The sequence below is a fragment of the Arenimonas sp. genome, assembly GCF_041919775.1.
Taxonomy (GTDB): Bacteria; Pseudomonadota; Gammaproteobacteria; order Xanthomonadales; family Xanthomonadaceae; genus Arenimonas.
Genome location: NZ_JAYRTE010000012.1, coordinates 1 through 56,475, shown reverse-complemented (window position 1 = coordinate 56,475; position 56,475 = coordinate 1). Strand labels below are relative to the sequence as shown.

The 56,475-nt window shown below is 70.3% G+C and carries 46 protein-coding genes, 1 tRNA gene and 2 pseudogenes (1 of these 49 only partly in view); 24 read left to right on the top strand and 25 right to left on the bottom strand.

What is annotated here, in order from left to right:
• From odhB to pilH, 4 genes are all read left to right on the top strand, one after another.
• Nucleotides 1-1,107, top strand: partial view of a 2-oxoglutarate dehydrogenase complex dihydrolipoyllysine-residue succinyltransferase gene (gene odhB, locus ACE3TE_RS08515; RefSeq protein ID WP_374604026.1) — the 3' portion only. It extends 60 nt beyond the left edge of the window; 1,107 of the gene's 1,167 nt are visible here — the last part of the coding sequence; its start codon lies off the left edge, out of view; its stop codon occupies nt 1,105-1,107.
• A 2-nt stretch (nt 1,108-1,109) separates the two neighbouring features.
• A complete protein-coding gene (gene lpdA, locus ACE3TE_RS08510; RefSeq protein WP_374604024.1) occupies nt 1,110-2,534 on the top strand; it encodes a dihydrolipoyl dehydrogenase in 1,425 nt (474 codons plus the stop codon).
• Nucleotides 2,535-2,537: 3 nt separating this feature from the next.
• Nucleotides 2,538-3,530 carry an oxidoreductase gene (locus tag ACE3TE_RS08505; RefSeq protein ID WP_374604022.1) on the top strand — a complete coding sequence of 331 codons (993 nt, stop codon included), beginning with the start codon at nt 2,538-2,540 and terminating at the stop codon, nt 3,528-3,530.
• A 62-nt stretch (nt 3,531-3,592) separates the two neighbouring features.
• Nucleotides 3,593-3,961: a twitching motility response regulator PilH gene (gene pilH, locus ACE3TE_RS08500; RefSeq protein WP_188662457.1), complete on the top strand. Its 369-nt coding sequence runs from the start codon at nt 3,593-3,595 to the stop codon at nt 3,959-3,961.
• A 106-nt stretch (nt 3,962-4,067) separates the two neighbouring features.
• Here pilH and ACE3TE_RS08495 read toward each other — a convergent pair whose 3' ends face one another.
• On the bottom strand, nt 4,068-4,943 hold the full coding sequence (locus tag ACE3TE_RS08495; RefSeq protein ID WP_374604021.1) for a DnaJ C-terminal domain-containing protein: 876 nt from the start codon (nt 4,941-4,943) through the stop codon (nt 4,068-4,070).
• A 101-nt stretch (nt 4,944-5,044) separates the two neighbouring features.
• Nucleotides 5,045-5,485, bottom strand: a complete 441-nt coding sequence (locus tag ACE3TE_RS08490; RefSeq protein WP_374604019.1) for an Hsp20/alpha crystallin family protein — start codon at nt 5,483-5,485, stop codon at nt 5,045-5,047.
• A 170-nt stretch (nt 5,486-5,655) separates the two neighbouring features.
• Here ACE3TE_RS08490 and ACE3TE_RS08485 point away from each other — a divergent pair, with 170 nt between their 5' ends.
• Nucleotides 5,656-6,141: a peroxiredoxin gene (locus ACE3TE_RS08485; protein WP_374604018.1), complete on the top strand. Its 486-nt coding sequence runs from the start codon at nt 5,656-5,658 to the stop codon at nt 6,139-6,141.
• Here ACE3TE_RS08485 and pbpC read toward each other — a convergent pair.
• From pbpC to mtnA, 6 genes and pseudogenes are all read right to left on the bottom strand, one after another.
• A complete protein-coding gene (gene pbpC / locus ACE3TE_RS08480; protein WP_374604016.1) occupies nt 6,138-8,504 on the bottom strand; it encodes a penicillin-binding protein 1C in 2,367 nt (788 codons plus the stop codon). The genes ACE3TE_RS08485 and pbpC overlap by 4 nt on opposite strands.
• Nucleotides 8,505-13,406 carry an alpha-2-macroglobulin gene (locus ACE3TE_RS08475; RefSeq protein WP_374604015.1) on the bottom strand — a complete coding sequence of 1,634 codons (4,902 nt, stop codon included), beginning with the start codon at nt 13,404-13,406 and terminating at the stop codon, nt 8,505-8,507.
• A gap of 67 nt (nt 13,407-13,473) precedes the next feature.
• Nucleotides 13,474-14,253, bottom strand: coding sequence for a hypothetical protein (locus ACE3TE_RS08470; RefSeq protein ID WP_374604014.1), 780 nt, complete (start codon nt 14,251-14,253; stop codon nt 13,474-13,476).
• Nucleotides 14,250-16,319, bottom strand: a complete 2,070-nt coding sequence (locus ACE3TE_RS08465; RefSeq protein ID WP_374604013.1) for a PDZ domain-containing protein — start codon at nt 16,317-16,319, stop codon at nt 14,250-14,252. The genes ACE3TE_RS08470 and ACE3TE_RS08465 overlap by 4 nt, the downstream gene beginning before the upstream one ends.
• Before the next feature lie 188 nt (nt 16,320-16,507).
• Nucleotides 16,508-19,042, bottom strand: a pseudogene (gyrA, locus tag ACE3TE_RS08460) (DNA gyrase subunit A); the annotation flags it as partial.
• 103 nt (nt 19,043-19,145) lie between these two features.
• On the bottom strand, nt 19,146-20,204 hold the full coding sequence (gene mtnA, locus ACE3TE_RS08455; protein WP_374604012.1) for an S-methyl-5-thioribose-1-phosphate isomerase: 1,059 nt from the start codon (nt 20,202-20,204) through the stop codon (nt 19,146-19,148).
• A 75-nt stretch (nt 20,205-20,279) separates the two neighbouring features.
• Here mtnA and ACE3TE_RS08450 point away from each other — a divergent pair, with 75 nt between their 5' ends.
• Nucleotides 20,280-21,083 (top strand): hypothetical protein, encoded by an 804-nt coding sequence (locus tag ACE3TE_RS08450; protein WP_374604010.1) that lies wholly within the window; start codon nt 20,280-20,282, stop codon nt 21,081-21,083.
• Here ACE3TE_RS08450 and ACE3TE_RS08445 read toward each other — a convergent pair.
• The 7 genes from ACE3TE_RS08445 to ACE3TE_RS08415 all read right to left on the bottom strand — a co-directional run bounded on the left by ACE3TE_RS08445 (nt 21,005) and on the right by ACE3TE_RS08415 (nt 29,967).
• Nucleotides 21,005-21,583, bottom strand: a complete 579-nt coding sequence (locus ACE3TE_RS08445) for a DUF3011 domain-containing protein (RefSeq protein ID WP_374604009.1) — start codon at nt 21,581-21,583, stop codon at nt 21,005-21,007. The two genes, ACE3TE_RS08450 and ACE3TE_RS08445, sit on opposite strands and share 79 nt — an antisense overlap.
• A 111-nt stretch (nt 21,584-21,694) precedes the next feature.
• The gene (gene epmA / locus ACE3TE_RS08440; protein WP_374604007.1) at nt 21,695-22,663 is read right to left on the bottom strand and encodes an EF-P lysine aminoacylase EpmA; all 969 of its coding nucleotides are present in this window, start codon (nt 22,661-22,663) and stop codon (nt 21,695-21,697) included.
• Nucleotides 22,664-22,707: 44 nt separating this feature from the next.
• A complete protein-coding gene (gene ligA, locus ACE3TE_RS08435) occupies nt 22,708-24,834 on the bottom strand; it encodes an NAD-dependent DNA ligase LigA (RefSeq protein ID WP_374604005.1) in 2,127 nt (708 codons plus the stop codon).
• Between the two features lie 10 nt (nt 24,835-24,844).
• On the bottom strand, nt 24,845-25,615 hold the full coding sequence (gene zipA / locus ACE3TE_RS08430) for a cell division protein ZipA (RefSeq protein ID WP_374604004.1): 771 nt from the start codon (nt 25,613-25,615) through the stop codon (nt 24,845-24,847).
• A gap of 76 nt (nt 25,616-25,691) precedes the next feature.
• On the bottom strand, nt 25,692-29,189 hold the full coding sequence (gene smc / locus ACE3TE_RS08425) for a chromosome segregation protein SMC (RefSeq protein ID WP_374604003.1): 3,498 nt from the start codon (nt 29,187-29,189) through the stop codon (nt 25,692-25,694).
• A 200-nt stretch (nt 29,190-29,389) separates the two neighbouring features.
• Entirely contained in the window at nt 29,390-29,629 is a 240-nt protein-coding gene (locus ACE3TE_RS08420; protein ID WP_374604065.1) for a BolA family protein, read from the bottom strand.
• Nucleotides 29,630-29,667: 38 nt separating this feature from the next.
• Nucleotides 29,668-29,967 (bottom strand): YciI family protein, encoded by a 300-nt coding sequence (locus ACE3TE_RS08415; protein WP_374604001.1) that lies wholly within the window; start codon nt 29,965-29,967, stop codon nt 29,668-29,670.
• Between the two features lie 118 nt (nt 29,968-30,085).
• On the opposite strand from ACE3TE_RS08415, the gene ACE3TE_RS08410 reads away from it, so the two are divergent.
• Nucleotides 30,086-30,574, top strand: a complete 489-nt coding sequence (locus tag ACE3TE_RS08410) for a hypothetical protein (protein WP_374603999.1) — start codon at nt 30,086-30,088, stop codon at nt 30,572-30,574.
• A 3-nt stretch (nt 30,575-30,577) separates the two neighbouring features.
• On the opposite strand, the gene ACE3TE_RS08405 is transcribed toward ACE3TE_RS08410, so the two are convergent.
• Together ACE3TE_RS08405 and ACE3TE_RS08400 are read right to left on the bottom strand one after the other, a co-directional pair.
• The gene (locus ACE3TE_RS08405; protein WP_374603997.1) at nt 30,578-31,402 is read right to left on the bottom strand and encodes a polysaccharide deacetylase family protein; all 825 of its coding nucleotides are present in this window, start codon (nt 31,400-31,402) and stop codon (nt 30,578-30,580) included.
• Nucleotides 31,399-32,118 (bottom strand): 2OG-Fe(II) oxygenase, encoded by a 720-nt coding sequence (locus ACE3TE_RS08400; RefSeq protein WP_374603995.1) that lies wholly within the window; start codon nt 32,116-32,118, stop codon nt 31,399-31,401. Before ACE3TE_RS08400 ends, ACE3TE_RS08405 begins: the two co-directional genes overlap by 4 nt.
• A 75-nt stretch (nt 32,119-32,193) precedes the next feature.
• On the opposite strand from ACE3TE_RS08400, the gene ACE3TE_RS08395 reads away from it, so the two are divergent.
• From ACE3TE_RS08395 to ACE3TE_RS08375, 5 genes and pseudogenes are all read left to right on the top strand, one after another.
• On the top strand, nt 32,194-32,820 hold the full coding sequence (locus ACE3TE_RS08395; protein WP_374603993.1) for an L-threonylcarbamoyladenylate synthase: 627 nt from the start codon (nt 32,194-32,196) through the stop codon (nt 32,818-32,820).
• Between the two features lie 67 nt (nt 32,821-32,887).
• Nucleotides 32,888-33,793, top strand: a complete 906-nt coding sequence (locus ACE3TE_RS08390) for a ScpA family protein (protein WP_374603991.1) — start codon at nt 32,888-32,890, stop codon at nt 33,791-33,793.
• Nucleotides 33,794-33,812: 19 nt separating this feature from the next.
• A pseudogene (scpB, locus tag ACE3TE_RS08385) lies at nt 33,813-34,466 on the top strand (SMC-Scp complex subunit ScpB); the annotation flags it as partial.
• 8 nt (nt 34,467-34,474) lie between these two features.
• Nucleotides 34,475-35,968 (top strand): 23S rRNA pseudouridine(2605) synthase RluB, encoded by a 1,494-nt coding sequence (gene rluB / locus ACE3TE_RS08380; protein WP_374603989.1) that lies wholly within the window; start codon nt 34,475-34,477, stop codon nt 35,966-35,968.
• A gap of 3 nt (nt 35,969-35,971) precedes the next feature.
• Nucleotides 35,972-36,730: a class I SAM-dependent methyltransferase gene (locus tag ACE3TE_RS08375; protein WP_374603988.1), complete on the top strand. Its 759-nt coding sequence runs from the start codon at nt 35,972-35,974 to the stop codon at nt 36,728-36,730.
• A 1-nt stretch (nt 36,731) separates the two neighbouring features.
• Here the strand turns inward: ACE3TE_RS08375 and ACE3TE_RS08370 are convergent, their stop codons facing one another.
• The 3 genes from ACE3TE_RS08370 to ACE3TE_RS08360 are packed head-to-tail and all read right to left on the bottom strand — an operon-like array spanning nt 36,732 to nt 42,323.
• Nucleotides 36,732-37,532, bottom strand: a complete 801-nt coding sequence (locus ACE3TE_RS08370; protein ID WP_374603987.1) for an amidohydrolase — start codon at nt 37,530-37,532, stop codon at nt 36,732-36,734.
• 2 nt (nt 37,533-37,534) lie between these two features.
• Complete coding sequence (locus ACE3TE_RS08365; RefSeq protein ID WP_374604063.1) at nt 37,535-38,683, bottom strand: pyridoxal phosphate-dependent aminotransferase; 1,149 nt, start codon at nt 38,681-38,683, stop codon at nt 37,535-37,537.
• A gap of 16 nt (nt 38,684-38,699) precedes the next feature.
• Nucleotides 38,700-42,323 carry a S8 family serine peptidase gene (locus ACE3TE_RS08360; protein WP_374603986.1) on the bottom strand — a complete coding sequence of 1,208 codons (3,624 nt, stop codon included), beginning with the start codon at nt 42,321-42,323 and terminating at the stop codon, nt 38,700-38,702.
• 120 nt (nt 42,324-42,443) lie between these two features.
• Here ACE3TE_RS08360 and ccmA point away from each other — a divergent pair, with 120 nt between their 5' ends.
• From ccmA to ACE3TE_RS08310, 10 genes are read left to right on the top strand one after another with little or no spacing between them, the layout of a single operon-like run.
• A complete protein-coding gene (ccmA, locus tag ACE3TE_RS08355) occupies nt 42,444-43,097 on the top strand; it encodes a heme ABC exporter ATP-binding protein CcmA (RefSeq protein WP_374603984.1) in 654 nt (217 codons plus the stop codon).
• A complete protein-coding gene (gene ccmB, locus ACE3TE_RS08350) occupies nt 43,094-43,777 on the top strand; it encodes a heme exporter protein CcmB (RefSeq protein ID WP_374603982.1) in 684 nt (227 codons plus the stop codon). Before ccmA ends, ccmB begins: the two co-directional genes overlap by 4 nt.
• A gap of 10 nt (nt 43,778-43,787) precedes the next feature.
• Nucleotides 43,788-44,537, top strand: coding sequence for a heme ABC transporter permease CcmC (ccmC, locus tag ACE3TE_RS08345; RefSeq protein WP_374603981.1), 750 nt, complete (start codon nt 43,788-43,790; stop codon nt 44,535-44,537).
• Nucleotides 44,534-44,689: a heme exporter protein CcmD gene (gene ccmD / locus ACE3TE_RS08340; protein WP_374603979.1), complete on the top strand. Its 156-nt coding sequence runs from the start codon at nt 44,534-44,536 to the stop codon at nt 44,687-44,689. Before ccmC ends, ccmD begins: the two co-directional genes overlap by 4 nt.
• Nucleotides 44,689-45,165: a cytochrome c maturation protein CcmE gene (ccmE, locus tag ACE3TE_RS08335; RefSeq protein ID WP_374604061.1), complete on the top strand. Its 477-nt coding sequence runs from the start codon at nt 44,689-44,691 to the stop codon at nt 45,163-45,165. The genes ccmD and ccmE overlap by 1 nt, the downstream gene beginning before the upstream one ends.
• The gene (locus ACE3TE_RS08330) at nt 45,166-47,103 is read left to right on the top strand and encodes a heme lyase CcmF/NrfE family subunit (RefSeq protein ID WP_374603977.1); all 1,938 of its coding nucleotides are present in this window, start codon (nt 45,166-45,168) and stop codon (nt 47,101-47,103) included.
• Complete coding sequence (locus ACE3TE_RS08325) at nt 47,103-47,633, top strand: DsbE family thiol:disulfide interchange protein (protein ID WP_374604059.1); 531 nt, start codon at nt 47,103-47,105, stop codon at nt 47,631-47,633. The genes ACE3TE_RS08330 and ACE3TE_RS08325 overlap by 1 nt, the downstream gene beginning before the upstream one ends.
• Entirely contained in the window at nt 47,630-48,055 is a 426-nt protein-coding gene (locus ACE3TE_RS08320) for a cytochrome c-type biogenesis protein (protein WP_374603975.1), read from the top strand. The genes ACE3TE_RS08325 and ACE3TE_RS08320 overlap by 4 nt, the downstream gene beginning before the upstream one ends.
• A gap of 2 nt (nt 48,056-48,057) precedes the next feature.
• Nucleotides 48,058-49,056 carry a tetratricopeptide repeat protein gene (locus ACE3TE_RS08315; protein ID WP_374603973.1) on the top strand — a complete coding sequence of 333 codons (999 nt, stop codon included), beginning with the start codon at nt 48,058-48,060 and terminating at the stop codon, nt 49,054-49,056.
• Nucleotides 49,053-50,165, top strand: a complete 1,113-nt coding sequence (locus ACE3TE_RS08310; protein WP_374603971.1) for a homoserine O-acetyltransferase — start codon at nt 49,053-49,055, stop codon at nt 50,163-50,165. The genes ACE3TE_RS08315 and ACE3TE_RS08310 overlap by 4 nt, the downstream gene beginning before the upstream one ends.
• A 55-nt stretch (nt 50,166-50,220) precedes the next feature.
• Here ACE3TE_RS08310 and ACE3TE_RS08305 read toward each other — a convergent pair.
• The 3 genes from ACE3TE_RS08305 to ACE3TE_RS08295 all read right to left on the bottom strand — a co-directional run bounded on the left by ACE3TE_RS08305 (nt 50,221) and on the right by ACE3TE_RS08295 (nt 51,454).
• Nucleotides 50,221-50,306: transfer RNA gene (locus ACE3TE_RS08305), tRNA-Leu, on the bottom strand.
• Between the two features lie 37 nt (nt 50,307-50,343).
• Nucleotides 50,344-50,922: a cysteine dioxygenase gene (locus ACE3TE_RS08300; protein WP_374603969.1), complete on the bottom strand. Its 579-nt coding sequence runs from the start codon at nt 50,920-50,922 to the stop codon at nt 50,344-50,346.
• Between the two features lie 70 nt (nt 50,923-50,992).
• Complete coding sequence (locus ACE3TE_RS08295) at nt 50,993-51,454, bottom strand: hypothetical protein (RefSeq protein ID WP_374603967.1); 462 nt, start codon at nt 51,452-51,454, stop codon at nt 50,993-50,995.
• 91 nt (nt 51,455-51,545) lie between these two features.
• Between ACE3TE_RS08295 and ACE3TE_RS08290 the strand changes: the two genes are divergently transcribed.
• Nucleotides 51,546-52,862: a hypothetical protein gene (locus ACE3TE_RS08290; protein WP_374603965.1), complete on the top strand. Its 1,317-nt coding sequence runs from the start codon at nt 51,546-51,548 to the stop codon at nt 52,860-52,862.
• Here the strand turns inward: ACE3TE_RS08290 and ACE3TE_RS08285 are convergent, their stop codons facing one another.
• Together ACE3TE_RS08285 and ACE3TE_RS08280 are read right to left on the bottom strand one after the other, a co-directional pair.
• Nucleotides 52,863-53,522 (bottom strand): response regulator, encoded by a 660-nt coding sequence (locus tag ACE3TE_RS08285; protein WP_374603963.1) that lies wholly within the window; start codon nt 53,520-53,522, stop codon nt 52,863-52,865. It abuts the gene before it with no gap.
• 112 nt (nt 53,523-53,634) lie between these two features.
• Nucleotides 53,635-54,444 carry a 3-hydroxybutyrate dehydrogenase gene (locus ACE3TE_RS08280; protein ID WP_374603961.1) on the bottom strand — a complete coding sequence of 270 codons (810 nt, stop codon included), beginning with the start codon at nt 54,442-54,444 and terminating at the stop codon, nt 53,635-53,637.
• A gap of 108 nt (nt 54,445-54,552) precedes the next feature.
• On the opposite strand from ACE3TE_RS08280, the gene ACE3TE_RS08275 reads away from it, so the two are divergent.
• On the top strand, nt 54,553-56,394 hold the full coding sequence (locus tag ACE3TE_RS08275) for a 3-hydroxybutyrate oligomer hydrolase family protein (RefSeq protein ID WP_374603959.1): 1,842 nt from the start codon (nt 54,553-54,555) through the stop codon (nt 56,392-56,394).
• Nucleotides 56,395-56,475: the final 81 nt, after the last annotated feature.

Here is a 56,475-nt window from a genome sequence, read left to right as displayed (position 1 = left end):
ACCTGGCACAAGAAGGCCGGCGATTCCGTCCGTCGCGACGAGAACCTGCTCGACCTCGAGACCGACAAGGTCGTGCTTGAAGTTCCCTCGCCGGTCGACGGCGTGCTCAAGGAGCTCAAGTTCAAGGAAGGCGACACGGTGAACAGCCAGCAGGTCGTGGCGATCATCGAGGAAGGCGCCGTTGCCGAGGCGCCGAAGGAAGAGAAGAAGGCCGAGGACAAGCCGGCCGCGAAGGCCGAAGCGGCCCCGGCCCCGGCCAAGTCCGGTGGCAAGGCCGAGCTGCCGCCCGGCGCCGCGGCCCATGCCGCCCGCAACGACGTGAACCCGGCCGATGTCGCCGGCACCGGCCGCGGCGGCCGCGTGACCAAGGAAGACGTGGTCAACCACATCAAGGTCGGCGGCGGCGCCCGCCCCGAACAGCGCGTGCCGATGACCCGCATCCGCCAGCGCATCGCCGAACGCATGATGGAGTCCAAGAACTCCATCGCCATGCTCACCTCCTTCAACGAGGTGAACCTCGGCAAGGTCATGGCCATGCGCAAGGAGCTGGGCGAAGGCTTCGAGAAGACCCACGGCATCAAGCTCGGCTTCATGGGCTTCTTCGCCAAGGCCGCGGCCAACGCGCTGCAGAAGTTCCCGGCGGTCAATGCCTCCGTTGACGGCACCGACATCATCTACCACGGTTATGCCGACATCTCGATCGCCGTGGCGACCGAAAAGGGCCTGGTCACGCCGGTGCTGCGCAACGTCGAGAACATGAGCTTCGCCGACGTCGAGTCGTCCATCGCCGGTTACGCCAAGGCGGCCCGCGAAGGCGGCCTCAAGCTCGAGGACCTGCAGGGCGGCACCTTCACCATCACCAACGGCGGCACCTTCGGTTCGCTGATGTCCACGCCGATCGTCAACCCGCCGCAGTCGGCGATCCTGGGCATGCATGCCATCAAGGAGCGCCCGATCGCCGAGAACGGCCAGGTCGTGGTGGCGCCGATGATGTACATCGCGCTCAGCTACGACCACCGCATCATCGACGGCAAGGACGCGGTGCTGTTCCTGGTGGACATCAAGAACCAGCTCGAAAACCCGCACCGCATGCTTTTGGGGCTCTGATCATGGCTGAACAATTCGACGTCGTCGTCATCGGTGCCGGTCCCGCCGGCTACCACGCCGCCATCCGCGCCGCCCAGCTGGGCATGAAGGTCGCCTGCATCGACGCGGCGCTGGGCAAGGACGGCAAGCCGGCGCTGGGCGGCACCTGCCTGCGCGTGGGCTGCATCCCGTCCAAGGCGCTGCTCGACAGCTCGCGGCAGTTCCACAACCTGCAGCATCTGTTCGGCGAACACGGCATCACCGCCAAAGACCCGAAGATCGACGTCAAGACGATGGTTGGCCGCAAGGACAAGATCGTCAAGCAGTTCACCGGCGGCATCGCCCAGCTGTTCAAGGCCAACAAGATCACGGCCTACTACGGCTTCGGCACCCTGCACGCGGGCAAGAAGGTCGTGGTGAAGCAGCACGACGGCAAGGAAGTCGAACTCGCCGGCAAGCACGTGATCATCGCCGCCGGTTCGGACTCGATCGAGCTGCCGTTCGCGAAGTTCGACGGCAAGCACATCGTCGACAACGTCGGCGCGCTCGATTTCGAAGCCGTGCCCAAGCGCCTTGGCGTCATCGGTGCCGGCGTCATCGGCCTGGAGCTGGGCAGCGTCTGGAAGCGCCTGGGCGCCGAGGTCACCATCCTCGAGGCCATGCCCGACTTCCTGGCCGCGGCCGACGCGGAAGCCGCGAAGGTGGCGCTCAAGGAGTTCAAGAAGCAGGGCCTGGACATCAAGCTCGGCGCCAAGGTCAGCAAGGCCGAAATCAAGAAGAACGAAGTCCACCTGACCTACAACGACGGCAAGGACGACCAGTCCCTGGTCGTCGACAAGCTGCTGGTCGCCGTCGGCCGCAAGGCCGCCACCAAGGGCCTGCTGGCCGACGACAGCGGCGTGAAGCTCAACGATCGCGGCCAGGTCGAGGTGGACGAACACTGCAAGACCAGCGTCGATGGCGTCTGGGCCGTGGGCGACTGCGTGCGCGGCCCGATGCTGGCGCACAAGGGCTTCGAGGAAGGCATCGCGGTCGCCGAGCTCATCGCCGGCCTGCCGGGCCACGTCAACCTCGACACCGTGCCCTGGGTCATCTACACCGAGCCGGAAATCGCCTGGGTCGGCAAGACCGAGAAGCAGCTCAAGGACGAGGGCACGCCCTTCAAGACCGGCAGCTTCCCGTTCGCCGCCGTCGGCCGTGCGGTCGCCATGGGCGAACCCGCCGGCTTCGTGAAGGTGATCGCGCACGAGGAAACCGACCGCATCCTGGGCATGCACCTGGTCGGCGTGAACGTTTCCGAGCTGGTGCACGAAGGCGTGCTGGCCATGGAATTCCACGGTTCGGCCGAGGACCTGGCGCGCATCTGCCACGCCCACCCCACCCTTTCGGAAGCCATCCACGACGCCGCCATGGCGGTCGACAAGCGCGCCATCCACAAGGCCAACTAAGCCATGGGCGTGCCGGAAAAATTCCGCGCATTCCGCATCCACGGCGAAGGCGGCCACCGCGCGGGCATCGAACAGGTCGGCATTGACGACCTGTCGCCGGGCGAAGTGGTGGTCCGGGCCGAGTGGTCCAGCGTCAACTACAAGGACGCCCTGGCCGGCACCGGCGAGGGCAAGATCCTGCGGCGCTTTCCGCTGGTGGGCGGCATCGACGTCGCCGGCCACGTGGTGGCGTCCACCGATCCGCGATTCCGCGAAGGCGACCCGGTGCTGTGCACCGGCTCGGGCCTGTCGGAAACCCGTGACGGCGGTTATTCCGAATACGTGCGGCTGCCGGCCGAATGGACCATCCCGCTGCCGGCGGGCCTGGGCCTGCGCGAAGCGATGATCCTGGGCACGGCGGGATTCACCGCCGGCCTGTCGCTGCTGCGCATGGAAGCCAACGGCCAGACCCCGGCCATGGGCCCGGTGGTCGTCACCGGCGCCACCGGTGGCGTCAGCATGCTGGCGATCGACATCCTCACCCGCGCCGGCTACGAGGCGCATGCGATCACCGGCAAGTTCGACCAGCTCGACTTCCTCACCCGCCTGGGCGCGAAGCAGGTGCTCGACCGCCGGGACATGCACTGGGGCCAGCGCCCGCTGGAAACCGCGATCTGGGCCGGCGCGATCGACAGCGTCGGCGGCGATACCCTGGCCGGCCTGAGCCGCGCGATCTCGCCCTACGGCAACATCGCCGCCTGCGGCCTGGCGGGCGGCCATGCGCTGCATACCACCGTCATGCCCTTCATCATCCGCGGCGTTTCGATCCTCGGCATCGCCTCGGCCGGCACGCCGCGCCCCCAGCGCGAAAAGGTCTGGGAGCAGCTGGCCGGCCCCTGGAAACCCGCGCACCTGGACGCGATCTGCACGCGGGAAGCCACGCTGGACGAGCTTCCCGAGGTTTTCCCGACAATGCTGGCCGGCGGATCCTTCGGACGAACGGTCGTCCGGATCTGACCCGGGTTGCACCCTGACCGCCCCCCCGGCATACAATCCCCTTACCCGTTGGAGGCCCATTCATGGCACGCATCCTGATCGTCGATGATTCCCCGTCCCAGCTGATGGGCATGAAGCGCATTGTTGAAAAGCTGGGCCACGAAGCCCTGACCGCCGAAGACGGCGCCGCCGGCGTCGAAGCCGCCAAGGCCAACGTCCCCGACCTGATCCTGATGGACGTGGTCATGCCGAACCTCAACGGATTCCAGGCGACCCGCGCGATTTCCAAGGAATCGACCACCGCCCACATCCCGATCGTGCTGGTCACCACCAAGGACCAGGAGACCGACAAGGTCTGGGGCATGCGCCAGGGCGCGAAGGCTTACATCACCAAGCCCTTCAACGAAGCCCAGCTGATCGAGGTCATCAACAGCCTGCTTTCGGCCGGCTGAAGAGAACGGCGTTTTTGCCACGGATAGACACGGATGAGGCAAAAGCAGCCGACCCGATGAAAAGAAGAAGGGCCCCGCGGGGCCCTTTTTCATTCGTGGCCAGAAACTAAGCCCGGCGCGGGTCGAAGTCGAAAGCGCCGGCCATCTGTTCGTAGAGCGCCTTCTGGGCCTCGGTCGTCGCCTTGGGCGCGCGTACCTCGAGTTCGACGATCTGGTCGCCGGCCGCCGGTTTACCCGGCAGGCCGCGGCCGCGCAGGCGCAGTTTGCGGCCGGTGTCGGAGTCGGCCGGCACGCGCAATTCCACCGTGCCGCCCAGGGTGGGCACGCTGACGGTCGTGCCCAGGGCCGCCTGCCAGGGCGCCAGCGGCAGCGTGTAGAGCACGTTGCGCCCATCCACCTCGAACTCGGCGTGCGGCCGGTAGTCCACCTCGAGCTTGAGGTCGGCGCCGCGGCGGCCCTGCCCTGCCAGGCGGATCACCTGCCCGGGTTTGATGCCGGCCGGAATGCCGACCTCGAGCTTGCGGCCATCCACCTCGATGCGCTGCTTGCCGCCGGTGTAGGCCAGCTCCAGCGGGATCGCCAGCTTGGCGCGGGTATCACCCGGCGGCTCGGGCCGGCCGCGCGGACGGGCACCGCCACCGAACAGCGACTCGAAGAAGTCGCTGAAGCCACGACCGCCGAAATCCTGCTCGAAGCGGAAGCCCTGGCCACCGAAGCCGCCGGCGCCGAAATCCGGCGGGGGCCGGAAATCCTCGCCCGGGCGATAGCCCTGCGACTTGAGCTGGTCGTAGGCCGCGCGCTTTTCCTTGTCGCGCAGCACTTCGTAGGCCTCGTTGATGGCCTTGAAGCGTTCCTCGGCACCTGCTTCCTTGCTGACGTCGGGGTGGTACTTGCGCGCCAGACGGCGATAGGCGGTCTTGATCTCCGCCTCGCCGGCCGTCGGTTCGACGCCGAGCGTGTCGTAATAGTCCTTGAACTGCATGGTCTGGCCTTGTCGAAAAAACACCCGCGGACAGTGCCGCGGGTGCAGTTTACGCGGGCAGGAGCTTCGCGGCTGAAGCCGCTCCTACGGGGTGCCGGGCGTCACGAGACCTGGATGCGGCGCGGGGTGGTTTCGGGGCGCTTGGGAATCGCGATCTCGAGCACGCCGTGCTTGCCGGTGGCGGTGACGCCTTCCGGGTTGGCGCTGTCGGGCAGCGCGAATCGCCGGTAGAAGACGCCGTGGGCCCGCTCGACGCGCGAATAGCGTTCGGACTCGGCCACCGCTTCGGTCTTGCGTTCGCCCTTGATCGAGAGGATGCCCTTGTCCATCTGCACTTCGATCTCTCCGGGGTCCACGCCCGGCAGGTCGGCCAGGATGAGGAAGCGGTCGGCCTCCTCCTTGATGTCCACACGCGGCATCCACTGGCTGGTGACCACGCTGGAGGCGTCGTCGGTTTCGCCGCTGAAGAACTTGTCGAACACCTGCTTGATCTCGTCCTGCAGGGCCCGCGGCTGGTGGGCGGAATAGCGGATCAGGCTCATGGTTTGTCTCCGTGGTTGCGGCGGCGCGCCGGCCGCCATGCCCGGTAGATAGGGACGGCCACCGTGCCTTCAAGGCTCCTGCAGCGCCTGGGATTAATCCCCCATTTGCTTTCGATCGGCCTTCCGATATAACGATCCTCCAGCCCACTCCCCATGCTCCCGGAGCCCCCATGACCATCCAGGTCGGCGAAAAGATTCCCCAGGCCACCCTCAACGTGCTTCGCGATGGCGTCCAGGCCGTCGATACCCGCGAACTCTTCGGCGGCAAGAAAGTGGTGCTGTTCGCCGTGCCGGGCGCCTTCACCCCGACCTGTTCGGCCAAGCACATGCCCGGTTACGTCGAGAACATGGCCGCGTTCCGCGAGCGCGGCATCGAGGTCGCCTGCCTGTCGGTCAACGACGCCTTCGTGATGGGCGCCTGGGCCAAGGACCAGGACGTGCCCGCCGACCTGCACATGCTGGCCGACGGCAATGGCGCCTTCACCCAGGCGCTGGGCCTTGAACTCGACGCCACCGCATTCGGCATGGGCCTTCGCGCCAAGCGTTTCGCGCTCTATGCCGAGGACGGCGTGGTGAAGCAGCTGCACGTCGAAGCGCCGGGTGAATTCAAGGTTTCGGCGGCCGATTACGTACTCGAACACCTGCCCGCGGGCTAATCGAGCACGCGCAGGTTCAGTTCGGCCCAGGCGCCGGTGTCGGCCAGCGCGGTCACGCGCTGCGGGCCGGGTTGGTCGAAGCGCATCGTCCAGCTGCCCTGGCCGCGGGTTTCCCCGGCCAGGCGCCCGTTCACCAGCCACTGCACCCGCGCGCTCGTGCCCAGTGCCCGCAGCCGCAGGCTCGGTGGACGCTGGCTGCCTGGCGGTGAAGCGAGCAGGCTGCCCTCGGCCGGGCCATCGATGCGAAGGTTTTCCAGGCCATCGAGGGCGTCCGGGGCGCAATCGGGCGACAGCGGCGGTATCGCGGACGCACGGCGTTCGACCGCCGGCAGCCAAGGGGCCGCGAGGCTGGGCCAGCGGGCGATCTCGATCCGTCGGCGCGGCGGCTTGCCGAGGCAATCCACCGACAGCCGCTTCCCGCTGTGCGCGTGCACGTCGAAGGCCAGCCGTCCCGCGCCCCAGGTGCGCGCCTCGCGCTCGGGCAGGGTCGGCGGCAGCTGCCCGGCCAGGGTCCAGGCCTCGCGTCGGCGGTGGCAGAGCGAGGTTGCCTGCGGATCCGGCGGCAGGCCCAGCGGCCAGCAGATTTCCCGTTTCTCGACGCTCGCCGGCATCGGCGGACGCTGGCCATCGCGTGGGTCGCGCGGCAGGCCGTCGATGACTTCGAACAGCAGCGGCAGCGCCGTGATCGCACCGTACTGGCCGGGAAGCGGCGTGCCATCGGGTCGCCCCACCCAGACGCCCACGGTGTAGCGCGTCGTTCCGCCGATCGCCCAGGCATCGCGGAAGCCGTAGCTGGTGCCGGTCTTCCAGGCCACGCGGCGGCGGCCCGAGGCATCGACCACGCCTTCGCGCAGGCCGGGCCGACCGTGCTGTTCAAGGATTTCGCGCACGATCCAGGCGGCGCCCGCGGAAAGCAGGCGGCGCTCGCGCAGCGGCGCGTCCGCGGTGTAGCGCACCTCGCCGGCCAGGCCCTCGCGGTTGAGCGCGGCATAGGCGCCGACGAGTTCCTCGAGCCGCGTGCCGGTGCCGCCGAGGATGATCGACAGGTTCGGCTTCGCGCCGCGCGGCAGCTGCAGGCCGACGCCGCCATGGGCCAGGCGCGCGGTGAACCGCTCCGGGCCGACCCGGTCGAGCAGGTCCACCGCCGGCACGTTCAGTGACAGCCGCAGCGCCTCGGCCACCGACACCGGGCCGTTGAAGGTCGGGTCGAAATTGGCCGGCCGGTAGTCGCCAAACGACTGCGGGGCGTCGACCAGCAGGCTTTCCGAGTGCACCAGGCCGTCGTCGATGGCCAGGCCGTAGAGGAAGGGTTTGAGCGTGGACCCCGGTGAGCGCACCGCACGCACCATGTCGACGTGACCGAGCCGGTCGGCGTCGCCGAAATCAAGCGAACCCACGTAGGCGCGTGCCGCGAGGGTTTCGTTTTCCACCACCAGCAACGCGGCCGAACTGCGCTCGGGCAGCGGCGCGAAATACGCGGCCAGCCTCGCCTCGAGGCTGCGCTGCAGGTCGGCGTCGAGCGTGCTGCGGATACGGCCTTCGCCGGGCAGCGCGGCGTGCAGCCGGCGCGCCAGCAGTGCCGCGTGCATCGGTGGCCGCAGCCGCCTCGACACCACCGGCTCGATGCGTGCGGCGTCGACCTCGTCGCGATCCCAGTCACCCTGCGCGACCAGCCGGTCGAGCACCTTGTCGCGCGCCCGCCGGGCCGCGTCGGCGTGCCGGTCGGGCCGCAGCCGGCTGGGCGCCTGCGGCAGCACGGCCAGCAAAGCGGCCTCGGCGCGCGAGAGCTCCCGCGAAGACTTGCCCAGGTAGGCCCAGCTGGCGGCCTCGACGCCTTCCACCGTGCCGCCGAAGGGCGCGTGGTTGAGGTAGAGCGCCAGGATCTGGTCCTTGTCCAGCCGCCACTCGAGCTGCAGCGCCCGCAGCGCCTGCCGCAGCTTGCCGCCGACCGTGCGCGGATGCGGTTCGATGATGCGCGCGACCTGCATGCTCAGGGTCGAACCGCCCGACACCACCCGGCCATGGCGCAGGCGCTGCCATGCGGCCCGCGCCAGCGCCAGCGGATTGACGCCGCCGTGGTGGCGGTACCAGCGGTCCTCGTAGGCCAGCAGGGCCTGCAGGTAATACGGCGACACCTCGTCCGGCGTCACCGGATAGCGCCAGGTGCCTTCGCGGTCGGGAAAGGCGCGCAGCGGGGAACCATCGGCGGCCAGCACCACCGTGGCGCCACCGGCGACGGGCAGCCGGGGCGGGACTACGCGGTCGAGCACCGCCCAGGCGCCCAGCCACAGCGCGAGCGCAAGCAGCAGCCAGCGGCCGGGACGGTGCCCGCCGCCGGCCTGCCGGTTGCCGGAACTGCCCACTCAGGGCGTTCCGACGGTCACCGTGGCCGGGCTGGCGCGACCGGTGCCACGCAGCTCCGGACGGTACATGTCCTCGGCCTGCGGCGGCGGCAGCGCATAGGTGCCTGGCGTCACCGCCCTCACCAGGTAGAACAGGTGCGCCGGCTGTCCGGGATACAGCTTGATCGCGGCCACGTAGCGATCGTCCCGATACTCCTCGTGCGCCAGCTCCGCCGCGAAACCGCGCTCGGACAGGGTGATGCCGTTGATCTTCACCCCGCTCCACTGCTCCGGGTCGCTGAGGTTGAGGTTCTCGATCTCCAGGCCCGCGGCCAGGCGGTCGACCACCAGCGCGTCGGGCATGGCCTCGCGGGCCTCGATGCGCAGCGCCGCCACCAGGACCTGGCCTTCGCGCAGCGATCCGGGCTTCCACGGGCTGCCGTCGGGGTTGTGCCAGCTGCGCACGACGCTGATCGCGCTGTCGTCGAAGGCCGGCGGGCGACGCGGGATGCCGGTAACGTCGAGGATGCTGAACACCGCTTCTTCCGACGCCGGCGTGAACCGCACGCCGGCCACCAGTCCGGCGTGATCGAAGCTGCGCACGTGCATACGGTCCGGCGCGAGTTCGCTACTCTCGCCGCCGGCCACGAGCGTGCCCGAGAACGTGCGTTCGCCGTCGAGCGCCAGCTGTCGTCCCAGCCGCGCCAGCGCGATCTGTTCGCGCGTGCTGTACCAGGCCGGGCTGCCGCTGCCACGCGTCTGCAGGTCGCGGGACAGGGCCAGCAGGCGCTGGTCCTGGCCGTCGGCGTCGCGCTCGTGTTCGCGCAGCAGCGCCAGCACCAGGGCCTGGTCGCTCACCTCGCTGCCGTAGTCGCCCAGCCAGCGAGGCCGCTGCGAGGCCTTGGCCAGGCCTTCGCGGATCGCCGCGTCACCGCGGGCGATGTCGCCCTGCAGCGACAGCGCCAGGCCCAGCTGCACCAGCGGCAGGCCGGTCAGCGCCTTGTCGCGCTGGTTGTCGTAAAGCGCGCGCAGCGTGCCGAGCGGCGCCCGGTTGAGGCTGGCCAGCACCAGGCCAGCCTGGGCCTGGTAGGCGAAACGCAGGTGATCCGACTGGTCGTAGGCGTAGAACGGCAGGCCGCCGGACAGCAGGTCCTCGTTGAGCCGTTCCAGGGTCTTCTGCAGCATCGCCTCGGGCACGGCGAAACCTGCGTCGCGTGCGGCCAGCAGGAACTCCGCGATCGCCGGCGTCAGGATCGGCGAGGTGTCGCTGCCGCCCCACATCGAGAAGTGGCCGCTGTCGGCCTGCAGCGCCGCGAGGCGGCTGATGCTGGCCTCGAGGCGGCGACGGCGTTCGTCGGCGGCCAACCCGGCCAGGCCCAGGCCCGCGGCGGTGTCTTGGTCGAGCAGCAGCGCGGCGTGGCCGCGGCTGAGCGTCTGTTCGGCGCAGCCGTAGGGATAGTCGAGCAGCTCGCGCAGCGCCTGCGCGAACGGCACTGGCGGCTGCGCGGCCAGCGTTAGCCGCGCCGACACGGTGGCCGGCATCAGCCCCTCGGCCAGGCTGGCGTCCAGGGCCAGCGTGTCGCCCGGTGCCACCGATTGCGCGCGCGAACGCGCCACCGAACCCCAGGCCGGCCGCACCGGCAGGTCGAATTCGCGGTTAACGGCGTGGCCGCCGCCGGTGACCTTGAGTTTCAGCAGGCCGACGCCCACGCCTTCGGTCGCCGACAGTGCGAAGCCCAGCGTCTCGCGTGCTTCGGGCGCCAGCGACACCTTGCGCTGCCCGCCGGCGACCGCCAGCGGTCCGTCGGTGTCCAGGCTGACGGTGAATTCACCCGCCTTGCCGGTGAAGTTCTGCAGGTCGATCGTGACGGTGCTGCGGTCGCCGGGTGCCAGCACGCGCGGCGCACTCAGTTCGGCCAGCACCGGCGCGCGCAGCACGCTTTCCGTGCTGGCCTGCCCGTAACGGTCGTCGGCGAAAACCAGCGCCGAGATCCGCAGCGTGCCGTTGAAGTCCGGCACCGGCAGCGTCACCGCCGCGCGACCCTGCGCATCGAGCTTCACCGGTCCGGCGAACAGGTCCACCGTCTTGACCCGCGCCGTCGGGCGCCGCGCCTGCGGCAGGGCCAGCAGCGCCATGTCGCCGCCGAAGCGCAGGCGCGCGGCCTCGCCTTCGAAACTTTCGATCACGCGTCCGTAGAGGTCGTGGGCCTCGACGCCAAGGCGACGCTGCGCGAAAAAATGCGCGCCCGCGTCGGGCACCGGGAACCGGGTGATGTTGATGATGCCCAGGTCCACCGCCGAAATCGTCGCCCAGGCGGTCTGCCCGGCCAGCGCCGGCGCGGCCACCGTCACCGGCAGCCCGGCCTCGGGCTCGGCCTGGGCCGGCGCCTCGATGCTGACCTCGACACGACGCGCCTTCCGGTCCATCGGCACGTGCGCAACGCCGACCGCGCGCGCGGGCGTCACCTTGTCCAGCGCCGATCCGCCGCGGAACACCAGGGCGGTGATGTACACGTCGTGGCGCTCCCAGTCCTCGGTGACCTCCAGTTCGTAGGTCGCGCCGGGTTTGGCCTCGAGCGGCTGCACGTGCAGCAGCTGGTCCGATTCCACCAGCAGCAGGCCGGGGCCGGGATGCGGCGGCGTCACCGTGACCGCCAGGCGGTCGCCGGCGCGGTAGTGAGTCTTGTCGAGTGCCAGCTTGACCTTGTCCGGGCGGGCGTCGAGGCCACGGTTCTGGTTGTCCCAGCTCCAGCCGGCCACGAAGGGCAGCCGCGTCACCAGGCCGGTGGCCGGATCGCGAACTTCCAGCCGGTATTCGCCCCACTCCACCGGGAAATCGATGCGGCTGCCGCCCCCGGCGCGCGCGGCCAGCTCGCGGGTTTCCACGGTTTCGTGGCGGGCGGTGAAGTCGAAGGCCCAGCCGCTGTCGTCGCGGCGCCAGTGGTAGTCGCGGTGCTCGCGCACCAGGCTCACTTCCAGCGCGCCGTCGGCCAGTCCGCCGGCGGCGTTGCTGCGCAGGATCTCGAAGCCGGCGTTGCCGTTCGCGGGCGCGCCTTCCTTGGGGTCGAACAGGGGCCGCACGCCCACCAGCACCGGCGCCGGCCAGAGGCTGCGCGCCAGGGTGCGCGTGACCGGGCGGCCGCCGCTTTCGTAGACACTGCCCGAGACCAGCACTGACACGGGGCCCGCGGGTCTGGCCACTTCCTCCGGCAGCGTGATGTCCTGGGCGAGCTCGCCGTCCGCATCGAGTCGGGCGTCGATGACGTCGCGCGGTTCCCGCGGCATCGCCAGGCCGGGGTCGCCGAAATGGTGGTCCGGCAGCGACTCCACCGGATGCAGCGCCGGCGACAGCGACAGTCTTGCGGTGAAACGATTGCCGGCCGCGGGCGCGCCGTACAGGTAGTCCGCATCCACGGCCAGCGCCAGCGGCTGGCCGGGGGCAAGGTTTTCCGGCGCATCCAGCGCCAGCTTCATGCGTTCCGGCAGGAATTCTTCGATGCGCAGCGCCAGGCCCTGCACCACGTCCTTCGCGCCGGGCTCGGTGCGGAATTCCACCCGCCAGCGGCCGGTCGGCGCCTCCGGCGGCAGGGCCTGCTGCCATTCGTAATATCCGCCCTCGCCCGGCGGCAGCCGGGTTTCCAGATACAGCTTGCCGTCGGGCTGGCGCAGCGACAGGAACAGCGGCTGCGGCTTGACCGCCTTGCCGTCGTGGTCGCGCATCAGCGCGGAAATGCGCAGCGTTTCGCCGGGCCGGTACAGGTCGCGCCCCGACCAGGCGAAGACGTCGAACCAGGCCTGGCTCCGCCCGGCGACCGCGAATTCGGAAAGATCCAGCGCCGGCTGGTTGAACGGCAGCACCGACACGTCGTTGCCGCTGCGCGCCACCAGCACGTGGCTGGCATCGAGGCCATAGGCCACGCGCGCATTGCCGGCCGCATTGGTCTGCGCGGCCACGACCACGCTGCCGTCCCGCCCGAGCACCTGCAGCTGCACGTCGCCGGCCGGATCGCCGGACTTGAGCGAAGCGGCGTGCACGAAGACTTCCTCGCCGTAGGCACGCAGGTGCAGGCCCAGGTCGCTGACGAAAAAGATCGCCGTCTCGTACTCCTCGTCGTAGCCGCCGACCCGGCGCATCAGCGCGAAGTACACGCCGGGCTGCTGCAGTTCGGCGATGTTCTGCACCGGCAGGTAGGACACCCGGCGCTCGTTCGGCGCGCCGGCCAGCACGAAGCGGTTGAGGTACACCGGCTCGGCGACCCGGGTGATCGCGACGCGGTCCTGCCAGCGGCTTTCGGACAGGTCCCAGCCGCCGCGACGGCCGCCGCGCTGGTAGCTGACGAAGAAGTTCGCAAGCTCGGCTTCGCGCACGCGCAGGAACTCGACGTCCACCTCGGGAACGTTTACCGACACCACCGGCAGGCCGCGGGTATCACGCGCGGGCAGCACGCTGCCCTGCGAGGCGAAACCCACCGCCGGCTCCACCGGGGCGGTGTCGAGCTCGCGCTCGACGTCGGCGCCCAGCGTGCTGCCGTCGGCGGCGGCCAGCTCGCCACGCAGGCGCACGCGGTATTTCCGGCTGGCCTCGACGTAGGGGAAGCGCAGCACGGTCGCCGTGTCGTCGAGCACCCAGCTGCCCTTGACCACCTCGCCACCGGGCCCGGTCACCGCGATGCGTTCGTCGAAGGCCTGGCCGGCAGCGAGCGCGCGGGTGAAGCGAAGTTCGATCGCCGTGGCCCCGTCGTGCTGGCCGTGGCCGGCGCCTTCAAGCGCGAATCCGTCGCTGCCGGCGCGGGTATCCACCGGCGCGCCGCCCTGCAGTTCCGGCACCTGGCCGGCATCGCGCTGGCAGGCAGCGGCCAGCGCGACCGTGGCGGCGACCAAAAGAACTACCGCGACGCGGCGGAACACGCTCTGGAACGACATGGCCTGGCTCCCGGGGGGACCCGGGCAGTATAGGCCGGCCCGGCACCGGCCAAGGCCGGTGCGCGGCTTATTCGCCGGCGATCGGCAGTTTCGCGGCCTGCGCGGTCGCGGCGGCGACCTTCTCCACCGGGATCATGCGCAGCACCATGTCGGCCATGTCCATGCCGATGCCGGTATTGCGCGAACGCATCATCTGCGCGAGATCCACGTCCACGTAACCCATCGGCAGGCCCTCGTGCGAAAACGCCAGGCCCGGCACGCCGTCCACCAGCAGGCGGAAGGTCGGGGTCTGGGTCTCGCCGAGCACCAGCCCCGGCCGGAACACGGCGACGCCGCCGTATTCATCCGAGGTACGCAGCACCGAGAAAAACACCATGCCGGGCTTCGCCGGCGCGCCGCGGGAAAGGTCGACGAAAGGCAGCGCGCCGTCCGGGTCGCGCAGCCGCAGCCAGGCCAGGCCGAGCGCGCTGTCGCGGGTCACCAGGTCGGCCGGCCGCCACTCGTCGCTGCCGGCCAGGCGCACGCGGAAATCGCTGGACTTGGCCACCGGCGCGCCCTCCCCGCCCTCCTGGAAGCTGGAGAAATCCAGGCTGATCGTGCGCTCGGGCACCAGCAGCAGGCCGTCGGCGCTGACCAGCACCGCCTGGGTGCGGTCTTCGACGCGCTGTTCGTTGCCGGAGTTGGTCACCGACATCACGAACTTCACCGTGACCACGGCATCGGCATGCCGTTCGCCGAGCATGCTGAAGACGTCGCGGTAGTCGTCGAAGTCCTCGGCGGTGGTCGCGGCCGCGACCGGCAGGGAAGCCAGCAGCAGGGCGAGGGCAAGCAGGCGGACGAGGGTCATGGCGTCTCCGTGAGCCAGTAGCGTTCGAGGTAGAGGATGCGCGTTTCGGCGCCGCGCAGCACCTGCACGGGGATCACCTGGCCGTCGCCGCCCGCCAGCGCGGCATCGAGCGCCGACTGCAGGCTCGCCAGGTCCACCACGGCCTGGTCGCCGAGGCGGACGATGACGTCGCCGCGCTGCAGGTGCGCCAGGCCGGCCGGACCGCCGGCTTCGACGCCATCGACCACCACGCCCTTCTGGCTGGCGGGCAGGTCGCGGGCGGCGCGGTCGAAGAAGCCCAGTTCCCGGGTCTGCGCGCGCAGGCGCGTCAGGGCCAGGGTACGCAGCGCGGAGGTATTGGCCGGGGCGGCGCGCAGCGCCACTTTCAACGCCAGGTCGCGGTCGCCGCGGCGGGCCTGCATGGTCACTTCCTGGCCCACCGCGAGGTCGCGCACGCGCTGGTGGAACGGCAGGTCGGAGGTTTCGTTGGCCGCGCGCAGGGAAACGCCGTCGATCGCGGTCAGCAGGTCGCCAATGCGGGCGCCGGCCTCGCCCAGCGGGCTGCCGGGGTAAACGCGGGTGATGCGGAACCCCGGGCCCGGCAGGCCCAGTTCGCGCGCCAGCGACGTGGTGATGGGCTGGACCTCGACGCCGGACCAGGCCTTGTCGAGTTCCGGCAGCGGCACGCGCACCTGGTCGCCGTGCTTGGGAACCAGCAGGGCGATGCGCCGTTCCGCGCCCCGGCGGTATTCGAGCACCAGCGGACGCGCCTGCGACGGCGGCGCGCCAGCCACCGCCTCAAGCGCCGCCAGGTCCGGCACCGGTTTGCCGTCTACGCTCAGCAGCAGGTCGCCTTCGGCCAGCGCCGGACGGGCGATGGCCGCCGGGCCACCCGGTCGCAGGCCGGTGACCAGCAGCCCGGTCTCGCCCTCGAGGTTGCGGCGCCGGCCCATCGCGGCGGTCAGCTCGGCCAGGGACACGCCGAAGGGCGCGAAGGCCTGCTCCTTGCCGCGATCCTCGGGCTGGGCGCGGGTGGTGAGGGTGAGCTCGCGGCTTTTTCCGCCCTGGGCGATGCCCAGGCGGACGTCGGCGCCGATCGGCAGTTCGGCGATGCGGCGCTGCAGGGCGGGCACGTCCACCGGCTGCGGGGCATCCACCGGCACGCCGTCGACCGAAACGATGCGATCGCCGGCGCGCAGGCCGGCTTTCTGCGCGGCCGAGCCGCGTTCGACCGAATTCACCAGCACGCCCCGGGTTTCACCCGTGCCCTTGAGCGAGCGCAGGCGGAAGCCCAGGTGCGAGCGTTTGATCTCGCCGCGCTCCACCAGCGCGTTCACGACGTCACGGGCATCGGGGCCGGGGATCGCGAACGCCAGGTCGCCGCCGAAGATCATGCCGCGGGTGTTGACGCCGACGATGCGGCCGGAAAGGTCCACCAGCGGTCCGCCGGAGTTGCCCGGGGCGATGGCGGCGTCGTGCTGGATCCAGGCGTAGTAGCGACCGGTGGGTTCATCGGCGCCGAGGCGGTCTTCGTAGTCGGCTTCGTCGTCGAACAGCGAGACCAGCAGGCGGCGCGGGTTGTTCACGACGCCGGCGCTCATCGAATTGGACAGGCCCCAGGGCGCGCCCATCGCCAGCACGGTATCGCCCGGCGACAGCTCCAGCGTGTCGGCGAACCGGGCGTGAGCGAAGGTTTCGGGCTTCGGCGGCTGCACCTTCAGCACGGCCAGGTCCGAGAGCGTGTCGGTGCCGACCAGGCGCGCCGGCAGCTCGCGGCCGTCGGCGAACACGACGCGGAAGCTGCGACCGTTCTGGGTGACGTGGGCATTGGTGGCGACATGGCCCTCGGGCGTGACGACCGTGCCGCTGCCGGACGAGACGGTGAGCACCGGCTCGCCCTGGTTGAAGTCCTCGCGCACGGTCAGGATGCTCACCACCACCGGCAGCACCTTGTCCCGCGCCGCGGCGATCGTTCGGGCATCGGCGGCGACGACCGAAGGCGAGGCAGCCGGATCGGCCAGGGCCACGCCCGGCAGGAAGACGAGGCAGGCGGCCAGCAGGGCCGCGGCGGAACGGGTCGGGGTCATCGGACGCTCCATGGGATTCCGGGCTTAGGGTACAGGCCGCGCGGAAGGTTCCGCGCGGCCTGGCCTTTCACGGGGCGCCGGCGGCATCAGGCGCCGGGCTGTTCGCCTTCCGGCGCGGCATCCACGGCCGGACCGGCATCCACCTCGCCACCGCCCTCGCCTTCGCCTTCCGCATCGACTTCAAGCACGTCCACGCGTTCGACCGCGATCAGCTTCTCGTCCTTGCCCACGCGCATCAGGGTGACGCCCTGGGTGTTGCGGCCGACCTGGCTGACTTCCGAGGCGCGGGTGCGCACCAGGGTGCCCTGGTCGGAGATCAGCAGGATCTCGTGCTTTTCGGTCAGCTGGATCGCGCCGACCAGCGCGCCATTGCGCTCGGACACCTGCATGGCGATCACGCCCTGGGTGCCGCGGCCCTTGCGCGGGAACTCCGACACCGGGGTGCGCTTGCCGTAGCCGTTTTCGCTGGCGGTGAGCACGTCGCCCTCGCCATCGATCACGATCATGCTGACGACCTTGGCGGCCTGGCCTTCGCCGTCGTCCTTCAGGCGCATGCCGCGCACGCCGGTGGCGGTGCGGCCCATCGGCCGGACCTCGCCTTCGTCGAAGCGCACGACCTTGCCGTTGCTGGCGAACAGCATCACGTTGCACTCGCCGTCGGTGAGCTGCACGTCCACCAGGCCGTCGCCCTCGTCGAGGTTGATGGCCCAGATGCCGGTGGAACGCGGACGGGAGTAGTCGGAGAGCGGGGTCTTCTTGACCGTGCCGTCGCGGGTCGCGAAGAAGACGTAGCGCTGCTCGTCGAACTCGCGCACCGGCAGCACCGCCTGCACCTTCTCGCCTTCCTGCAGCGGGATCCAGTTGATGATCGGGCGGCCGCGGGCGTTCGGGCCGGCGTCGGGCAGCTGGTAGACCTTGAGCCAGAAGACCCGGCCGGTGCTGGTGAAGGTCAGCAGGGTGTCGTGCGTATTGACCACCCACAGGCGGTCGATGAAATCCTCTTCCTTCATCGCCGTGGCCGAGCGGCCCTTGCCGCCGCGCTTCTGGGCGCGGTAGGTGGTGAGCGGCTGGCGCTTGGCGTAACCGGTGTGCGACAGCGTGACCACCACGTCCTCGGACGCGATCAGGTCGAGCACGTCCAGGTCTTCCTCGCTCGGGCGGATCTCGGTGCGGCGGTCGTCGGCGTATTCGGCGCGCAGCGACTGCAGTTCGTCGCGGATCACCTGCAGCAGGCGCTCCGGGTTCTCGAGGATCTCGATCAGCGCGCGGATGGCCTCGAGCAGCTGCTTGTATTCCTCGGTCAGCTTTTCCTGCTCCAGCCCGGTCAGGCGGTGCAGGCGCATCTCGAGGATCTGCTGGGCCTGGGTTTCGGTGAGCTGGTAACCGCCGGCCTGCATGCCGACGCCTTCGGGCAGGTCTTCGGGACGCGAGGCGTCGGCGCCGGCCGCGGCCAGCAGCGCGCCGACCAGGCCGGGCGGCCAGGTGCGCGCGAGCATGCGCTCCTTGGCGACGGCCGGGTTCTCCGAGGTCTTGATCAGTTCGATCATCTCGTCGATGTTGGCCAGAGCGACCGTCAGGCCTTCGAGGATGTGGGCGCGGGCGCGGGCCTTGCGCAGTTCGAAGATGGTGCGGCGGGTGACCACTTCGCGGCGGTGGCGCACGAAGGCCTCGAGCATCTGCTTGAGGTTGAGGATCTGCGGCCGGCCGTCGACCAGGGCCACCATGTTGATGCCGAACACCGATTCCATCGGCGTCTGCAGGTACAGGTTGTTGAGCACCACCTCGGCCGATTCGCCGCGCTTGACCTCGATGTAGATGCGCATGCCGTCCTTGTCGGACTCGTCGCGCAGCTCCGAGATGCCCTCGATCTTCTTTTCCTTCACCAGCTCGGCGATCTTCTCGATCAGGCGGGCCTTGTTGACCTGGTAGGGGATTTCGGTGACGACGATGGCTTCGCGGCCGTTGTCTTCGTTGACTTCGACCTCGGCCCTGGCGCGGATGCGCACGCGGCCGCGGCCGGTGTGGTACGCAGCGTGGATGCCGGCGGCGCCGTTGATGATGCCGGCGGTCGGGAAGTCGGGGCCCGGCACGTACTGCATCAGGTCGGAGATGCTGGCTTCCGGGTCTTCGATCAGCGCGATGACGGCGTCGATGACCTCGCCGAGGTTGTGCGGCGGGATGTTGGTGGCCATGCCGACCGCGATGCCGGCCGAGCCGTTGACCAGCAGGTTCGGGAACCGCGCCGGCATGACCGTCGGCTCGAGTTCCTTTTCATCGTAGTTGGGCTGGAAGTCGACGGTTTCCTTGTCGATGTCGGCCATCAGCTCGTGGGTGAGCCGCGACATGCGCGCCTCGGTGTAACGCATGGCGGCGGCGGAGTCGCCGTCCACCGAGCCGAAGTTGCCCTGCCCGTCCACCAGCAGGTAGCGCAGCGAGAACGGCTGCGCCATGCGCACCAGGGTGTCGTACACCGACTGGTCGCCGTGCGGGTGGTATTTACCGATCACGTCGCCGACGATTCGCGCCGACTTGTAATAGGGCTTGTTGCTGTGGGCACCGAGTTCGTTCATCGCGAACAGGACGCGGCGGTGCACCGGCTTGAGGCCGTCGCGGACATCCGGGAGGGCGCGGCCGACGATGACGCTCATGGCGTAATCGAGGTAGCTCCTGCGCATCTCGTCTTCGAGGTTGACCGGGATGATTTCCTTCGCGAGATCTGCCATTCGTGATTCCGTTCCAGAGCCTGTGGGCAGGCGTTTCAGTAGCCCGGAATCATACCAGAAACCGCTCTTTGGCGGAGCGGTTTAGACGGCCAAAAACAAGCACTTAGACCGTTGATCCGGCCCCGAACATGGCCGCCATGCGGCTGGCGTCAGGCTGGTGCACCACGCCGCGCTCGGTGACGATGGCATCGACCAGGCCGGCCGGGGTGACGTCGAACACCGGATTCCAGGCCTGCACGCCCTCGGCGACCATGCGGGTGCCGCCCACCGACAGCAGTTCCGCCGGGTCGCGCATCTCGATCTCGATGTCCTCGCCCGACGCCGTTTCCATGTCCACGGTGGACGACGGCGCCACCACCATCAGGCGGGCGCCGTGGTGGCGGGCGACGATCGCGTGCGAGTAGGTGCCGATCTTGTTGGCCACGTCGCCGTTCGCGCAGATGCGGTCGGCGCCGACGATCACCCACTGCACCTGCCCGCCCCTGATCAGGTGGGCGACGGCGCCATCGCCGACCAGGGTGGCGGGAATGCCGTCCTGCAGCAGCTCCCAGACCGTCAGGCGCGCGCCCTGAAGCCAGGGCCGGGTCTCGCTGGCGAAAACCTTCGCGATGCGGCCTTCGGCGACGCCGGCGCGGATGACGCCCAGCGCGGTGCCGAAACCCGCCGTCGCCAGCGAGCCGGTGTTGCAGTGGGTCAGCACGCCGCTGCCCGGTTCGATCAGCGCGGCGCCCAGCGCGCCCATGTGGCGGTTCGCGGCCAGGTCCTCGGCCTCGATCGCGCGCGCTTCGCATTCCAGCACCTCGCGCCAGTTGTCGCCGGCGACGCGCAGCGCCCGGCGCACGCGCGCCAGCGCCCACATCAGGTTCACCGCGGTCGGCCGGGCGGCCTGCAGCCGGTCCAGCGCCGGGCCCAGCTTGTCCAGGGCTTCGGCACCGTTGCCGGCTTCGACGGACCGACCGGCCAGCACGGCGCCCCAGGCCGCGGAAATGCCGATTGCCGGCGCCCCGCGCACGACCAGGTCGCGGATGGCGGCCGCCACCGCGTCGCTGTCGGCGCAGGCCACGTCCTCGACCACGAAAGGCAGCTTGCGCTGGTCGAGCAGCGCCAGGTGGTCACCCATCCAGCGGATCGGGCGGATGCGGTCGTAGCGGTCGAAATCCATGGCGGCTGCCGTGAGGAGTAAAGAACGCGCAGTTTACCAAGGCACGCCGGCGCGCCACCGCGCTATCCTGCCGCCATGGCCAGCCGACCCAGCCGCCGGACCGCCGGCACCGCGCTTCCCGATTCGGGCATCGAAACCCTGCTGCACGGCGCCTGCGTCCGCGCCGGCGCAGGCGCGGCGATGCAGGTGGTGCTGGACCGCCTGCCCCTGCTGAGGCCGCTGCTGCCCGCGGGCCTTCGTTTCGTTGGCAGCCGCGAGTCGGCGCAGGCGACCCAGCGCGCGATGGTCGAGGAAATCTATCGCCGGTACCGGCTCAAGCCTGCTGCCTGGGAAGTCGAAGGCGTGCTCGCGGTGGCGCAGACGCAGGCGGTGCTCAGCCCGCTGGCAACGCGCGAGAGCCTGCGCAGCCTGCTGCGCGGCTGGCTGCCCGACGCCCTGAGCGCGCCGCTGATGCGCTACACGCCGCTCGAGCCGCTGGTCACCGCCACCGTGCACGCGGTCGCCGAAACCTGGGCGGCCGGGCGTTACGCCGACAGCGTCTGCCGCCTGCGCAAGGCGGGCGCCGACTGGCTGCCCAAGCCCCTGGCCAGCGCCCTGAACATGGCGCCGTCCACGCTCAGGTCCTGGAGCGCCGAGGCGCTGTCGCTGGCTATGCCACCGCTGAAGCTGGCGACGACGCTGGGCCGCCAGCTGACCGGCCTGGCCCTGCCGCGCATGGCCGTTGGCGCCGGCACCCGGAAGACGACCAGCAAAAAGGCGCCCGCTCGAAAGCGGGCGCCTTCGAAAGCCGCCGACAGGCCTCAGAAGACGACGAAGTCGGCGCGACAGCCGCGGTCGACCCAGACGCCGTCGCGGCGGAAGCCCCAGGAGCGGCCGTAGGTGCAGCCGGCGTCGCTCAGGCGACGCTCGACGTTGGCCTCGCGCAGGCCGCCGGGAACGCGGCAGAAGTTCGGGCGGTTGTCATGAGACTCGCAGCGCAGCAGGCGCGGCTGCGCCTCACGATAGCCGTAGCCGTAGCCCTGGTTGCCGCGACCCCGGTAGCGCGCGCCGTGGCGCTCATCGTAGCGACCCTGCGCGAACGCACGGCCACCGACCTCGAAATGGCCACGGCAGCCTCGGGTCACCCAGATGCCGCCACGGTCATAACCCCAGGTGCGGCCGAGCACGCAATCGGCCCGCGATTCCTGGCGGACGATGCGCACGCCGCCGCGGGTATCGACGGGGCAGTAGCGGTCGCGCTGTTTGATCGACTCGCAGCGCAGCACCTGCGCGCCGCCGCGATAGCCGTCGTAGCGGTAGTCGTCGTAGCGGTCGCGGGCCTGGGACAGGCCGGGCAGCGCCACGGCCGCAAGCACGAGGGGAATGAAGAATCGGGTCATGGGATGTCCTCCGTCACGCCGGACCGGGCGCCGACGGTCCCCAATGTAGGCAGGAGGGACTGAATCGCCGGTCAATCCGGCGCTAAACGCGCGTGCGCGCTCAGAAAACGTTCATGCCCGCTCGAACGGGAAAGCCAGCACGTCGGCGATCTTCTCGGTGCCCAGCAGGGCCATCAGCAGGCGATCGACGCCGAGCGCGACCCCGGCGCAGTCGGGCAGCCGGGGCAGCGCGGCAAGCAGCCGTTCGTCGATGGCCGGTTCGGCCGCGTTGCGGGCGCGCCTGCGGGCCAGGTCGAGTTCGAAGCGGGCGCGCTGTTCGTCGGCCTCGTTGAGCTCGTGGTAACCGTTGGCCACTTCCAGCGGCCCCAGGTAGGCCTCGAAACGTTCGGCGACGGCCGGCTTGCCGGGGCGGATGCGGGCCAGCGCGCACTGGCTGACCGGATAGTCGTAGACCAGCAGGATGCGGCTGGCCGGGATCGAGGGCTGGATGAGGTGGGTCATCAGCAGGTCCAGCCAGTCGTCGCGGGTCAGGCCGGCCGGATCGATGTCGTAAACGCCCAGCGGCGAGCGCAGTTCCTCTTCCGGCGCCGTCATCGGGTCGAAGCCGAACTTGTCCAGGTAAAGCTGGCGGAAGCTGGTGTCGCGCACGGTTGCCCGGCGTCCGGCCAGCGCAAGCGCAGCCTTGAGCAGCTCCGCGGTTTCGTCCATCAGCCGGTGGTGGTCCCAGCCGACGCGGTACCACTCGAGCATGGTGAACTCGGGGTTGTGGCGCACGCCGGCTTCGCCGTTGCGAAACACACGGCCCAGTTCGTAGCAGTCGCCGATACCGGCGGCCAGCAGGCGCTTGAGCGGGAATTCCGGCGAGGTCCGCAGCCAGCGGCTGCTCGCGCCGGCCGAACGCGGGCCGGTGAATTCGAGCCGGAAACTCTCGATGTTCGGGTCGGTGTTGCCGGCCATCGACAGCATCGGGGTCTCGACCTCGAGCACGCCGCGATCGGCGAAGAACTTCCGGATCAGCGCGTAAAGGTCGGCCCGCAGGCGCAGGGCCCGGGCATGGGCAGTGGGCTTGCTGTTTTTCATGGCGCTACTTTACGCCGCGGCCGTCGGACGCGACGTGATGCCGGTCACCGCCCTTCGTGCTCGTTCAGGAAGGCCAGCAGGCGGGCCTCGTCCCAGACCTCGATGCCGAGCGCGGTGGCCTTCTCGAGCTTGGAGCCCGCCGCCTCGCCTGCCACCAGGAAGCTGGTCTTCTTCGAGACGCTCGAGGCGACCTTGGCGCCCAGGGCCTGCAGGCGGTTGCCGGCCTCGTCGCGGCTCATCGAATCCAGCGAGCCGGTGAGCACCACCGTCTGGCCGGCCAGCGGCCCTTCGGCGGCCCGCTGCGGGCCGGTTTCGGGCCAGGTGACGCCGGCGGCGCGCAGGGCGGCGATCACCTCAAGGTTATGCGGTTCGGCGAAGAAGCCGGCGATGCGTTCGGCCACGACCGGCCCGATGTCCGGGATCTCGACCAGGCTGTCCAGCGCCGCCGACATGATCGGATCGAGCGCCCCGAACCAGCGTGCCAGCGTGCGCGCGGTCGATTCGCCGACATCGCGGATGCCCAGCGCGAACAGAAGCCGCTCGAGCGTCGTGGCCTTGCTGGCGGCGATCGCCTCCACCAGGTTTTCCGCCCAGCGCGTGGCGATCTTGCCGGCCTTCACGGTTTCCGGAATGGTGCCGTCGCGCTCGTCGGCGCGGCGCTTCATCTCCAGGAAATCGCCCAGGCCCAGTGCATACAGGTCGGCGACCGTGCGCACGTAGCCGAAATCCACCAGCGCCTCGATGAAGCGCTCGCCCAGGCCGTCAATGTCCATGGCCTTGCGCGACGCAAAGTGCACCAGCGCCTGCTTGCGCTGCGCCGGGCAGACCAGGCCGCCGGTGCAGATGAGCGTCGCGCCCTCGGCGTATTCGACGCCGGCCTTGGTCTGGCGCAGCACCTTGCGCACCGCTTCGATGTGGGAACCGCAGGCCGGGCACGCCGCCGGGAACTGCCAGGGCGCATGCAGCGGCCTGCCCTGCCCGTCCAGCGGGCGCCGGACTTCGACCACGCGCACCACTTCCGGGATCACGTCGCCGGCGCGGCGCACGATGACGGTGTCGCCCTCGCGCACGTCCAGCCGCGCGATCTGGTCGGCATTGTGCAGCGTGGCATTGGTGACGGTGACGCCCGCGACCTGCACCGGCGCCAGCCGCGCCACCGGCGTCAGCGCGCCGGTACGGCCAATCTGGACCTCGATCGCCTCGACCGTCGTGCTCTGTTCCTGGGCCGGGAACTTGTGCGCGATCGCCCAGCGCGGCGCCCGCGAGACGAAGCCCATGGCTTTCTGCTGGTCCTGACGGTCGAGTTTGTAGACCACGCCATCGATGTCGTAGGGCAACTGGTCGCGCTGCGCGCCGATGCTTGCGTAATACGCCAGCAGGCCGTCGGCGCCGCGCGCCACCGAAACCTGCGGCGAGACCGGGAATCCGAAGCCCCGCAGCGCCTGCAGCAGTTCGGAATGGCGTTCGGGCACCGGCCAGTCGCCGGTGGCGCCAAGCCCGTAGGCATAAAAGGACAGCGGCCGCGCGGCCGCAAGCTTCGGATCGAGCTGGCGCAGCGAGCCTGCCGCGCCGTTGCGCGGGTTCGCCAGCACCTTGCCGCCGGTCTCGCGCATGCGCGCGTTGTAGGCCTCGAAGCCGGCGCGCGGCATGTAGACCTCGCCGCGCACCTCCAGCAGCGCCGGCGCCTGGGCGCCGCGCAGCTTCAGCGGGATGGCGCGGATGGTGCGCAGGTTCTGGGTGACGTCCTCGCCCGTCGCGCCGTCGCCGCGGGTGGCGCCGCGCACGAAGTGGCCGTGCTCGTAGCGCAGGCTGATCGCCAGGCCGTCGAGCTTGGGCTCGACCGAAAACGCCGGCTCGGCCTCGCCCAGCTCCTTGCCGATGCGGGCGACGAACTCGCGTACTTCCTCGTCGCTGAAGGCGTTGTTGAGCGACAGCATCGGCACGTCGTGCACGACGGTGTCGAAGCCGGGCAGGATGCCGGCGCCGACCCGCTGGCTTGGCGAATCGGGCGTGCGCAGGCCGGGGTTGGCTTCCTCCAGCGCCTGCAGCTCGCGCAGCATCTCGTCGTACTCGGCGTCCGGGATCGCCGGATCGTCGAGCACGTGGTAGCGGTGGTTGGCGTCCTCGAGCGCGAGGCGCAGGGCCGCGATGCGTTTTGCCGGGTCGGTCATGGCGCCGGCCTCAGCGGGTGGTGCGCAGTTCCCACTTTGTCTGCTTGCGATCGTAGTTGCGCAGGTCCTCGCGGATGTGCGCGATGCGCTGGCGGCCGAGCGTGTTGCGCTCCTCGTCCAGCAGCACGCCGTCGAGCAGTTCCGCCATGCGCTGCGCGGTCGGCAGCATCGCGTCCCAGGCGTCGAGCGCCGGCAGCGGGCCCGGCAGCGCCATGAAGAAGCTGATGCCCGGCGTGCGCAGGTCCTGGATGCCGGCCATCTCGAAGGAGCCGGGCTTGACCAGGTTGGCGACCGAAAACACCGGTCCCTGTTCGGGATGGTTGTCCACGAGGCGGTGGAAGATGTTCATGTGGCCATAGACCAGGCCGGCCTTTTCCGCGGCCACCACCAGGTCCGGGCCGTGGAAGGCCTGGCCTGCGCGGGCGGCGAGATAGAGGCTGACGACCTTGTCGAAGTTCTCGTCCGGGCGCGCGCCCGGCGCCGGCGGGCCGGCCGGCTTGCGGTCGGGCACGGGTTCGCCGGCCAGGGTTTTTTCCAGCAGGTCGAGTTCCGATTGTTCGACCGCCGCGGCGTCGCCGCCGGTCTGGGCATCGGCCTCGATGATTTCCCGCAGCGTCGGTTCCTGGCGCCCGCTGCCCGCGCTTTCACGCGGGGCCGGCGCGGAGCGGCGACCCTGCCCCGGCTTGCGCCGGCTGCTGAAGATGATCACCGCGAACAGGACCAGGGCGGCCACGCCGATGGCGATGCGCAGCAGCGCGGTGTCACTGAGTCCGTCGAACATGGTCCCCTCCCTGTTTCCTTGTCCGTCGGCGGCCGGAGCCGCCGTGGCGAATGATGCCCGAAATCGCGGCCGGCAGTCAGGCGGCGCCGGCCAAGCGCGCCGCTTCGGCCAGGTCCACCGACACCAGGCGGCTGACGCCCGGCTCGCGCATGGTGACGCCGGAAAGCTGCTTCGCTGCTTCCATCGTCGCCTTGTTGTGGGTGACGAAGAGGAACTGCACCTTCTCGCTCATCTCGGTGACCATCGACGAGAAGCGGCCGACGTTGGCCTCGTCCAGCGGCGCGTCGACCTCGTCGAGCAGGCAGAACGGCGCCGGGTTGAGCCGGAAGATCGCGAACACCAGCGCCACCGCGGTCAGCGCCTTTTCGCCGCCCGAGAGCAGCGAGATGTTCGACACGCGCTTGCCGGGCGGGCGCGCCATGATTGCGACGCCGGTGTCGAGCAGGTCTTCGCCGGTGAGTTCCAGGTAGGCGTGGCCGCCGCCGAACAGGCGCGGATACAGCTCCTGCACGCCGGTATTGACCCGGTCAAAGGTTTCCTTGAAGCGGCCGCGGGTTTCACGGTCGATCTTGCGGATGGCCTCTTCCAGCGTTTCCAGCGCCGAGGTGAGGTCGGCGTCCTGGGCGTCGAGGTAGGTCTTGCGCTCGCTCTGTTCGCCGTATTCCTGGATCGCGGCCAGGTTGACCGGCTCGAGCCGGCGCATCTTCGCGTCGATGTCGGCCAGCGACTTGCGCCAGGCCTCCACGTCGGCCTGCTCCGGCAGCGAGGCCACCACCTCGTCCAGCGACAGGCCGGCCTCGGCGACGGCTTCGGACAGCTGGCTGGCGCGCAGCTGCACGGCCTGGTGTTCGAGCTTCTTCTGCGAGATCGCCTCGCGCTGGGCCAGCGACTGCTGGTCGCGCTGCTGGCGGGTCTGTTCGTACTTGCGCATCTCGGCTTCGATGCCGTCCAGGGCCGAACGGGCGGCGCCCAGAGCCTTGTCCGCGACCACGCGCTGGTCCAGCGCAGCCTGGCGCTGGCCCTGCAGCGCCACCACCGGGGCATCGCCTTCGGCGAGCTGGGCCTGCAGTTCGTTCAGGCGCACTTCGAGCTGGGCCTTCTGGCTGCCCATGCGCGCCAGCGACTGGCTGAGCGCGACCACGCGGGCGCGCTGGGATTCGAGCGTGAGCGCCAGCTGGTGAGCGGCCTCGCGGGCTTCGCGGGCGCTGCCGCGGGCGGCGTCGCGCTGCTCGCCGAGGCTGCGGCGCTGGCTGTCGAGCGCCTGGCGTTCGGTTTCCAGGTCGCCCATCTTCGCCACGGCCTGCTCCAGGCGCGCACGCGCCTCGCGGGCATTGGCCTGGGATTCTTCCAGCGTGGTCGCCAGGGTCGCCAGTTCGGCGTCGATGCGGGCGACGCGGGCCTGCGCCGATTCCAGGCGCCCCTGCTGGCCCTGCAGCTGGCCGGCAAGTTCGGAAACGCCACGGTGCGCCATGTACAGGGCGCGCTGGGCGTCCTCGCGGTGCTGCTCGGCTTCGAGCAGCTTGTCGCGCATCGCGGTCAGGCCGTCGTTTAGCGCCTGTTCTTTTTTAGCCAGCACGTCGATATCGGCGCGCAGGGCCTGGATTTCGCGTTCGCGGGCAAGTGCGCCCTGCTGGGCTTCGCCGCTGCGCAGCACGCGCAGCCAGCCCTGGCCCAGCCATTCACCGGCGCGGGTGATCGCCGAGGTGCTGCCGCCGAAATCGACGCCCGCGGCGTCGCGGGCCTCGTCGATCGCCAGCACCTCCGCCAGCAGGCGGCGCACCGCATCGGGGCCCTGCACCTTCGCGGCCAGCGAGCCCGCCGGCGGCTGGAAACCGCCCGCTTCGCCCGAGACCAGCGCGACGCGGCCCTGGGACAGGCCGGTGATGGCGTCCAGGAAGTCGCGCGGCGCATCCACGGTGACGGCCTCGAGCAGGCTGCCAAGCACGGTCTCGACGGCGGTTTCCCAGCCGGCTTCGACCTGCAGGGCTTCGCCCAGGCGCGCCTGGCCGTCCAGGCCCTGGGCCTTGAGCCAGTCGAGCGCGACGTTCTTTTCCTGGCCCAGCGCCGCGTGCTGCAGCGCCTCGAGCGAAGACAGGCGGCCGCGGGCGGCCTGCGCCTGCTTGCGCACGTCGGCCAGTTCGGACTGCTGCTGGCGCTGCTGGTCCTGCAGGGCGGCCAGGGCCGCCTTGCGCTGTTCGAGCTGCTCGCCCAGTCCGTCGAGCCCGGCCTTCTGCTGGTCGTGGTCGGCGGTGAGCTGGGCCAGGCTGGAAGCGATCGCGCTGGTGTCGAGGCCGCTGCGTTCGCCGGACAGGGTTTCGCGGCGGCGACCGGCGTCCAGGGCCTGCTTCTCCAGGTATTCGATCTTCGTGCGTTCGACTTCGGCCCAGCGCGCGGCTTCGGACTGCGCCTTGGCGTAGGTGTCCCAGCGCTGCTGCCAGTCTTGCAGCGCGGCCTCGGCGGTCTTGAGGGCGTCCTGCCGGCCCTCGTCGTCGGCGCGCAGCGTCGCGAGCTTCGGTTCGGCGGCGGCGATGGCGTTGTGCAGTTCGGCGAGCTGGCGTTCGTCGCCGCTGATGTGTTCGCCGACCTGGGCGAAGGCGGCGTCGGCCTCGGCGCGGGCGGTTTCCAGGCGCTGGCGCAGTTCCTTCTGGTGCTGGATCTGCTGCTCGACGCGGGCCAGTTCGCCGCCGATGCGGTAGACCTCGGCCTGGGCCTTGCCCAGGGCGTCGCTGGCTTCGCCGTGCTGGCTGCGGCAGGCCTCGATCTGGGCCTCGGCCTGGCGCTGGTCGGCCAGCAGCGACTGCAGCTTGATCTCGTCCTGGGTCAGGGTTTCGTTGAGCGCCTTGAGGTCGGCGTCGAAGCGGCGGAATTCCAGCGCCTTGAGCTGCGCGTCCTTGTTCAGGCGTTCGGCCTGCAGGGCCTGGTACTGCTCGGCGGCGCGGGCCTGGCGCTTGAGGTGTTCGAGCTGCTTGTCGACTTCCTCGCGCAGGTCGCTCAGGCGGTCGAGGTTTTCCCGGGTGCCCTTGATGCGCGATTCGGTTTCCTTGCGGCGCTCCTTGTACTTGGAGATGCCGGCGGCTTCCTCCAGGTACACGCGCAGGTCTTCGGGCTTGGCCTCGATGATCTGGCTGATCATGCCCTGCTCGATGATCGAATAACTGCGCGGGCCAAGGCCGGTGCCCAGGAACAGGTCGGTGATGTCGCGGCGACGGCAGCGCGCGCCGTTGAGGTAATAGTTGGACTGGCCGTCGCGGCTGACCAGGCGCTTGACCGAGATTTCGGCGTAGCGCGCGAACTCGCCGCCGATGGTGCCCTCGGTGTTGTCGAAGATCAGCTCCACCTGCGCCTGGCTGACCGGCTTGCGCGAGGACGAACCCGAAAAGATGACGTCGGTGAGCGAATCACCGCGCAGGCGGCTGGCCGAGCTTTCGCCCATGACCCAGCGCACCGCGTCGATGATGTTGGACTTGCCGCAACCATTGGGACCGACCACGCCGGTCATGTTGGTCGGCAGGTGCAGCACCGTGGGGTCGACGAAGGACTTGAAGCCGGACAGCTTTATCGTGGAAAGGCGCATTGATCGGGGTTCTCAGTCGACCGGGCGAGCCGGCCGGCCACGGGGCGTTGTCGGCGCCCCGCCGCAGGGTCCAGGGGAAGTCCGCGAACCGGTCCGCTGCCCACGCCAAGATGTTGATTTCATTGGCAGAGCGCGGTCCCCGGTGCGCGGCCGACGGGCAGTATAACAGCGGCCCGGCAGGGCCCGGCGATCGCCGGGCCTCAGGTTTCGTCGGGGGTGCGGGCCTGGATCGACAGGGCGTGGATGTCGCTCTGCATCAGCGGCCCCAGGGCCGCGTAGACCTTGCGATGCCGCGCCAGCGGCGCCAGGCCGGCGAAGGCGCGGCTGACGATGCTGACCTTGAAATGGCCGCGGCCGTCGCGGGCGCCGGCGTGGCCGGCGTGCCGGTGGCTGTCGTCGACGATGTCCAGTGCGTCCGGCGCCAGCGCCGATTCAAGCATGGCGCGGATCGCGGCCGGCCGCTGTTCGCGCGGCAGGCTCACGGCAGCACCTGCCGGAACGGCCAGACGTCCACCTGGCTGTAGACGCCGCCCTCGAGGTAGGGATCGGCCTCGGCCCAGGCGCGGGCGGCGGCGAGGTCGGCGAACTCGGCGACCACGAGGCTGCCGGTGAAACCGGCCGGACCCGGGTCCTCGGCATCGATGGCGGGCAAGGGGCCGGCCAGCTTGAGCCGGCCTTCGGCGGCCAGTGCCTGCAGCCTGGCCAGATGCGCCGGCCGGGCCTGCAAACGTGCGGCCAGGGCGTCGGCCCGGTCAGTGCCCTTGATGGCGTACCACATCGGACCCCCCGGTTCCGACCCTGTTGGCCGGCATTATGTCCGAATCGCCCGCCGACGCGCGAACCTGCGGCGGAACGGCGACAATGCCTCATCCCGTTCCCGCCGATGGAGCAAACGCGTGCCGGACGATTTCCTGGTGCTGGCCGAGATCGATGACGCCGGTCCGATCGCCCCGCTCTACCGCCGCACCTGGGGCGCGGAGCCGCCCGACTTCGAATTCCACGCCGTGGCCTTCCACCGGCGCGCGGACGGCGGGCTGCAGCCGCTTTCCTACCTGCACCTGTGGCTGCGCGAGGACACCTGCCTGCTCGGCGGCGCCTGCACCGACGGCCAGGCCATCGCCGCGATGCCGGCGGACCAGCGCGAGCGCCTGCGTGCGGCCGGCGGCGCGATGCTGCAGGTCACGCGCTTCGCGATAGACCGCTACGGCGACCGCTGCGAGGGCTTCTTCGGCCACTGTGGCGACAACCGGTCCTGGGCGGTGCTGGCGCGCGCCGGCTTCGAACCCACGGCGTTCCCGAACCGCATCGTGCACTGGCACCGGCCGCTGGCCGATGCCCGCAGGTCGGAGCTGGTGCAGCGGGTGCTGGGTTTCGGGATCTTCTGACGATCAGGCCAGTCCGGCCAGCAGCGCCTCGAAATCCCGCGGCGACGACCAGTGCAGCCCGCAGACGTAACGCGGCAAGTTCCAGATTTCGCTGTCCGGCCCGACCGCGCCGCCCTGGGTGCCGAACGCGGCCTGCAGGCCCAGCGTCGAGGCGTGGCGGGGTAACCACTCACGGACGAGGAACTCCGGCGCATGCCCGTAGGGATACGCGAACAGCGGACAGCGGCCGGGGCCCAGTCGCGCCGCCAGGTAGTCCGCCGCCTGGGTGATCTCGTATGCAGCACGCTGGTCGTCGCCGACGACGTAAAAGTCGCCGCGCGGCATCCCGCCCGGTCCGGGTTCGTGCATCACCGGGTGGTTGTGGTCCCAGCTGTGGTTGCCGATGCCGATGCGGCCAGCGGCCAGCGCCGGCGCCCACCAGTCCTCGTGCATCCAGCCGAGGTCGTGCAGGCAGTCGCGGTCCATGCGTGCACGCGCCTCGGGCGAGGCGATCACGAAACAGGTCAGGTGCCGGTCCGGCTGCGCGGCCTGCGCCTGCAGCAGCGTCAGGAAGGACGGCTGCGGGCCCTGCCCCGGGTAATCCACGTCGCGCACGTCGAGCACGGTGCCGTCGTCGCAGCTCAGCGCCAGGCAGCGGTGCAGGTCGCGGTCGGCCAGGCCCAGGCGCTGCTCGACCACCCACTGCAGCGGCACGATGCGCCAGCCCAGCCGGGTCGCCGTTTCAAGGTCGCTGGCAAAGGCGACGTGGTCGTTGCCGGCGTAATCGGGACCGCCCACGGTGCTGGCGTGGTAGGTCAGCACCGGCACCCGCCAGTCGCGTCCGATCATGGCAGGTGCATGCCCTTGTAGCGGGTGTTGTGCGGCTCGCGCAGCTCTTCTTCCGGACGCTGGCTCGTGTAGTAGTACATCGCGATCGAACGTCGCCAGACGCTCTCGGGTGTGGCCAGCGGCGAAGGGTGGCCATGGAAGGTGTCGCTGCGGGTATTGAAGATGACCGCGCGGTTGAACAGCGGCGCAATCGCCTTCTCCCGGCGCGCGGCATCGGTGGACCACAGTTCCAGGTCACCGCCCCAGTCCGTGTTCCAGTCGTCGTTCAGGTAGAGCAGCAGGTTGATGCGCCGGTGCGCCTGCAGGCCCGGATGCCAGTTGAAGTCGGCGTGCACGCCGAGGTGGCCACCGGGGCCGACCAGGTGCACGCCGCCTCCGAGCAGGTGCGGGTCGGGCAGCAGGTGGCCGATGCCGGTCAGCGCCTCGAGGAAACGCAGCATCGGCCCGGCATTGAGTTCGTGCAGCGCGCGGCAGACGGTTTCAGGCAGCTGGTCCTCGCGCGAACTTGCCAGCTTCATCTCGAAGCCCTGCGCGGCATAGCGGTCCCAGGCCATCCCGCTGTCGGCCGCCGGAATCGCATCTGCCAGCGCACGCGCGGCCTCGGGCCTGAGGAACCCGTCGATGACCCGGTGCGGGAATGGCGTCGCCTGCCGGTAGGCCACTTTCCCGTCCTCGGCCAGCGCCTTCAGGCGGTCCGTGTCATAGATGAAATCCATGGCGGTGATGATGCGGTTTCGCACCGCGGGCCGCCAGCGCTATCCCTGCGGGCCCCGGGCCGGGCACAATCGGGCATGGCAGAACGATTGATGGTGCATCCGGTCAACCCGCAGCAGCGCCTCGTGGACAAGGCGGTGGCCGTGATCCGCGGCGGCGGCCTGGCCCTGGTGCCGACCGACGCGGGCTATTCCCTGGCCTGGGGCCTGGAGGCCCGGGACGCCGAAGAAAGGGTGCAGCGCCTGCGCGAACTGGACAGCCGGCACCCTTTCACCTTACTCTGTCGCCAATTGAGTGAGGCCGGCCGCCTGGCCCGGCTCGACGATCCGGCCTTCAGGCTGCTCAGATCGCTGACCCCGGGGCCATGCACATTCATCCTGCCGGCCTCCCCGGACCTGCCCAAACGCATCAAGAACGCCGGCCGCAGCAAGCGCCGCGACATCGGCATCCGCCTGCCCGACCATGGCGTGATCCGGATGCTGCTGGAGTCCGTGGGTGAACCCCTGTTGTCCACCAGCCTGGTGCTGCCGGACGAAGAACATCCGAACAGCCACGAGGCCGAGCAGGTCGCTGAACGTTGGTTGCGTTGGGTCGACGTGATGCTGGACGCCGAGGACTGCGAACCCGGCCCCACCAGCATCGTCGACTGCACGGGCGATGAGCCCGAAGTCATCCGCCAGGGTTTCCATCCCGTGGCGCTGTAGCACCCGAACACCCGGGCCGGAGGGGCCCCCGCTCGATGAGAGCCCACGAACATTGCATGAGCCGCCGATGAGCGAACCGATCGCGCAGGACGCCGCGCGCGCCCCGCAGCCCCAGCAGCAGGAAATGCCGCTGGCGCTGGTGAAGGGCCAGCCGGTGCTGCAGATGCCGCAGGACCTGTACATCCCGCCGGATGCGCTCGAGGTGTTCCTCGAGGCCTTCGAAGGCCCGCTCGACCTGCTGCTGTACCTGATCCGCCGCCAGAACCTGGACATCCTGGACATCCCCGTCGCCGAGATCACCCGGCAGTACGTGGACTACATCGGGGTCATGCAGGACATGCGCTTCGAGCTGGCCGCCGAATACCTGGTGATGGCCGCCATCCTGGCCGAGATCAAGTCGCGCATGCTGCTGCCGCGGCCGCCGGCCGAGGAAGGCAACGAAGCCGACCCGCGCGCCGAACTGGTGCGCCGCCTGCAGGAATACGAGCGCTACAAGAAGGCCGCCGAGGACATCGACCAGCTCGACCGGCTCGACCGCGACACCGCCCTGGCGTCGGTGCACGTGCCCGACCGCAGCGCCGCCAGGACGCCGCCGCCGGTGGAACTGGCGGAAATGCTGATGGCGCTGCGCGACGTGCTCAAGCGCGCCGACCTGTACACCCACCACGCGATCCGCCGCGAGGCGCTGAGCGTGCGCCAGCGCATGGGCGAGGTGCTCAGCCGGCTTTCGGACCGCCAGTTCCACGGCTTCGAAACCCTGTTCACCGTCGAGGAAGGCCGCCTGGGCGTCGTGGTCACCTTCCTCTCCATCCTCGAGCTGGCCAAGGAACAACTGCTCGAGATCGTGCAGGAGGCGCCGCTGGCGCCGATCTACGTCAAGTCCCTGGCCGCCGGCGACGACGAACCCGGGCCCGGGGCCGCCCTGCCCGAGCCGACCTCCGACGACACCGGCGCCGACGCGCCGACCGACTGAACCCAGACCCGCGAGACCCATGGACCAGACCCTGATCCGACACATCGTCGAGGCCGCCCTGCTGGCGGCGCCGCAACCGCTGACGCTGGCCCAGCTGGCCGGCCTGTTCCCCGAGGACGAACCCGCGCCGAACGGCAGCCTGGAACAGGCGCTGGACGAGCTGCGCGAAGCCTGCGCCGACCGCGGCGTGGAGCTGGTCGAGGTGGCCTCGGGCTTCCGCTTCCAGGTCAGGGCCGCCGTGCATCCCTGGGTGGCCCGGCTGTGGACCGAACGCCAGGCCAAGTACACCCGCGCCACGCTCGAGACCCTGGCGCTGATCGCCTACCGCCAGCCGATCACCCGCGGCGAGATCGAACAGATCCGCGGCGTGGCGGTCAGCAGCAACACCGTCAAGCTGCTCGAGGAACGCGAGTGGGTGCGCGTGGTCGGCCACCGCGACGTGCCGGGCAAACCGGCGCTGTTCGGCACCACCAAGGCCTTCCTCGACTATTTCGGGCTCAAGAGCCTGGACGAGCTGCCGCCGCTGGCGGAGCTCAAGGACATTCCCGAACTCGAGCCGCAGCTGCCCTTCGACACCCCCGCCGGCGTTGCCGCCGCGGCCGTCGCGCAGGACATCGCGGCCGATCCCCCTGAACCTGAATCCGAAGAGGCCGGCGACGACGCCGCGCCGGAGCAATCGTCATGAGCAATACCCCCAAGAAAGTCCTTTCCCTCAAGGAAAAGGGCAGCCAGCCCGCCGCCGCCAAGGCCGAAGAGCGCCTGCACAAGGTGCTGGCCCAGGCCGGCCTGGGCTCCCGCCGCGCGCTGGAGGACCGCATCGCCCAGGGCCTGGTGAAGGTCAACGGCGAAGTCGCCCGCACCGGCCAGTCCATCTGCAGCGGCGACCGCGTCGAACTCGACGGCAAGGTCTTTGTCGCCAGCGCCCTGACCGAACCGGCGCGCGTCCTGCTGTACAACAAGCCCGAGGGCGAAGTGACCACGCGCGACGACCCCGAGGGTCGCCCGACCGTGTTCGAGGCCCTGCCCCGCCTGAAGGGCTCGCGCTGGATCGCGGTCGGCCGCCTCGACATCAACACCACCGGCCTGCTGCTGCTCACCACCGACGGCGAGCTGGCCAATGCGCTGATGCATCCGTCGTCGAACATCCAGCGTGAATACGTCTGCCGCATCCACGGCGAGGTCGCCGAAGAGGTCGTGCAGCGCCTGGCCAGGGGCGTCGAGCTCGAGGACGGCCTGGCCAAGTTCGATTCGATCGAACGCATCGGCAGCTCCGATTCGCATGCCTGGTTCAACGTGGTGCTCAGCGAAGGCCGCAACCGCGAAGTGCGCCGGCTGTGGGAATCGCAGGGTTTCCAGGTCAGCCGCCTCAAGCGCGTGCGCTACGGTTCGACCCCGCTGCCGCGGCCGCTCAAGCGTGGCCACAGCGAAGAGCTGGCGCCGGAACAGGTGGAAAAGCTGCGCGCCCAGTTCAAGCTAGAAGACAAGCCGGCGGTGCTGACGCTGCAGCCGGTGATCGGCCAGCGCAAGTCGCGTCCGACCGAAATCCGCGTCGGCAAGGACCGCAAGCAAACTTCCTACGTCAACGGCTCGATCGACGAAGAATCGCGCGAGCTGCGCCGCTTCGACCATGTCCGCGAAGAACCGCGTGGCCGCGGCCGTGGCCGCCCCGGCGGCGGCGCCGGTCCGGGCAAGGGCAAGCGCGGCCCCGGCCGTGCCGGTGGCGCCCGCGACGACAATTTCGGCAACCGCATCGGCGGCCCGGGCCAGGGTCCGGCCGGCGCCAAGCGCGGCAAGCCGCGTGGCCCGCGCGGCGACGCCCAGCCGACCCACCACGGCGGCCACGACGCCAACCCGGCGGCCTTCCGCAGCTGGTACGTGCCCGAAGGCGTGGAGACCGGCTCCAAGGTAGCCCCGCCGCGCAGCCCGCGCGCCGGCAAGCCGGCCAGTCCCTACGGCGCGCGCCCCGCCGCCGGCCGTCCCGGCCCCGGCAAGCCCGGTAACCGGCCCGCGGGTAACCGGGGTCCCGGCGGCAATGCCGGCGCCAGCCCCTATGGCGGCCCCAAGAAGCCCGGCGGTCCGCGTCGCCCCGGCGGCGGCGGCGGCCAGAAGCCCGGCGGCGGCGGCCCACGCGGCTTCAAGCCCAAGCGCCCCGAAGGCCTGCCCTCGGACGACTGACCGATGACCGACGTCGAGGCGCGCTGCCTGGCCCGCGAGTGGTTCTATCCGTTCCGGCTCACGTCCGGCCAGGTGGTGCCCACCTACCCGCCACCCGAAGTGGCGCCGGTGCACACTACTCGCCTGGCGATGCTGCACGACGCCGTGCAGTCGCACTTCGGCGACCAGCCGCGGGAAACCCTGCGTGCGATCGACCTAGCCTGCCATGAAGGCTGGTTCGCCCACCAGCTGCAGGACCTGGGATTCGGCGACGTGCGCGGTTTCGATGCGCGCGCCGACCATGTTGATCACGCGCGCCTCGCGGCCGCCGGCTGCGGCCGCGACATCCGCTTCGAACAGGCCGACGTGCATTCGCTCGGGGCCGCCGCCACCGGCCGCGCCGACCTGGTGCTGTGCCTGGGGCTGATCTACCACCTCGAGAACCCGGTTGGTGCGCTGCGCACCGCCTTCGACCTGACCGCCGACGGCGGCCTGTGCCTGGTGGAAACCCAGGTGGCGCCCAACCTGTCGGGACCGCTCGACTACGGCCACCACACCTTCGTGAAACCGATGGTGGGCAACTTCGCCATCGTCGATGAAACCGACGAAACCCACGGCCCCGAAACCTCGACCACCGGCATCTGCCTGGTGCCCAGCCTCGAGGCCCTGCTTTGGGTGCTGCGCAAGGTCGGGTTCCGCGACGTGCGCGTGCTGACGGTGCCGGCGGACGGCTACGAGCAGCTGCGCTACGGCAAGCGCGTGATGGTGGCGGCGAGCCGCTGACTCAGTCGAGCAGGCTGAAGCGGTCGGCGTCGAGCTGGGCCGGGAAACGTTCGCGGTGTTCGGCAAGCCGCGACGCCGAAAGCACCGCGGTCGCCACCTGCGGCTGGTCGCCCAGCTCCACCTGCGGCATGCCCAGGAAGTCGTGCACGGCGCTGTCGCCGGCATAGGCGATGCCATTTCCGTCGCTGCCGACGCGGTTCACCGCGGCCACGCAGGCCAGGTTCTCGATCGCCCGAGCCATCAGCAGCGTGCGCCAGGCGTGGCGGCGCGGCGCCGGCCAGTTGGCCACGAACAGCAGCAGGTCGTAGTCGAAGCGCCCCGGCGCCTCGGCATCGAAACGGTTGCGGATGAACACCGGAAAGCGCAGGTCGTAACAGACCAGCGGGCGCACCCGCCAACCCTTGAGTTCCACCGTGACCGGCCGGCGGCCGGCGGCGTATCGCTCGTGTTCGCGGGCCATCCGGAACAGGTGGCGCTTGTCGTAATGCTGCAGGCCGCCGTCGGGCGTGGCCCAGAGCATGCGGTTGTAAACGCCTTCGCCGTCGCGGATCTGCACGCTGCCGGTGACCACCGCGTCGAGCGCCCGAGCCTGCTCGCGCAGCCAGGCGACGGTGGGGCCGTCCATGGTTTCGGCTTGCGTCAGGGCCTCGTTGCTGAAACCCGAGGTGAAGGTTTCCGGCAGCAGCACCAGGTCGGTCTGGCCGGCCAGCGGCGCCATCATGTCGGCGTAGAGGCGGCGGTTGCCGGCCGGGTCGTGCCAGAGCGTATCGCCCTGGACCAGCGAGACGCGCAGGTCCTCCATGCTCAGAGCGCCCTGAGCCGTTCGATCGCGGCGTCGAGCGTGGCCGCTTCCTTCGCGAAACACAGCCGCGCCAGGCGCTGGCCTTCCGGCGGCCGCGCGTAGAACGGCGACAGCGGGATCGCCGCCACGCCCTTTTCGACGGTCAGCCAGCGGCAGAATTCGGCGTCCGGCAGGTCGCTGACCGCCGAATAATCCACCAGCTGGAAATAACCGCCCGGTACCGGCAGCGGCCGCAGCTTCGTGCCCAGCAGCTGTTCGCGGAAGCGGTCGCGCTTGGCTTCGTAGAACCCGCCCAGGCCTTCGTAATGCGACGGCTCCTGTTCGATCATCTCGGCGAAGGCGAACTGCGCCGGGGTGAAGGTGCAGAAGGTGTTGTACTGGTGCACCTTGCGGAACTCGGCGGTCAGCGCCGGCGGCGCCACCGCGTAGCCGACCTTCCAGCCGGTGCAGTGGTAGGTCTTGCCGAAGCTCGAGACGACGAAGGCACGTCCGGCCAGCTCCGGATGGCGCAGCACGCTCTCGTGGCGGGCGCCGTCGAAGACGATGTGTTCGTAGACCTCGTCCGAAAGCAGCACGATGTCGGTGTCGCGCAGCAGGCCGGCCAGCTCGCGCATGTCGCCTTCGGTGAGCATCGCACCCGAGGGATTGTGCGGGCTGTTGATCATCAGCATGCGCGTGCGCGGCGTGATCGCCTCGCGCACCCGCTGCCAGTCCACGGTGAAATCCTGCGGGTCCAGCGGCACGTGCACGGCGACGGCGCCGGCCAGGTCGATCGCCGGCTCGTAGCAGTCGTAGCAGGGGTCGAGCACGATCACTTCCTCGCCGGGACGGACCACCGCCAGCACCGCATCGAAGATCGCCTCGCTGGCGCCACTGGTGACCGTGACTTCGGCGTCGGCATCCACCCGGCGGCCGTAACAGCGTTCGGTCTTGGCGGCGATGGCCTGCCGCAGCGCCGGGACGCCGTGCATCGGCGCGTACTGGTTGCGGCCCTCGGCCATCGCCCGCGCCAGCGCTTCAACCAGCCGCTGCGGCACGGCGAAGTCGGGAAAACCCTGGCCGAGGTTCACCGCCTTGTGCTCCAGCGCCAGCTGGGACATCACGGTGAAGATCGTCGTGCCGACCTTCGGGAGCTTGGTGTCGATACGCATCATGGCTTGCTCCGGCTCACGGGCAGCCCTGCGTATTGCCAAGCGGGACGACCGCGTCGTTGACGTTCCAGGTTCCCGCAACTCCGTTGGCGAACGTCGCATTCACGCTGATGCCGGCCAGGGCATTGCCGGTGAACTGGCGGCCGAGCGTGCCGACCGGCGAACGCACCGGGGTGCTGTGGGCGCCCAGCGGCGCGAAGCCCTGGAGCTGGTCTAGCTGGAGCGTGTTGGCGCCGGCATTGAAGGCGCCGCTGCGCTCGGCCAGCAGGAACCGCGGCAGGCCGAGGTCGTCGTAGATGAAGGCGGCGAAGAACTCGTAGTTCGGGTTCAGCTGCACGCTGTAGCCGCTGCCGGCGCGCACCGGGTCGAACCAGTTGCCGCTGGCGTCCACCGGCGCCCCGCCGATCGACGGGCAACCGACCAGGAAGGCGTCCATGGACTCGACGCCGGTGAAGCCGTCGAGGTTGTAGGCAAAGCTGAACTGGCTGTCGGAGGTGGCGCTCATCACCGCCTCGCCCACCTCGACGAGGTGGTTGGCGGTGCCGTTCCAGGCCGCGCGGTAGATCGGCGTGGTCCAGCTGCCGTTGCTGCCCGGCTGCGGCGCCTGCATGTAGTACCAGGTCGGCGTGCCGTCCTGCAGGAAGGTGTACCAGATCACCACCTGCGCCGCGCCGGCCGGATACATGAAGAGCCCGTGGCCACCGCGGGCCGGCGGATAGTAGGAACCGCCCTTCACTTTCAGGCTGCCGGTGCTGGTGGTGATCACCGCGCTGACGTCCACCGAAGTGGCCGCGGCACCGGTGTTGACCGGCGTGACGTACCAGCGACCCGGCTGCAGGTTGGCCCCGCTGACCGCGAGGGTCTTGTTGCCGCCCGGACCGGTGGCCGAGAGCACGCCGGGGGCGCCGCGCGCGGGCGCCGGCTGGATGACCGGTCCGGTCGGGTTGGGCACGTGCGCGGCATACAGCGACACCGAGCCCGCACCCTGGGTCTGGAAGCTCACCGCCGTGGCGTTGGCCGGCACGTCGAAGACCAGCCGCTCATGCGCCGCACCCGGTTCGAGCCAGACCTTGCGGGCCTGGCCCGGCGCCAGCGCGAACGGGGACGGCGTCGCGCCCGTGCGGGTGATGCGCACCGGGATTTCCACCGCGGTGGCACCCGGCGACGGCTGCAGCTTCAGGAAGCCCAGGCGTTCCTGCGCGGGTCCCATGCTCGGGTCGTCGTAGCCAAGGCGGACGCTGAAGTCCTCGTTGGTGTCCAGGTGCCCGGGACCGGTGGCGAGCAGGGCCTGGCCGTCGCCGTCGGCAGACGAGGCCACGGCGCGGCTGATGCGCACGTTGCTGCCGGGACCGGTCCAGTTCTGCACCATCATCCAGAAGGTCTGCACGCTGCTGCTGCCGGCGACGGTGAAGTCACAGAGCTCGGCCGATTCCGGCGAGCGCGACTCGCAGCGGATTTCGCCCTTGCTGGGCAGGCCGTTGTTGTTCGAATCGCGACCCACGAACAGGTCGATGTCCGGCACGGCCGCCTGGGTGCTGATCCGGATCCGGTGGACGATGCCCTCGCCCGCCGGGATCTGGAAGGTTTCGACGTAGTTCTGCTGCACGTCGTCGAAGGCGTCGTCGTTGGTCGGGTCGACCGGGATGTTGCGGGTCTGCACCACCGGGGCGGTCAGCTGGCTGGCGACGAAGCGGGCGTTCGGCATCGGCACCAGGTCGCCGAAGGAAACGTCGTGGAAACCCCGTTCGTGCGCGGCGTTGATGGTGATCTCGGCCGGAATCCCGGCCTCGTTCGAGGACGGCGAGAAATAAATCGCCACCGGCAGGCGCAGGTCCGGCCGGCCATTGCCGCTGGTGTTGACCAGCCGCACTTCGCCGTAGACCCAGTCGCCGATCAGGTCGGCGTCCTGCACGCTGACGCTGAAATTGACCGCGGTGCCGGTATTGCTGGCCGTGAAGCTGCTGACGCTGGGGGTGATCGTGGCACCGGCCGCCAGGCTGGCCTGCACGCTGTAGGTGGTGCCGGCCGCGCCCGGCATCGCCCGGAAGGTGCGGCTGAGGCTGCAGCCGATGAAGCAGCCGCCGTGCGCCAGCGACGGCAGGTTCAGGTTCTGGGCACCGCCGGTGAACACGCTCGAGCGCGCCGTGGCGAAGCTGCCCGCCGCCACCGGCAGGAACAGGCCGGCCTGGGTCGCCTTGGCGACGTCGACCATGCCCGAGCCCTGGTGGTGCGGATCGGCCAGGTCCAGGATGGTCGCACGGCGCACCGACGGCCGCGCCGTCAGCTGCAGCGCCGACATCAGCTGGTCGGCACCCAGCGACGGATTGACCGACTTGAGCAGCGCCACCGCGCCGGCGACATGCGGGGTCGCCATCGAGGTGCCGCTCTTGAGCGCGGTGTTCATCGTGCCGACGTTCGATGCCGAGACGATCTGCACGCCCGGCGCCGTGAGATCGGGCTTGAGCACCGAAAACGGGATCACGCCGCCGCGGCCGCTGAAGCCGGCCAGGATGTCGGCGCTATTGGGACCATTGCGATCGTGGCTGGCCGCCGCCACGCTGAACACCCACGGGGAATTGCTGGGGCTGTTGAGCGAGCCGAAATCGGGACCGTCGTTGCCGGCCGCCACCGAGGCCACGACGCCGGCATCGCGGGCGTTGAGGAAGGCGTCGGAGTCGTTGTAGGCCCAGGGATCGCGGTTGTCGCCGCCGATGGAATAGTTGATCACGTCCACGCCGTCGGCCACGGCCTGGTCGATCGAGCGCACCAGGGCCGTGCCGTTGCAGCCGTCGCCGTCGTCCGGGCAGGCCTTGTAGGAAATGATGTTGGCGCGCGGCGCCACGCCGGACATGCCGGCGAACTCGGCGCCGGCCGCCGTGGCCGCGACGTGCGTGCCGTGGCCGTCGGTGTCGGCGCCGGGGGCCAGGCCATTGTTGCCGACGGTGAAGTCCCAGAGGCCGATGAGCTTGGCATTGCAGGCGCTCGGCACGGTGGTGCAATAACCCCGATAGCCGCCCAGCGGATTGGCGTGGCCGGCGCCGCTGAAGGCAACGTGGCTGCGGTTGATGCCCGAATCGATCACGCCGACCACGATGCCCTCGCCGCGATGCGGCGAGCCGGTGGCGGCGCCGCTCCAGATCTCGTCGGCGTTGATCCAGCCCGGGCCGTAGTCGGTCTGCAGCCTGCGCTTGAAGTCGGGGCTGACGCTGGCGACGCCGGGCATCGTGCGCAGCAGCGCCGCCTCTTCGGCATCAAGCTCCAGCGCGACGCCATTGGTGGCGTGCACGTAGGTGTAGATCGGCTCCAGCGGGCGGCCCAGCCGCGCGGAGTAGTCGGCCAGGCGCATCTTGCGAAGGTCGCCCAGGTAATCGATGTAGGCACGCGCCTCGGGGCTGCGCGAATCGTAGCGTTCGCCGCCGCGGATCGAATGATGGCTGGCGGCGAGCTTGGGCCGCAGCCGGTCGGCCGGGTCGAAGCCGCGGAAGTTGCCGGCGGGCGCCTCTTCGAACACCACGATCCAGCGGCTGGACTCACCGACCTTGGTTTCGGCCAGCGGCAGCTGGCGGGCGGCGGCGTGCATCGACGCCTGCGGGAGGCCAATGCCCAGGGCAATGGCGAGCATGAGGGGGGAGGCGCGCATGAGCGGAGTCCTGGAACGGAACGACCGCCCGATTCTCCGGCACACGGGCGTGAATATCAAAATGGCGTCTTGACACGCGTCATGGCGTCGCCCGGGCCCAGCCGGTAGCATGCCGCCGCGATGACACTTTCCCCGGCCGCCGACGTCCCGCTGTTGCAAGCCCGCGGGCTGTGTTTCGCGCGCAACGACGAACCTGTGTTCGGCCCCCTGGATTTCGTGCTGGCCGCCGGCGAAGCGCTGCTGGTGCTTGGTGGCAACGGCGCCGGCAAGACCACCCTGCTGCGCGTGCTGGCCGGCCTGCTGGCGGCCGACGCCGGCGAAGTGCGCCTGGCGGGCCGCATCGTCGACCGCGACCACCTCGCCCGCGGCAGCGCCTACCTCGGCCACCTGCCCGGCCACAAGGCCGAACTGGCGACGCTGGAGAACCTCGAGTTCGCCCGCGCGCTGGCTGGCGCACCCGGCGACCTCGACCTCGAACAGGCCCTGGCCGAAGTCGGACTCGCGGGTTACGAAGACAGCCCGGCCCGCCGCCTTTCGGCCGGCCAGAACAAACGCCTGGGCCTCGCCCGGCTGCGCCTGCAGTCGGCGCCGCTGTGGCTGCTGGACGAGCCCTACGCCAACCTCGACCTGGACGGCATCGCGCTGGTGAACCGCCTGATCCAGGCGCACCTGGCCGGCGGCGGGGCCGTGCTGCTGACCACCCACGGCGCCTATGCCGCGCCGCCGGTGCCGGTGCGCACGCTCGAGCTCGGGCCGTCGCGGAGACCGGCATGAGTGCGCCTTCGCTGCTGGCGGTGGCCCGCGCCCAGGCAAGGCGCGACCTGCGCCTGGTCTGGCGCCGGCGCGGCGATGCGGCCCAGCCGGTGCTCTTCGCGGTGATGGTGGTGGCGCTGTTCCCGCTGGCGCTGGGCGCCGACCCGCAGCAGCTGGCGCGCATCGCGCCGGGCGTGCTGTGGGTGGCGGTGCTGCTGGCCGGCCTGCTGGCGCTGGACTCGCTTTACCGCGGCGACCTCGAGGACGGCAGCCTCGAACAGATGCTGCTGGCACCGGTGCCGCTGGCCTGGTTGATCGCGGTGCGCGTGGCCGTGCACTGGGTCACCACCGCCCTGCCCCTGGTGCTGCTGACGCCGGTGCTGGCCGAACTTCTTTACCTGCCCGGGGAACTCCTGCCGGTGCTGCTGGTCTCGCTGTTGCTGGGCACGCCGCTGCTGAGCCTGCTGGGCGCGGTGGTGGCGGCCTTGACGGTCGGGATACGGCGCTCTGGTATGCTTCTGGCCCTGCTGGCGCTGCCTCTTTTCCTGCCTGTACTTGTGTTCGGGGCAGGCAGCGTGATGGCCGCCGCGCAGGGTCTACCCTGGGCCGGCGCCCTGCTGCTGATGGCCGCCGGCCTGGTCCTCGCCGTCGTGCTTGCCCCGCTCGTCGCCGCCGCGGCGATCCGTATCGCCCTGACCTGAAAACGCCGCCGTGAATCCCGTCCTGCTCTGGTTCCACCAACTCGGTTCACCGCCCACCTTCGACCGCTTCGCCGCGCGCTGGACGCCCTGGGGATTCGGGCTGGGCCTGGTCGGCATGGCGATCGGCGTCTACGGCGCGCTGTTCATGGTGCCGGCCGACTACCAGCAGGGCGACAGCTTCCGCATTCTCTACATCCACGTGCCGGCGGCCTGGATGAGCCTGTTCGCCTACGGGCTGATGGCCTTCTACGCCGCGATCGCGCTGATCTGGCGCATCAAGCTGGCCGAGATCCTGGCCATGGCCTGCGCGCCGGTCGGGGCCCTGTTCACCGCCGTCACGCTGGCCACCGGTTCGATCTGGGGCAAGCCGATGTGGGGCACCTGGTGGGACTGGGACCCGCGCCTGACCTCCGAACTGGTGCTGCTTTTCATGTACCTGGGCGTGATCGGCCTGTATTCGGCCATCGAGGACCGACGCGCGGCCGCGCGCGCCGCCAGCTTCCTGGCCATCGTCGGCGTCGCGCTGCTGCCGGTGATCCGCTATTCGGTGGAATGGTGGAACTCGCTGCACCAGGGCGCCACGATCAAGCTCTTCGGCGAGTCGACCATGGACGCGTCGATGGCCTGGCCGCTGTGGGTGATGGTGTTCGCCACCAAGTTCTGGTTCATCGGTTCGCTGCTGCAGCGCGCGCGCGCCGACAACCTCGAGCGCGAGGCCGGCAAGGACTGGGCCCGCGCCAGCGTGGAGCACGGCCAATGAGCTACCTCGAATACGTCGTCGGCGCCTACGCCGTCTTCGCCGCCTACCTGGCCTGGGATTTCGCGGTGCCGCGCTGGCGCATCAGCCGCACCCGCCGGGCCATCGCCACGCGCGCGCGCCGCGAGGCCGCCCGCCAAGGAAACACGCCATGATGCACCCCACCCGCAAGCGCCGCCTCTGGCTGGTGCTGGGCCTGGTCGCCGCCTCGGCGGTGGCCGCCGGCCTGGTCACCCTGGCCCTGCGCGAGAACATCACCTACCTGTACACGCCCAGCCAGGTCTACGCCGGCGAAGCCGCCGACCAGGCCGTGTTCCGGCTGGGCGGCATGGTTGCCAAGGACAGCCTCAGGCGCGAGGACGGCACGCTGAAGGTCAGCTTTGGCGTCACCGACGGCGACGCGGTGATGACCGCGCGCTTCGAGGGCATCCTTCCCGACCTTTTCCGCGAGAACCAGGCGGTCATCGCCACCGGCCGCCGGGTCGGCGACGAGTTCCACGCCACCCAGGTGCTGGCCAAGCACGACGAACAGTACATGCCGCGCGAAGTCGCCGAAGCCATGGGCAAGGCCCACGAAAAACACAAGGTGGACGACAAGAAGGCCGACGACGCCGCGCCGGGAGGCTACTGAGTGCTGCCCGAACTCGGACTGGTCAGCCTGGCGCTGGCGCTGATGCTGTCGCTGGCGCTGTCGGTGCTGCCGCTGCTCGGCGCGCATCGCGGCCACGCGGCCTGGATGGCGACCGCCCGCCCGCTGGCCTACGCGCTGCTGGCGGCGGTGGCCGTGTCCTACGGGCTGCTGACCTGGGCCTTCCTGGTGCACGACTTCTCGGTCGCCTACGTCGCCCAGAACTCGAACTCGCTGCTGCCGCGTGCCTACCAGTACACCGCGGTGTGGAGCGCGCACGAAGGGTCGCTGCTGCTGTGGCTGCTGTTCCTGGTGTTCTGGACGGCGCTGGTCGCGCGGTTCTCGCGCAAGCTGCCGGCCCCGGTGGTCGCGCGCGTGCTGGCGGTGATGGGCATGGTGGCGCTGGGATTCCTGGCCTTCACCCTGTTCACTTCCAATCCCTTCGAACGCCTGCTTCCGGCCGCGGTGGAAGGCCGCGACATGAACCCGCTGCTGCAGGACCCGGGCATGATCTTCCACCCGCCCCTGCTGTACATGGGCTACGTCGGTTTCGCGGTGGCCTTCGCCTTCGCCGTGGCGGCGCTGATCGACGGCAAGGTCGACGCACAGTGGGTGCGCTGGAGCCGGCCCTGGACCAACGTCGCCTGGGCCTTCCTGACCCTGGGCATCGCGCTGGGCAGCTTCTGGGCCTATTACGAACTGGGCTGGGGCGGCTGGTGGTTCTGGGACCCGGTGGAAAACGCCAGCTTCATGCCCTGGCTGGTCGGCGCTGCGCTGCTGCATTCGCAGGCGGTCACGGAAAAACGCGGCAGCTTCGCCGGCTGGACCCTGCTGCTGGCGATCGCCGCGTTTTCGCTGTCGCTGCTGGGGACCTTCCTGGTGCGCTCGGGCGTGCTGACCAGCGTGCATGCGTTCGCGTCGGACCCGGAGCGCGGCATGTTCATCCTGGCCTTCCTGGTCATCGTGATCGGCGGCTCGCTGCTGCTGTATGCGCTGCGCGCGCCGAAGCTGGAAACCGGCAAGCCCTTCGCGGCCGCCTCGCGGGAAACCTTCCTGCTGGCCAACAACCTGCTGCTGACCGCGTCGGCCGCGATGATCCTGCTCGGCACGCTGTACCCGCTGCTGGCCGAAGCCCTGGACCTGGGCAAGATTTCCGTGGGCCCGCCCTACTTCGGCCTGCTGTTCATCCTGCTGATGGCGCCGCTGGTGGCGCTGGTGCCGTTCGGCCCGCTGACCCGCTGGCAGCGCGAGGACCTCTCGCAGCCGGTGCGCTGGCTCGCGCCCTGGGCCGTGCTCGCGGTCATCGTCGGCGTCATCGTTTTCTTCGCCTGGCCGCATGGCACCGCAAAGACCGCCTTCGGCCTGCTGGGCGCGGCCTGGATCCTGGCCGGCACCGCGCGTTTTGCCTGGCAGCGCCTGCGTTCGACCAGCAAGGGCGCGAAATTCACCGCCGAGATGACCGGCATGCTGCTGGCGCACGCCGGCATCGGCATCTTCGTGGCCGGCGTGTTCATCACCGAATCGACCAGCATCGAACGTGACGTCGCCGCGCGGCCGGGCCAGGTGTTCGAACTGCGCGGCTACGACTTCGCTTTCGAAGGCGTCGAAAAACACCAGGGTCCGAACTACCTCGCCGACCGCGGCACCGTGGTCGTCTCGCGCGACGGCAGCGAGATCGCGGTGATGCATCCGGAAAAACGCGCTTACGCCGCCGGTGGCCAGGTGATGACCGAAGCCGCGCTGCACGGCAGCCTGCACCGCGACCTGTACGTTGCGCTGGGCGAACCGCTCGACCAGAGCGGCGGCTGGGCGCTGCGCCTGTACGTCAAGCCCTGGATCCGGCTGATCTGGCTGGGCTCGCTGTTCATGGCCGCCGGTGGTTTCGTGGTGGTGCTCGACCGCCGCTTCCGCCGCCCGGCCACGCCGGGAGCGCCCGCATGATGAAACGACTGCTGCCGCTGATCGCCTTCGCCGCGCTGGCCCTGCTGCTGGGCGTCGGCGTGATGATGAACTCCGGCAAGGACACCAGCGCCATCCCCTCGCCGCTGGTCGGCAAGATGGCGCCCGACTTCGCGCTGCCCGTGCTCGACGAGCCGGAGCGCATCATCACCCGCGACTCCCTGCTCGGCGAACCCTACCTGCTCAATGTCTGGGGCAGCTGGTGCCCGGCCTGCCGCGACGAACACCCGGTGATCACCGAACTCGCCGAATCCGGCCGCATCCGCGTAATTGGCTACGACTACAAGGACGAAGCCGACGACGCCCGCCGCTGGCTGCAGCAATTCGGCAACCCCTATGCGCTGGTGATCGCCGACGTCGAAGGCCGCGCCGCGCTCGACTGGGGCATCTACGGCGCGCCCGAGACCTTCCTCGTCGATGCCCAGGGCTATATCCGCTGGAAGTTCGTCGGCCCGCTGACGCCGGAAGTGGTACAGGGGCAGCTGCTGCCGGTGCTGGAGTCGCTGGAATGAGGACCTGGCTGCTGTCCCTGCTGCTGGTGCTGTCGTCCGGCGTCGCCGCCTTCGAGCCGATCGAGTTCCGTGATGCCGCCGAAGAGGCCCGCTTCCGCGACCTGTCGGCCGAGCTGCGCTGCGTGATGTGCCAGAACCAGTCGCTGGCCGACTCCAACGCCGAGATCGCCCACGACCTGCGCCTGCAGGTGCTGGAACTGATGCGCGAAGGCAAGACCGACGATCAGATCAAGGACTACCTGGTCGCGCGCTACAGCGAGTTCGTGCTCTACAACCCGCCGGTGCGCCCGGCCACCTGGCTGCTCTGGTTCGGCCCGGCGCTGCTGCTGGTCGGCGGCGGGGTCGTGGTGGTGGTGGTGGTGCGGCGCCGGTCCGCAAAGGCGCCGGCGAACACGAGCCCCGACGACGGGCAGGAGTGGTGACGATGACGGTTTTCCTGCTGGCCTCCCTGGCCGTCGTGCTGGTGCTGGCGGCCTTCGCGCTGCGTCCGCTCTGGACCGGCGCGCGCCGCAGCGCGCTGGCGCTGGCACTGGCCCTGGGCGTCGGCACGGCGGGGCTGTACGCGCTGCTGGGTTCGCCCGACGCGCTCGACCCGGCCCAGGTGAAGGCGCCCGAGACCCTGGACGAAGCCATCGTGCAGCTCGAACGCCGCCTCGCCGACGAACCCGGCAGCGTCGAAGGCTGGGTGCTGCTCGGCCGCAGCCGGGCCGCCCAGCAGGACTGGCCGGCGGCGGCGGAAGCCTTCGGCAAGGCCCAGGCCCTGCTGCCGGAAGAACCCGACCTGATGGTCGAACTCGCCGACGCCCGCATGCGCGCCGCCGCCGATGGCCGCTTCCCCGCCGATGCGGTCGCGCTGCTCGAACGCGCGGTGACGCTGCGCCCCGACCACCAGCGCGCGCTGTTCTACCTCGGCGCCCAGCAGCTGCAGGCCGGCCGCCCCGCCGAAGCGGCCGACACCTGGGACCGCCTGCTGCCGCTCGTGGACGCCAGCACCGCCAAGGCCCTGCGCCCGCAGCTGGACATGGCCCGCGAACAGGCCGGCCTGCCGCCGCTGGAACCCGCGCCCGAAGCCGCGCCCGGTCCGAGCCTGGCGGTCACGGTCGAACTCGACCCTGGCCTCGCCGGCCAGCTGCCCGCCGGCGCCACGCTCTACGTTTTCGCGCGCACGCTCGAAGGCGGCCTGCCGGTGGCCGTGAAGCGGCTGCCGGCCGGCGATTTCCCGGTGACCGTCGGCTTGTCGGATGCCGACGGCCTGATGCCGGCCCAGAAGCTCTCTGCGCAGGCGCGCGTGCAGCTGATGGCACGCATCTCGCGCTCCGGCGACGCCGGCGCCAGCCCGGGCGACCTGGAGGCCGACGCCATCGAACTGGACGTGGCCGACGGCGCCAAAGCGAGCCTGGTGATTGCTAAAGTGGTGCGATGAGCGAATCGATCCCGCCGTCCACCCGTTTCATCGAACTGCCCGGCCCCTTTCCCTTCAAGCGCGGTGGCGCGATCGAAGGCGCGAAGCTGGCCTACGAAACCTGGGGCGAACTCTCGCCCGCCCGCGACAACGCGGTGCTGATCCTGCCGGGCCTGTCACCCAACGCCCATGCCGCCTCGCACGAAGGCAACCCGGAGCCGGGCTGGTGGGAAGCCATGCTCGGCCCCGGCAAGCCGATCGACACGAACCGCTGGTACGTCGTCTGCGTCAATCCTCTGGGCAGCTGCAAGGGCAGCACCGGCGCGGCCTCGGTCAACCCGGCCACCGGCCAGCCCTACCGGCTCGACTTCCCCGACCTGTCGATCGAGGACGGTTCGCGCGCGGCGCATCACCTGGTCCAGGCCCTGGGCATCGAACGCCTCGCCTGCGTCATCGGCAACTCGATGGGCGGCATGAGCGCGCTGGCCCTGCTGCTGCAGTTCCCGGGCATCGCACGTTCGCACATCAACGTTTCCGGCAGCGCCCGCGCCCTGCCCTTTTCGATCGCGATCCGCTCGCTGCAGCGCGAGGCGATCCGGCTCGACCCGAACTGGAACCAGGGCCACTACGACGACCATGCCTACCCGGAAAACGGCATGCGCATCGCGCGCAAGCTGGGCGTGGTGACCTACCGGTCGGCGATGGAATGGGACGGACGCTTCGGCCGCGTGCGCCTGGACAGCGAATGCCGCGAGGACGATCCCTTCGGCCTGGAGTTCGAAGTAGAACGTTACCTCGAGGGCCATGCGCGCCGCTTCGTACGCACCTTCGACCCGAACTGCTACCTGTACCTGAGCCGCTCGATGGACTGGTTCGACGCGGCCGAATACGGCGGCGGCGACGTGATGAAGGCGCTGGCCGGCATCCGCCTCGAACGCGCACTCGCGATCGGCGTGCACACCGACATCCTGTTCCCGCTGCAGCAGCAGGAGCAGGTCGCCGACGGCCTTCGCGCCGGCGGCGCCGACTCGCAGTTCCTCGCGCTCGAATCCCCGCAGGGACACGACGCCTTTCTCGTAGACATCGACCGCTTCGGGCCCGCCATCGGCGGCTTCCTCTCCACCCTCTGAAAAAGAACGGGGTCAGGTTCACTTCTTCGCAAGAAGTGAACCTGACCCCGTTCTTTGGTACCGGTGATAGGACTCGAACCTACACGCCATCGCTGGCAAGGGATTTTGAGTCCCCCGCGTCTACCATTCCGCCACACCGGCACGTGGGCGGCGCGATTATAGCCCAGCGGCGCCTGGCCTACGCGGCCTCGTCCAGGCTGAGCTGGCGCGGCGCCTTGCGGTACCAGCCGTCCTGCTCGGGCTGGAACATCGAACAGCAGGTCAGCGCCTGCTTGTAGATGTGCAGCGAAATCGCCACGTCGGAGGCACTGGGATTGCGGATCGCGTGGTATTCGTGCGGCGGGATCAGGCTGCCGGCCGAGCCGACGCCGGCGATCTGGGTGCCGACCGGTTCGAAGCGCACGCGGTCGCCGTCCTCTTCGCGCAGCTCGAACTGGGTGATCTCGAGCTGGCCCTGCCAGACGCCTTCCACGCACCAGACGCCGGAGTGGTCGTGCACCGGCGTGCCCTGGCCCGGGCCCCAGGTCATCGCGACGACGCTGTAGCCGGACTTCTCGCAGCGATAGAGTTCGCGGCGCGCGTAGTGGTCGGTCACCGGCTCGAACACGCAGGCCGGCAGCGTGACGGCGCGGGTGCGGATCAGTTCGGCCAGGCCGTTGCGGATGCAGTCGGTGGTCTCGCGCTGGCAGTCGCTGGACACCGCGCGGTCGATCATCGCGAATAGCTGTTCGCAGCCTGGGAATTCGAGGGCCTGCATGGGCGGCACCTGGGTGATGTGGACGTGAAGCGAGTTTAGCAGCGCCCACTGCCGCGGGGTTTGCGGCCGCTCAAACCTGCCCGGGCCGGGGCCAGGGCCACCAGCCGCGGCCGGTCAGCGCGTAGCGGTCGGCCGCCTGCTCGAAGCGGTTGCGGTGGCTGATGCCGCCGCAGGCCAGGTAGATCGGCAGGAACAGCGGCCCCAGCACCATCGCCTGGTAGACGTGGGCGCGTTCATGGTCCCCGAGGCGAACCCGCGGCCCGGCCTGGCCGCTCGCCGCGGCGGCGTAGGTGCGCACCGCCGTATCCAGGCTGGCGCCCGTATGCAGCACCACGTTGCCCAGGGCCAGCGCCCCGCCGGGGCCCCACGGAAACCGGTCGAACACCAGCGCCGCGTCGGCGATCCGCATCCGCGCGCCGAAGGGCAGCGCCAGCAGGCCGGCGACCACGGCCGCCAGGCTCAGCGGACTGGCCCAGGCCACGCCCAAGGCCCAGGCCAGCCAGCGGGCCATCGTTTTCAGTACCTGGTGCATGGGGCTTCCGGACTCACCTGCCGATCTTGTCACCTTGTCGCCCCGCCGGGCGTCTGCCAGCCTAACGGACCCCGCCCCGACACGTTGACCGATGACGCCAGAACATACCCGCCAGGACCCGGCGAAACAGTTCCCCGGCCGCACCACGCCCACCTGGGAAATCGAGCTGCTGCTTTCCGGTGCCACCGTATTCGCCCTGGTGCAGCTGGCCGGCGCGCTTCCCGACTGGGGCGGCTACCTGCTGCCGCGGCTCACCGACTTCTGGCAGCAGATCGTGCGCCTGGTGCTGATCTACCTGCAGTGCGGCGTGATCCTGCTGTGCGTGGCCTTCGTGCTGCACCTGCTGCTGCGCGCCTACTGGGTGGCGCTGGTGGGCATGGATTCGGTGTACCCGGGCGGACTGCAATCCGATCGCATGCGCGGCGGACCGGTCGGACGCGACTGGGTGGCCCGGCGCTGGACGGCGATGCCCGACCAGATCGAGCAGGCCGACAACCTCTCCTCGGTCGTGTTCGGACTGGGCATCGGCCTGGCCCGGATGATGGTGAACATCACGGTGATGGGCAGCCTGCTGCTGGTGCTTACGCTGGGGCTGTCGGCCCTGACCGGCCAGGCGGACAAGGCGGGCGCGTGGGTGATCGGCGGATTCTCGCTGGCGCTGCTGCCCTACTTGCTGGCGACGATGATCGACCGGCAGTTCGGGCACCGGCTGGCGCCCGGCGGCCTTGCGTACCGGATGATCCAGTCCGTGCACGCGGCCTTGTCGAAGCTGGGCCTGGGCCGGGAATCCTCGCCGCTGGTGACGATCTACACCACCAACGTCGGCGAGGACCGCGGCAACTGGATCGTGGGCGGCGTGATCACCCTGGCCTGCATCGCCAGCTTCCTCAGCCTCGACATGCTCGACGACGACCTGGGCATCGGCACCTACGGCGCCTTTCCGGCGCTGTCGGCGGACGCAGCGTCCGCGGTCGGCCATTCGCACTACGCCAGCCTGCACGAGCCCGACGAATCGCCCGGAAGCCCCTTCCTGCCCGACCTGCAGGCCAGCGGCAACTACCTGCCGCTCGTGGTGCCCTTCATCCCGACCCGCCACGGGCATCTGCTGGAAAGCTGTGATGGCGGCCAGGCGAAGCGCGATGACGACCGCGCGGCCCGGGCGCTCCGGCGCCAGCGCCTGCTGGGCTGCCTGGCCGGCGGACTGAAGATCACGCTCGATGGCGAGCCGCTGGCCGTGTCGCCTGAACTGTATTCGGATGCGGGCCGCGACCTGCGCGGCTTGATGTACATGATCCCGCTGGCCGGCCAGTCCCGCGGCCGGCACGAACTGGTCGTCGTGCTGGCGCCGGAAGAGGAGCCCCGGGACGGCGAATCACCGCCGACCTGGCGCATCCCCTACTGGTACTGATCAGGCCTCGCGCGCCGGATCGGCCAGCGACAGGCTGCCCAGCAGCACGCCGGCCTGGGTGCGGTTGCGCACGCCGAGTTTTTCGAAGATGGCGCTCATGTGCGCCTTCACCGTGCGTTCCTGGATGCCCAGTTCATCGGCGATCTGCTTGTTGAGCCGGCCTTCGGCCACGCGCGTGAGCACCTTGAACTGCTGCGGGCTGAGCGTGGCGAGTTTTGCCGCGGTTTCCCGGTCGCCCGGCTCCGCCGGTGCATTGGCCACGGCATCGCGCAGCGACGGCGGCAGCCATTGTTCGCAGTCGAGCACGGCGCGCAGGCCGGCCTGAAGTTCGGCCAGGTCGGCGCGTTTGGTCAGGTAGCCGGCGGCGCCGTAGGCCAGGGCGCGACGGATGGTGGCGGGATCTTCGTGCGCCGAGATCATCGCCACCGCCACGCCCGGGTGTTCGGCGCGCAGCGAGGCCAGGCCGACCAGGCCGTGGCTGCCGGGCATGTGCAGGTCCAGCAGCACCAGGTCGATGTCCGGAAACGCGGCCAGCGCCGCCTGTACGCCGGGCAGGTCCTCGGCTTCGTGGATCCGGGCGTCCGGCAGTACGCCGCGCACCGCCTGCGTCAGCGCAAGGCGATAGAGCGGGTGGTCGTCGGCGATCAGCAGGCGGGTCATCGCCCGATTCTATCGCCGGAGATCTTGTAGGAGCGCCTTCAGGCGCGAATCTTTTCTTTGCCAAAGGCAAAGCCAAAAGATTCGCGCCTGAAGGCGCTCCTACAGCAGGTGGTCATTGCGAGGTCCAGCCACCATCGACCGGAATCGCGCTGCCGGTGATGTTGTGCGCTTCGCGGCGGCACAGGAACAGCACCGTCGCGGCGATGTCCGAAGGCAGCGACATCCGGCCGCTGGGCTGCTTCTCGGCCAGCAGCGCGCGCACGCCGGCCTCGCGGTCGCCGCCGTGCTGGTCGGCGCGGGCGGCGATCTGCGGCTCGATCAGCGGCGTTTCCACCCAGCCGGGGCAGACGCAGTTGACGGTGACGCCGCCGCTGTCGCGGCTGCCGGCGCCGGCGACTTCCAGCGCCGCAACCTTGCTCAGGCCGACCAGGCCGAACTTGCTGGCGACATAGGGCGACTTGTTCACCGAGGCCACCAGGCCATGCACCGAGGCGATGTTGACCACGCGGCCGAAGCCGCGCCCCACCATTCCGGGCAGCGCCAGCCGCATCGTATGGAACGCGGCGCTGAGATTGATCGCGATCAGCTTGTCCCAGGTGGCCGCGGGCATCTCGCCGATCGGCGCGGTGTGCTGCACGCCGGCGCAGTTGACCAAGATGTCGGCCGGGCCCCAGCCGGCGAGCGCCTGCATCATTGTTTCGACGGCTGCCGGATCGGCGAGGTTCGCATCGAGGAAGCTGGCCTGCGGCGCACCGGCCTGGCACACCGACGCGACCGCGGCTTCGATCTGTTCATGGCTGCCCAGTCCGTTGAGCGCCACGCGTGCACCGGCGCCGCCCAGCGCCTGCGCGATCGCCAGCCCGATGCCGGACGTGGAGCCGGTGACCAGGGCCGTGCGGCCCTCGAGGAAACGTTCGTCCATCGGGATTCCCTGCTGATTCTGACTGCAGGCACCCTAGCAGCGCGTCCGCGGCGGCGCGTCGTACCAAGGTACGATGCCGCCCCGTGCCCCCCTTGTTAAGGTCTGGCCATGAAAACCCATCGCCTGCTGCGCCCTCTTCCGCTGGCCGGCCTCGCGCTGGCCCTCGCCGCCTGCACGACGACCGGCGGCGCGCCCCGTGAACTGAACCTCGATGCCGGCCTCGACCTGCGCACCTACCGCGACGGCGACGACCTGCTGACGGCTGGCCTGGGCGCGGACGGCCTGCGCAGCGCGACGCCACCGGCTTTCGCCGATCCTTCCGCGCCGACGCCGGCGGAACTTCGCCGGCGCGCGGTCTGGGCCAACTGGCGCGGCATCGCCGACCTTGCGCCCGGCGGCGGTTACGGCGAGTTCTACGGTTCGCTGGCGCCGGTGACCGGGCGCGAATACCACGCGCTGGTGCGCCTGCCCGGCCGCAAGCAGCCGCACCGGGTGATGCTGCAGCTTCCTGACGACTTCGATGCCGATGCGCGCTGCATCGTCGTCACGGCCTCGTCCGGCTCGCGCGGCATCTACGGCGCCATCGCGCTCGCCGGTGCCTGGGGCCTGCCGCGCGGCTGCGCGGTGGCCTACACCGACAAAGGCGCCGGGACGGGCTACGTGGACACGAACGACGGCCGCGGCTTCGCACTCGACGGCCAGCTCGCGGACGCGGGTGAGCCGGTGGAGTTCAGGGTTCCGGCACGCAGCGGCGAGGTCGTCGCGCCGATCGCGGTCAAGCACGCCCATTCGGGCGACAACCCCGAGGCCGACTGGGGCCGCCACGTGGCCCAAGCCGCGCGCTTCTCCCTGCAGGTGCTGTCGCTGGCGCATCCGGATGACGGTCCGTGGACGTTCTCGAACACGCGCATGATCGCCGTCGGCGTTTCCAACGGCGGTGGCGCGGTGCTGCGCGCCGCCGAGCTGCCCGACACCGGCATCGACGCGGTGGTGGCGATCTCGCCCAACGTGCTGCCCGGCAACGGCGGCCGCGCGCTTTACGACTATTCGACCGACGCCGCGCTCTGGATGCCCTGCGCGCTCAACGCCGCGGCCTTCGACGGCGTGGCGCTGGCCCGTGCGGGCGGCGAAAAACCGGCCGCCGGCGTGGCGCGCTGTGCGTCGCTCAACGAGCTTGGCCTGGTCGACGCCGGCGACCCGCAGGGCCAGGCCGAACAGGCGCGCCGGCACCTGCTCGACGGCGGCTGGACCGACGGCGGCATCGCGGCCGGCGTGATCAGCAGCAACTTCGACCTGTGGCGCGCGGTGAACGCGACCTATGCCTCGGCTTATGCGCGCACCGGCCCGGCGGACATGCCCTGCGGATTTTCCTTCGCCGCCCTGGGTCCCGACGGCCAGCCGCGCGCCCCGACGCCGGCCGAACGTGCGGCCTGGTGGTCCGACGCCAGCGGCATCCCGCCGGGCGCGGGCGTCAACCTGGTTGGCGGGCCGGCCGCCGGCGCCGATCCCGCGCTGGACGGCAACCAGTGCCTGCGCGAACTGTGGAACGACGCCGGCGGCGCCGTGCGCGCGGGCATCGAACAGACCCGTGCCGCGGCGCCGCGCGAACAGCTTCCGGTCATCGTGCTGCACGGCGCCGACGACGGCCTGGTGCCGGAACCTTTCAGCGGCGGCGCCTACGCGCGCTGGGCGAAGGCGCAGGGCGCCGACCTGCGCTACTGGCGCATCCAGAACGCGCAGCACTTCGACGCATTCCTCGGCCTGCCGGTACTGGGCAGCCGCTACGTGCCGATGATGCCCTACGGCTACCGCGCGCTGGATGCGGCCTGGCTGCACCTGGCAGCCGGCAAGCCGCTGCCGGGTGATGCCGATATCCAGACGACACCGCGCACCTTCAGCGACGGGAAGCTGGCGCCGCTGGCGCCGGAGAACCTCGGCGAAATCCCCTGAACTGCCTCTGTAGGAGCGCCTTCAGGCGCGAATCCCTTCTTTGCCAAAGGCAAAGTCAAAAGATTCGCGCCTGAAGGCGCT

Coding starts and splice junctions, on each gene's coding strand:
- lpdA (WP_374604024.1), top strand. CDS start 1,110: ATGGCTGAACAATTCGACGTCGTCGTCATCGGTGCCGGTCCCGCCGGC.
- ACE3TE_RS08505 (WP_374604022.1), top strand. CDS start 2,538: ATGGGCGTGCCGGAAAAATTCCGCGCATTCCGCATCCACGGCGAAGGC.
- pilH (WP_188662457.1), top strand. CDS start 3,593: ATGGCACGCATCCTGATCGTCGATGATTCCCCGTCCCAGCTGATGGGC.
- ACE3TE_RS08495 (WP_374604021.1), bottom strand. CDS start 4,943: ATGCAGTTCAAGGACTATTACGACACGCTCGGCGTCGAACCGACGGCC.
- ACE3TE_RS08490 (WP_374604019.1), bottom strand. CDS start 5,485: ATGAGCCTGATCCGCTATTCCGCCCACCAGCCGCGGGCCCTGCAGGAC.
- ACE3TE_RS08485 (WP_374604018.1), top strand. CDS start 5,656: ATGACCATCCAGGTCGGCGAAAAGATTCCCCAGGCCACCCTCAACGTG.
- ACE3TE_RS08475 (WP_374604015.1), bottom strand. CDS start 13,406: ATGTCGTTCCAGAGCGTGTTCCGCCGCGTCGCGGTAGTTCTTTTGGTC.
- ACE3TE_RS08470 (WP_374604014.1), bottom strand. CDS start 14,253: ATGACCCTCGTCCGCCTGCTTGCCCTCGCCCTGCTGCTGGCTTCCCTG.
- ACE3TE_RS08465 (WP_374604013.1), bottom strand. CDS start 16,319: ATGACCCCGACCCGTTCCGCCGCGGCCCTGCTGGCCGCCTGCCTCGTC.
- mtnA (WP_374604012.1), bottom strand. CDS start 20,204: ATGGATTTCGACCGCTACGACCGCATCCGCCCGATCCGCTGGATGGGT.
- ACE3TE_RS08450 (WP_374604010.1), top strand. CDS start 20,280: ATGGCCAGCCGACCCAGCCGCCGGACCGCCGGCACCGCGCTTCCCGAT.
- ACE3TE_RS08445 (WP_374604009.1), bottom strand. CDS start 21,583: ATGACCCGATTCTTCATTCCCCTCGTGCTTGCGGCCGTGGCGCTGCCC.
- epmA (WP_374604007.1), bottom strand. CDS start 22,663: ATGAAAAACAGCAAGCCCACTGCCCATGCCCGGGCCCTGCGCCTGCGG.
- ligA (WP_374604005.1), bottom strand. CDS start 24,834: ATGACCGACCCGGCAAAACGCATCGCGGCCCTGCGCCTCGCGCTCGAG.
- zipA (WP_374604004.1), bottom strand. CDS start 25,615: ATGTTCGACGGACTCAGTGACACCGCGCTGCTGCGCATCGCCATCGGC.
- smc (WP_374604003.1), bottom strand. CDS start 29,189: ATGCGCCTTTCCACGATAAAGCTGTCCGGCTTCAAGTCCTTCGTCGAC.
- ACE3TE_RS08420 (WP_374604065.1), bottom strand. CDS start 29,629: ATGCTTGAATCGGCGCTGGCGCCGGACGCACTGGACATCGTCGACGAC.
- ACE3TE_RS08415 (WP_374604001.1), bottom strand. CDS start 29,967: ATGTGGTACGCCATCAAGGGCACTGACCGGGCCGACGCCCTGGCCGCA.
- ACE3TE_RS08405 (WP_374603997.1), bottom strand. CDS start 31,402: ATGATCGGACGCGACTGGCGGGTGCCGGTGCTGACCTACCACGCCAGC.
- ACE3TE_RS08400 (WP_374603995.1), bottom strand. CDS start 32,118: ATGGATTTCATCTATGACACGGACCGCCTGAAGGCGCTGGCCGAGGAC.
- ACE3TE_RS08395 (WP_374603993.1), top strand. CDS start 32,194: ATGGCAGAACGATTGATGGTGCATCCGGTCAACCCGCAGCAGCGCCTC.
- ACE3TE_RS08390 (WP_374603991.1), top strand. CDS start 32,888: ATGAGCGAACCGATCGCGCAGGACGCCGCGCGCGCCCCGCAGCCCCAG.
- rluB (WP_374603989.1), top strand. CDS start 34,475: ATGAGCAATACCCCCAAGAAAGTCCTTTCCCTCAAGGAAAAGGGCAGC.
- ACE3TE_RS08375 (WP_374603988.1), top strand. CDS start 35,972: ATGACCGACGTCGAGGCGCGCTGCCTGGCCCGCGAGTGGTTCTATCCG.
- ACE3TE_RS08370 (WP_374603987.1), bottom strand. CDS start 37,532: ATGGAGGACCTGCGCGTCTCGCTGGTCCAGGGCGATACGCTCTGGCAC.
- ACE3TE_RS08365 (WP_374604063.1), bottom strand. CDS start 38,683: ATGCGTATCGACACCAAGCTCCCGAAGGTCGGCACGACGATCTTCACC.
- ACE3TE_RS08360 (WP_374603986.1), bottom strand. CDS start 42,323: ATGCGCGCCTCCCCCCTCATGCTCGCCATTGCCCTGGGCATTGGCCTC.
- ccmA (WP_374603984.1), top strand. CDS start 42,444: ATGACACTTTCCCCGGCCGCCGACGTCCCGCTGTTGCAAGCCCGCGGG.
- ccmB (WP_374603982.1), top strand. CDS start 43,094: ATGAGTGCGCCTTCGCTGCTGGCGGTGGCCCGCGCCCAGGCAAGGCGC.
- ccmD (WP_374603979.1), top strand. CDS start 44,534: ATGAGCTACCTCGAATACGTCGTCGGCGCCTACGCCGTCTTCGCCGCC.
- ccmE (WP_374604061.1), top strand. CDS start 44,689: ATGCACCCCACCCGCAAGCGCCGCCTCTGGCTGGTGCTGGGCCTGGTC.
- ACE3TE_RS08325 (WP_374604059.1), top strand. CDS start 47,103: ATGAAACGACTGCTGCCGCTGATCGCCTTCGCCGCGCTGGCCCTGCTG.
- ACE3TE_RS08320 (WP_374603975.1), top strand. CDS start 47,630: ATGAGGACCTGGCTGCTGTCCCTGCTGCTGGTGCTGTCGTCCGGCGTC.
- ACE3TE_RS08315 (WP_374603973.1), top strand. CDS start 48,058: ATGACGGTTTTCCTGCTGGCCTCCCTGGCCGTCGTGCTGGTGCTGGCG.
- ACE3TE_RS08310 (WP_374603971.1), top strand. CDS start 49,053: ATGAGCGAATCGATCCCGCCGTCCACCCGTTTCATCGAACTGCCCGGC.
- ACE3TE_RS08300 (WP_374603969.1), bottom strand. CDS start 50,922: ATGCAGGCCCTCGAATTCCCAGGCTGCGAACAGCTATTCGCGATGATC.
- ACE3TE_RS08295 (WP_374603967.1), bottom strand. CDS start 51,454: ATGCACCAGGTACTGAAAACGATGGCCCGCTGGCTGGCCTGGGCCTTG.
- ACE3TE_RS08290 (WP_374603965.1), top strand. CDS start 51,546: ATGACGCCAGAACATACCCGCCAGGACCCGGCGAAACAGTTCCCCGGC.
- ACE3TE_RS08285 (WP_374603963.1), bottom strand. CDS start 53,522: ATGACCCGCCTGCTGATCGCCGACGACCACCCGCTCTATCGCCTTGCG.
- ACE3TE_RS08280 (WP_374603961.1), bottom strand. CDS start 54,444: ATGGACGAACGTTTCCTCGAGGGCCGCACGGCCCTGGTCACCGGCTCC.
- ACE3TE_RS08275 (WP_374603959.1), top strand. CDS start 54,553: ATGAAAACCCATCGCCTGCTGCGCCCTCTTCCGCTGGCCGGCCTCGCG.